Raw genomic sequence first — 57,671 nt, forward strand, 5'->3', positions numbered from 1 at the left:
CGTCGCTTTCCTCGTACGAAAGAGTTTTAAGACTTGCTCGACGCGCCCATTTAATCTCGCAATTCGCCGGAATCTCTCAAAGAACGGCGTCTGTATTACAACTGCGGTAAAACAGGCGAGCAGGGCACGATCCTGGAGGCCTCTCGCGACGCGGACGTTTTTTCTGAAAATCTGTCGTGCAAATGCCCGGGAATCCTCGCACTACCCTGTATGGCAGGATAGCGTTCGTCGAGCAAGTCTTATTGTGACGACGTGCCTTTTTATTGTGACGACGTGCCGCTCCTGCTGCCCAGCTTTTGAAACGGCCTCCAAACTCGATCAAAGCATGATGAAGCACTCTTTCTACCTACTGCTTGGCATTTCATTCCTCGTTGCCTCCGGCTGCGGAGAGACCGGCAACGATGCGTCTCCCGTTGAGAGCGATACGTCAGCGTCCAGCCCCTCCGAGTCCGCCGCCAAGACTTACGAAACTCGCGGTTTTATCCAGGAGCTCGTGCCGGACGCTCAGGGGGCCTTTATTCATCATGAGGAGATCCCCGACTTCATGGATGAGATGACGATGTATCTGAAGGTTGCTGAGCAAGACGAGTTTAAGGGCCTTCAAATCGGACACCAATATGAATTTGATTTAATGGTCGATCCCGAAACGGGGACGGTCGTCAAGAACTTCAAGCCAACCGGCAAGGTCTCCGAAATCGCCCAACAAGCGGAAACTCCCAGTGAACGGTGGTCACAGGCTCCAACTATCGAACTGGGTGACTCATCCCCTGATTTTGTTTGCACCAATACGACATCCGCACCGTGCAAGAACTCCTGGGGCACTAGGACGTTCGCACGACGATGATCTACACCCATGTTCTGAATCGAGGTGGACGTGGTGTCCGCAGTCCAGCCGAAGGATTGCCCGGCGAGCGCTAACAGAAAACGGCCTATCACGCGGCAACACTCATGAAAAACCCACAAGTCGCTGCTACAATGCAATTTGCAGCGGTTGTCGCGCTGCGCGTTAGGCCGCAAACTTGCAGTCGATAGGTTGATACACTGATCAGGCTAAGACATGGTTATGAGTAAAAAATGAGTATCGCATTTGGAGATAATGTAAGGATTCTTTCGTCGCCAGAGACAGACGCAGAGAACCTTTCAGGGAAAACCGGTCAGGTATATGGAGAGACAGCTCCTTCGCTTACATCCGTTAAGGTTATTGGCGAAGTTAAAAATGACTACGCCATTAACGTATCCATCGAAGAACTTGGAACAGAGTTTTGGTTTGCTCCGGAATTACTCGAACTCATAGACCACGCTGAAGGCGCAGAGATCGTCATTGGAAACTACAGAGCAATTCGTCGTGCTGATGGAACTTGGGAGGAATCAGGAACCAACACCCCCAAAAAATGGTGGCAGTTTTGGCGATAAAACCCATAACAAGTCGCTGAAGCGGACGCGGAAACCGCGCCGCTTAGCTCAAAGCTCAAACGTTAGCACCACGTCTGCTCCGCCCACACCGTGGGTACGCCTTTCTGCAATCGACGAAGGCTAATACCCGTGCTACTTCTCACGCCATTCTGGAGTTTTGAGCGCGAGTTCTCGCGGAATGGACCTGATCCTCCGCAATTCCATTGACACACAGGGCATGGCGTGAACGTTCGCGGTATCGCCGCCTGGCATCGCGTCAATTCAGGCGCGATCGCGCAAGTAGGAAAAACGGAAGACAACTCAAGCCAGGAGAGGGTTTCGGTTCACCACAAGCTGAACTGCCAAAGTGCCAACTCAGGACACTCCAAGTCCAATCCTCTTCATCGCAAGGGGCTTCGTCTTTAGGCTCCGGTTTAGGCTCCGTTTTAGGCTCCGTTTTAGGCTCCGGCTCTCGGAGTGCTTTCTTGTGCCACCTGATGCCCGTCCGAGCTGCAGGGAAGCCGCTCGCTCAGTACGGCGATTGGGTGCCCCCACTCTGATGACAGCTTCGGCACTTGTCGACTACTCGAAAGTGCTTTCCGGGCGGTGCAAATGACGGCGGGAATGAACTTTGATTTCTACCTGCGGGCACGAATGCCACCAGATTGTTGAAAAGGTCCAGGAAATCGGCTTGAAATACATGATGGCCGAAACGGTCGTCTACAGTCGCCAATTCCTGTTTATCAAGGAGATGCACAACGAAAGGTGAACTCGGAAAGATCCAGCACTTGGCGGCTTCCCATCCGCAGGACATGGATGGCTGGCCAAGTTATTGGGAAGAGATGATCTCGATGTACTATGCCACGTAAGTGGTAAGTCCGTGTCTCGGTCTGGTCAACCGACCGGCCGAGTACGTCAGTTGCTTGGGGTCAGGCGTGGTGCGCGATGACATCGCGGAAAAGTCGGGCAATCGCTTTGCTGTTCAGTCGTGCCACATCAAGGTGAAGGACAGCGATCTCACGGCCCCCGTGTGGCGATGTCTCTACGATGTCGCCCGGCAGTACCGTGAGAGCTTTGACGTGTATGGATCGAAAAAGAGCTTTGAATGGACACTGAATATCGTTTGAAAGTGACATTGCCCGAGAGGGCTTACGTCCCGGGCAGTTCCAAAGACTCTTCTTTGAGCATGTCGAGTACGAATATACGGATGAGATTGTAGACTGAAGTGGTCGAGCGGTTATGATTAAGAGCGGCGGTGATTAGGGAGTTTGTCGCCCTTCGCTCCGCGAAATTGGCGCTGTACGAAAAGAGACATTGAATTTGAATAGCAATAGAATAAAGCCCGATATGAATCATCAACGCTGGTTCAAGCCACTTCTGATTAAACTCCTTCTATGCTGCGCGGCACCACTCTCGCTGGCGGACGATGAGCCTGCTGCGCCGCTGCAGAATCCGACGATCACGGAGGTTCAACGGGAGTTTTTTGAAAAGAAGATCCGCCCTGTGCTGGCCGAGCAATGCCTCGACTGCCACAACTCGATCAACGAAAAAAACGGTGGCTTGGCCCTCGACTGGAGTCAGCCTTTAAGACTGGGAGGGGATTCGGGGAAGGTGATCCTACCCGGTGATCCCGATAAAAGTTTATTGATCCAGTCCATCCGTCATCAGGCGGGGGTGGAAAGTATGCCCGACGAAGCGCCCAAGTTGGTTGACAGCGTCATCGCTGATTTCACAGAGTGGGTACGCATGGGGGCTCCGGATCCACGTCACACACAGCCCACGGCCGCGAGTTTGAAAAAAGGGGTGCGCAGCTGGGACGATGTGCGGGACGACCGTAAAAAGTGGTGGTCGTTCCAAGCGATAACCAACCCTGAACCACCGAAGGTGAATAACGCCGATTGGCGCCACAACCCCATTGATGCTTTTGTGTATGACAGTCTGAAACAGCAGCAACTGATACCCAGTGACGTCGCTGATCCACATACTTTATTGCGCCGGGTGTCGCTGGTGCTGACGGGGTTGCCTCCGTCACCTGACGACGTGACAACATTTACGTCGAGCAAAGATCCGAACCGCTATGAAAAATACGTCGACACATTGTTGGCCAGCAAGGCTTATGCGGAACGTTGGGCCCAACATTGGATGGACTGGTACCGCTACAGCGAAAGTCATGGCAGTGAGGGCGATCCCCGTATCGCATTTGCCCCACAGTACCGTGATTATTTGATACGGGCCCTGCAACAGGATGTGCCGTACGACCAGCTTATGATCGAGCATCTGGCCGGCGATCTGTTGCCGAACCCCCGACTCAATAAAGAAACCCACGTCAACGAATCAGCCATTGGCCCCGCACATCTGCGTATGAACCCTTTTGGTTATGGGGTGGTGGACGCCTATCAGGAATTGGTGAATTTCACCGACAATCAGGTGGATGTGGTGAGCAAGGCCACCATGGCTCTCACGGTGTCATGCGCCCGGTGCCACGATCACAAATTTGACCCTGTCAGTCAAAAGGATTACACCCGCTTTTATGGGGTGATGATCAGCAACCGCCCCACCACCATTGTCGTGGATAGCCAGGAAAAACAACGCCGCCATCAAGACGCTATCAAACAACTGAAACCTCAAATCAAAAAAGCTTTTGCTACCTACTGGCTCTCTCAAATGGAGTCACTTGAAGACAGGCTGGAAAAGGTAGAGAGCACCAAGGAACAGCATGAGAGTGATGCACTCACCCCATGGCTTCGGATGAAAGAGGAGGGGCCTGAAGGATTTGAATTGTATTGGACGCGATTGCAGGGGCATGTGGGGCGGGTGAAGGCGCACAACAAAAAGGTTAAAGAAAAAGCTACCGCTTACTATGATTTGCGCGACTCGGAGGTGGCGGCCACGTTTTTCAAAACAGGCAATGGCTCGCATCTATCCCCACAGCCTGCGGGCTCTTTTGCCTTGAGGGGGCAAGGGGAGAATGTTTTCCAAGGTGTGTACCCTGCCGGGGTGTACAGCCATCTCATCAGCGACAAACATGCGGCAGTGATGGGTTCGCCCCGTATGACGGTGTCAGGCAACAATCTCTGGGTACGCGCCGCCGGTGATAAAGCCAAAAGGCGTTATGCGGTTAGGCACTACCCGTTTGGAGGCTTGCTGCACGATGATCATCGCCTCAGTCAATCGTTACCCGTGTGGCAAAACTCGCGGAAGCTGGCTATCTGGCAGGGTGAAAAAATTCATTATGAATTTCGCACCGCTCGCGACGTGATCAGCGGACCGGGGGACGAGCGTAGTTGGTGGGGGGTGAGCGAGATTTTGATGGGTCCTGAAGCTCCGCAGAGTATGGGAGCCCCTCTCAGTTTGTGGGTGGCCACGCCCCCTGTGGACAAAGCTTCTTTGTTGAAATCGTATCAAACAACCCTACAAAATATTTTGAACAAATGGATGGCCGGCACGGTCAACGATGACGAGGCGGAGTTTTTGGGGCAGTTGCTGCAACGCAACGTGTTGAACCACAACATCAAACAACTACCTGAAAACGTGGTGGCACTGGTACAGCAATATCGCAGGCTTGAAAATGATATCCCCGTGCCCACCCGCGCCCCTGGAGTGTATGAGTCTGACCCGCTGGATGCGCCCTTTCTGAATCGTGGTGACCATCAAAGTGAAGGGGAGGCGGTGCCCCGGCAATTTTTAGAAATGTTTGCGAACAAACGTTACAACAAAACAAACAGCGGGCGGCTGGAGTTGGCGCAGGATATTGTGGGTGACAATAATCCCCTGACCCGACGTGTGCTGGTGAACCGTTTGTGGAATTACGTATTTGGCGCCGGCCTGGTGACCACCACCGATAACTTCGGACGCATGGGGGGGCAACCCTCGCACCCCGAACTGCTGGATTTTCTGGCCAGTGATTTCAAGAAGAAGGGTTGGTCGTTAAAGAGGAGCCTCAAGTTGATGGTGACCAGCCGTACTTTTAAATTGAGTAGTCAGAGCACTGCAGCCGCCAAACAGGTTGATCCTGTCAACAGGTACTTGTCTTTTTACACACCGCGTCGCCTGGACGCGGAGGCTATTTATGACAGTTTGCATTTTGTGGCGGGGCAGAACAAGCGCGCGATTTATGAAAGCGTGATCCGTAACCGCTTGCACCCCTTCCTGACGGCATTCAATCGCCCGGTGCCTTTGACAACGGTGAGTCGGCGACCCAGCAACAACGTGCCGGCCCAGGCCTTGAGTTTGATGAATGGGTTGGCGGAGGATTTGTCTGGCGATCTATTGAGCCGTGTAAATATGAAACGGGATATGGACGTCGTGTTGCGTGAGTTGTTTGTGACGTTTTATGCCCGTGAGATCAGGGCAAGCGAACGTACGCTGTGCCAGAACTTCTTAGGTGACAACCCCAATGCCGAAGACTGGCGTCGCTTGATTGCCACGTTGTTAAATTCCAAGGAGCTGATCTATGTCCATTGATGCTTTTTGCCGTCGACGCTTCATGCAGCTGGGGTTTGGCAGCCTGGGCGGGCTGGCTCTGAGTCAATTGAGTGCGGCGGAGACGAAGCCCCGGCATCATCACGCGAAGGCGCGCTCGGTGATACTTTGTTATATGTCGGGTGGGGTGAGCCACGTCGACAGTTTTGACCCCAAGTCTCAGCTGAAAGAGCTGCATGGCAAAGACATGCCTGGGGAGATACTGCGCACCCAGTTCGACAACAACGGCAAGATCATGCAGTCGCCCTGGACGGCAAAACGACATGGCGAGTCTGGTTTGGAGATGACGAATCTCTTCCCACGCATCGCAGGCTGCGCCGATGACATTGCTCTGGTACGCAGCATGACGGCAAATTTTTCAGAACATGCCCAAGGGAATTTTTTCATGCATTCAGGCTTCCCCTTCCTGGGTTTGCCGTCGGCGGGGGCCTGGGTGAATTACGGTTTGGGCAGTGCGAATCAAAATCTCCCTGGTTATGTGGTGCTCAACAACAAAACTGGCATTCCCCACGGGGGCAAATCGATTTTCGGCAGTGGCTTTTTGCCTGCCACCAACGGTGCCTCGTTTTTTAATCTGGATCAGGAAGAAGTGGTGAGTCGTGTGAAGCCACGTCGGCCGTTGAAAGAGCAGCGTACGAGCCTGGAATTTTTGACGCAGCTGGATGGCGCCTTTGCCAAACGCTCGGCCGCAGAAGGGGAGGTGCAGTCGGCTGTGAAAAATTATGAAACCGCCTTTCGCATGCAATTGGCGGTACCTGAATTGATGGACCTCGACAAAGAACCGGCCTATCTCAAACGGGCTTATGGTTTCGAGAACAAAGATCCGCTGGTGGCCGGTTATGCGCATCAGTGCATGGTGGCCCGTCGCTTGGTGGAACAGGGTGTGCGCTTTGTCGAGTTGTCTTGCTCCAACTTCAAAGGAGACGGGCAACGGCCCAACCCCTGGGATCAACATGGCAACCTGCCCCATGGTCATAAGGAAATGGCCCGCCAGGTCGACCAGCCCATTGCGGCCCTCATCAATGATCTCAAACAGCGTGGCCTGCTGGAGAGCACCTTGATTATTTTTACCGGTGAGTTTGGCCGTACGCCGTTTTCACAGGGCAGTAATGGCCGCGATCACAACCCTTATGGTTTTAGTCTGTGGATGGCCGGCGGGGGAATCAAGGGAGGCAGCGTGCACGGGGCCACCGATGATCTGGGGTACCATGCCATTGAAGACAAGGCCACGGTGTTTGATCTGTGGGCCACGGTGTTGCACCAACTTGGCATGGATCATGAAAAGCTGACCTACCGTTACGGCGGGCGCGACATGCGACTGACCGACGTGCATGGAAACGTGATGACAAAAATCCTTCTCTGAATATCGAATATAGGCATCGTCGATAATCTGAAAACGTTGCCTTGCGGATCTCTTCGGTCGTGAAACCGTTTCGTTTACTCGCGCCAAACCTCAATCTCCGTCGCGCCGCTGCGAGCTTTGCCTTTGTGAGTAAACACGATGCGTAGTTTACTGGTCGTGACCTTGGGAAATGAGATTGTGTTTGCCCTGCGACCCGCGGGAAGCTTCGGATCGGCGACTTGTTGCTTCGCCTCAACCCAAGCAGTTCTATTCCAAGTCTCCACTCGCATCTGCGTCGGAGTTTGAACGCCGCCGCGGTCATCATAGATATGTATCACGGCCCGGCTTACTTCCTTTTTCTCTCCAAAGTCGATCGCCAACCAATCCGACTTATGGGGCGATCCGTAGCTCGTCCAGCGATTGACGGGATTGGATTTGTGGATGATTTTTCCGTCGATTGCCGAGCTGGGAACGCCGCCGTAAACGTCATGGTGCGAGCAAGTCGCTTTTGGAAATCCTTGGCCTGTGGAGTTAGCAGCAATGTTTCCCCGCGGCGGCGAAGGGGGCTGATAAGGGCGTTTGCCAGCTCCCCAGACTTCAAGCTCCGTCAGGCCACTTTGCGCGCCGTCCGCGTGATGCAGCACCACCCGTAGTTGTTGGATTTTCATTTCAGCGAAGGTAATCGTATTCACACGCCGACCAGCAGGGGTTTGAGGCGAACGAGTTTGCCCCGGCACGTCTGTCCAAGTTTTGCCGTTGTGATACTGCAGGTCAAACGACTTTGGCGGAACGATACCGTTGCCATCATCGAGCAAATTGACTTTAACGGTATCAATTGCTCGGGACATTCCCAGGTCGATCGACACCCAATCGGTCGAACTCTCAGAACCAAGTGCCGTCCAACGATTGACGGGCCGAATGTCGTACCGAGATTCACCATCACAAATCATGTTGAGCGAACTGCCTTTTCCAACGATAGAGGCAGTGAAGCGGGGGAAGTAGTCGCCATCGTTGTTGACTGCGTAGTTGAAACGAACCTCTTTGGGCATTGGCACTTCGAGTGCGGCCGGAAGAGTTACCGTTAGCTTGCTCAAAGTTGGCGACGCGGCGAGTTTCGTGCCGTTGACCAACAGATGCAATCCTGCACCACGTTCATACCGCTTTCCCGTCCGGTCCCAAAAGATCGACAAGCGATGACCGCGATAGGGTACGTTGTCTAGCGCGAAGTAGTCCCATGTTGCCGGTGCCAACGGATCGATCGTCAATTGATCGCCGTCGGACGGTTTCAGCCCAACCAACCCGGTGATAACCAGATCGTTGAAATTCGAATGAAAATAGTGTTCGCTGCGATTGTGCATGTCGTGCCCATCCCACGAACCTGTCTCCGGGTGCAGCGCTTCGGCAATATAGGGCTTACCGTCTTTACGCTGGGAGACGGCAAAAATGTGAAGCAGCTTGAGGTAGTCGTCCCGCGTGACGTTCTGCTGCTCATAGTTGTGTAAGACATTGGCCATGGCTTTGAGTGTCTGGGTTGTGGCAAATGGCCACGATTGCCCGCTCCACCAACAACATCCCCGTTGCAATAAGAACATCGGGTCGTTGCGTTCGGTCGTGGTCGGTCCAAAGGGAGCAAAGAAATAGTCGCGATCCATCAAGAACTTCCAAGCTTCTTCATAACCAGCGTCTGGCAAGTTGAACGCCCAAGGGACATAGCCATGAAGCTCTCGGCCATGAGCACTACCAGCATGTTTACCACTCTGATAGGTAAGCGTGTTCGCCTTAACGACGTTGCCCTCTTTGTCGTTCTCGTCGCGAGACGACATGGGAAAGAAGAACTGACGCTTGGGATCCCAGAGTTGCGTTTGAATACGCTTTTTGAGTCCGGCAGCCTGCTGGCGATACTGGGCTGCTTGTTCTTTATTGCCGGCAAGGTCAGCGATGCGAGCGATCGCATTGGCATCGGCCCACATGTAGGAGTTGAAGGTCGGGCGATAGGCGCGATCGCCGCGCAAGATGTCTCTTGTTTGTCGACTGTTGATATTGAACTCCATGCCATCGTCGTGACCCGTTTGCCAAAACATTTTCATCTCCGGCACCCAGTGTCGCCGCTTCCACTCGTCGTCGTTGTTGATCAAGTCGGGCAACAGATCGACAATAAAGTCTTTGTTAGGATGCACTTGATGCGTTGCCCAAGCAGAGTCTGCCATCCACGATGAGTATTTGCGAGGTTGCGCCCCGGGCGTTCGAAACCAGTAACGTAAGTAGTCGCGCGCGTAATGGGGATCGTTCAACCAGCGAATTTCATTGAACTGGTGACCCGCAGGACAAGCGATCGACCCGTAGGCACCTGACCAGAACGGACGATTGGCGAACTCCGTCAACGAATAACCACTATTCGGCGAGCCGTAACAGAGGTGTCGAGTGACCAATTCCCAACGGTAGTAGTAGGTCGTGTTGATCTCCGCATCGGGAGAGTCGAAGAAGGGTATGTTTGCCTTGTACCAATCGAAATCGCGATTGCTCCAGAACGTCTGGGCATCGAGAAGTTCCTGTTTGTCGAGAACCTGCGCCGAGCTGACCGTTGCGAAGGAAAGCAACAGAAACAGCGGAACAAGAGAACGAAGGGTCAAGAGCCTTCGATGCGACTTCGTTGTGTAAAACATCGTGTTTAACTCCAAACAGACTTATCGACCAGCCCTTTTGATCGACGTGTCGGTATCGGCGAGCTGTCGTTTCGCTCGCTCGATTTCAATCGTACGTATCATAGCGGACCAAATAGCCAACAAGTCGACAATGTCGTTAGACGCTCACCTCTGTGAAATCGCATAGCCTGCCTGCACAATATCTCATAGCATGACAGATCTCATAGCATGACAGATCGTTTCCGCTAGGCTTTTTGGTTGTGTTCGCCGTGGCGTCTTGAACAGCTGAAGGTAGTTTTGCAGCAAGTCGAGCGAAAGTCGATGACCCGCGGAATGATGTGAACACCCTCACGAACGATTCGCCTGAATAGCACCACGTAATTTACACCGCCGTAGTGAGATGTGAACCTGCTTGTCGCTCCGATATAAATACCGAGGATTCCAACATTATCTCCACTCCAAAGGGCACAAAATGACTGATGCCATCAGCGAAAAAATATTGGCCACAATCGATGAATGGCGACCGAAGCTCCTTGCCCTCAGCGTAGACACCGTTCGTTACAAGCCAAGACCCGACCGTTGGTCGATTGCCGAAGTCATCGGGCATCTCGTCGATTCAGCCTCCAACAACCATCAACGATTCGTGCGGGCTCAGGAATGTGATTCACTCAAGTTTCCGAAATACGACCAGAATGCTTGGGTGTCCGTTGGCAAGTACAATCAATCCGACTGGCCGTCACTTGTCAATTTGTGGCACTCGTACAAGCAACACCTTGCCCAACTCATACGTAACGTCCCGATCTCGCAACTCGATACTCCGTGTACGGTCGTGCCTTACGAAACGTGCACGCTGCAATTCCTGCTCGAGGACTACTTCGTGCACTTGCAGCATCATTTGGACATTTTAAGCGACAGGATTGTCGGTGAGCAGTAACGCGAAATTCAAACGCCGCCGGTTTTCGCCTTTGAGCCTCAACCTACCTCGTCCGATCTCTCAGCGAGCCGGGCTACCTTCAGAGTTCCGCCAAATAAAAACACACCGCTGCTGCCGCAGGCTTGGCTTTCACCGCCGGAATCGACGGTACGCCTCTGACGGCCGCTGCGGCGCCGAAGGGCGACAACGCGTTTTCTTTCTGGATTCGGTTCTTCCTTTTCGGATACACGTGCCTGAGCAAGGGCGCTCGAGTAGCCAAACCCTCCGGCTGCGAGTCCCAGACATGCGCCGGCCACGCCTTTCATGAGATTTTCTTGTTGGTCGATGCGACCTAACGAATGGATTTCGGCGGTACATAGGTAACGCCGGAGGGTTCATGATGAGTGGGGATCTCTTTACACATCTTCTTTTTGATCGCCGTGTATTCAGGATTGCCCGCCAGATTGCTCCATTCCCACTCGTCCTTCGTGTGGTCGTACAACTCTTCGGAACCATCTTCGTAAACGATATACCGATAGCGTTCTGATCGAACGCCATAGTTCTTGTAGCCAAACGTGGTGACCGTCGCGTGATTCCAGGGGGCCTCAGGATCTGTCATTAATACTGAGAGGTCGTTTCCTTCGAGTTGATTTTCAGGGGGTACACAGTCGGTTAAGGATGCGAGTGTCGGATAGATGTCCAGCAAGTTCACCGGCCGGGCACAGGTCGATCCAGGCCGAGTCACTCCCGGGACGACCCACAAGAGATTCACTCGAGTGGCTCGCTCCCAGAGGGAGTATTTTCCCCAGCGCCCCTTTTCGCCATGATGGAAGCCGTGGTCACTCCACAAAACAATGATGGTGTTATCGGCATACTTCGATTTTTCGAGTGCCTCAACAATCTGGCCGACGAGTTCATCAACCATCGCGGTGCACGCGAGATACGCCTGGATGGCGGGTTTCCATTGGCCAGTTTTCCGGATTCGATCCAGCCAAGGATTGTGTGCCATCTTGGCGTGGGCAGCGGGAACATCATCCAAATCGTTTTCAAGGTAACCTTCCGGCAGTTTGATGTCCTTCAGCGGGAATCGATCAAAGTATTTCTGAGGAGCATAGTTGGGCAGATGCGGTTGGAAGATACCGGCTCCGAGAAAGAAGGGCTCCTGCAACTCTCCGGTTAGCAATTGTTCTGCCGCCCAATTCGCAGTTTTGCCATCGGGATGGTCATCGACGGTTACATCAGGACGGCAGGGCCCCCAGTCGACCCTTCGCGCCCAGCCGCTCATCGGAAGCTTGGAGGAGAACTTGAGCCCCTCCCAGGAAGGAAGGTCTTGCGTTTTGCTTGGGTAATACTCATCAAAGCCTCGCCCCTTGACCTCGTTGTTAAAGTGGTAACCGTGAAAGAGTTTTCCAGCACCGCAAACGAAGTACTCGTTTCGCTGAAAGAACTCAGGCAGAAGAACCGAGTTATTCAAAATTGGGTTATGAATCAGCGAACTTTTGTTGATGTAATTACCTGACGTCGATGGCCTGATCCCGCTCATGATCGCCGACCTCGAAGGACCGCAAGCGGGGGCAGCGCAATGTGCGTTCGTGAAGACAATCCCTTTGGAAGCCAATTGATCCATGTGAGGGGTGTGGGCCTGGGGATTGCCCTGCAAGCTCCCAGTCCAGTCGTTGAGATCATCGATGGCAATAAACAGAACGTTGGGTTTACCGTCCTTGCGGCCAATGTCTTGAGCGTTGATGCTTTTTCCTGCCGTGAATAGTGTCAGCACGAGCAGAGCGAGAATCGATATTTGCCGCGTTGTTGTCATCTGTGTGCTCCCTAGCCAACGATTCTCTGGAATAAATTGTGAGTGATCTGCTGGACGCGTTCATCGGGTCCCTGTTGGGCGACTCCATGGCGTCGGGGGTTCATGTGCCCCGGCGGGCTGGATATTCCATTGGCCCACCAAATCGTGGCGGCATTGAAGACGACATTATTTTTAGGACCGTCATAGAGTGTGGCGGTGTAGTGCCCCACTTTTTTTCCGTTGGTCAAGGCGTCCCCTTCAGCAACAACGTTTATTCCTGGCAGATCCATCCTCGGGGCGCCGTGCCATTCCCAGCCAAGTAGTCCTTTGATGGAATCTCCCTTCTTCATTCCGGTTCCTGCGAACAGCCAGTGGTCCGGCATTGCACAGGTCCAATCACCTGCGCCGATGCCACGACCGCTCCCTTCCCGATCCAGTCTTCCGCCCATCAAGAGGGCACCATCCGGTCCCATGTTGGGTTCGAAGGTCTTGTCGTTGAGCGCCTTATTGAGCAGCCTTTGTTTGGCAGCTTCAGAGATATTCTCCGGCATCGGCATGAACCAGCCTTCACGTCGAATGTTGCGATTCGGCGCTCCATTGCTTGAAGGCAACATCGGTACAACACACAGGACGGAATTGCCGCCGAAGAACGCGAGGCTGACACCTGCGTCGCGTGCCTTGATGGCGTTGTCATACATTTCCAGGCTCCAGTATTCGTCGTGCCCAACTGAGATAAAGCCCTTGGCGCGGAGTAGACCTTTGGGGTCGGTGTGCGTGTCGACGTTGGAGATGTAGGAGACGTCGTATCCGTGCTTCTCCATCCAATACGCCAGAGGAAACTCCCACGGTAGATACTCGCCGCTGCCGCCTGACTTCTTCAGTCTGTTGACTGGATGCGTGAAGAGACCATAGGGACGATCAAAGCTTACCGTCCCACTAGGTACACCAATGCTCGTCCAGTCCTCGTGCTCAGTGTAGATCGAATAGTCCATTGGCCAGCGGTTGTAAGCCGACCAGGTGAGATCGCTGCATTGAAACAGAAAGTCGCACGGACGGTCGTCTCGCACGATGAAGATTACGTAGCTCTGGATGCCACTTCGAGCGGCGGTCATCTTGCCAAGATAGACGCCACTGGGCCAACTCTCAGGAATCTCCAACTCAAGTGTTGGTTCCCACTGGCATTCGCGAACGTAGTTCTCGCCGACTGAGGGATCCGGTTGCGTGTACGCCTTGAGTGATTCGAACGTCTTCATCAGCCGAGCGCCCGAGCCGTCGTAGTAGCCTGTTCGGAAAATCTCGAGCTTAAAGTTGGATTCGGGATTCGCGCTGACCATGATCTTTAAGGTCTCGCCAGCTCGCATGCTGTTCGCGCTGCAGTAGCCTTCGATCTCCAGGCAACGTCCATTCCTAAGGTGCTTGTTGATCTTTCCAGGCACGTTGCGCGTCTTGGTCAGCATCCAGTCACGCGTTCCCGCTGCAGCGTTCTCTCGCTTGATCGCATCTCGCCCTGCCGTATGATTTTCCGCAGAGTGCACCAAGCGATGGGCTCCTGTCGCAGCAATCAGACCTGTCGCCGCAGCCCCTTTGATCGCTTCACGGCGGCCAAATGTGCCTTTCAATTTTTTTTTATCGCTCATGTTCTTCCTCGAAATAGTGCTTGTCTTTGTGCGAATGCTGCTGCACATTCAACCATGTTTCGCTTGCGGTAAGTCTCGCGATCGAAGCTGGGAGTCTGGATGGGAGAATAGTCCGAAGTGCTAACGTGCGTATTAAGGTCATGAGCCCAGGGCCAACAGGCTCAGAAGAAAGAGAGGGGAAGGCGATTCCATCGGACTATTGATCCGAGTTTTTCTGACTCTTTGATTTGGCTTCTTTGCGAGCTTTTCTACGTGCTTCGCGTTTTGCTTTTCTTTTCACTTTGTCGTCCGGAATGGGTTCATCGGTAACTCCCAGATTTCTCTTCAAAGCTCTTGGCACCGTTACCGTTTTGCCCTTGATTTCAAGTTGTTTGACGATTTCAATCTGTTTGCCGATCTGGCCCGGTTCAGCGGCGTTCCCTCCGGGAATGAATTCTCCAAAAGGACGACCAATGACTTCGAGGTCCTGCTGCATGCGATAGCGCATCTCTTTAAGGCGCGTGGCTTGAGCTTTTTGATAAGCCAGGTTCTTCATTTCTTTCGGATCCCTCTTCAGGTGGTAGAGTTGATCTTCGTCAAAGAAACCGGGGCGATCTGCTCCTCGCACTCCGATGCCCAAACGTCCAATGTAGGACATGGCTCTCGGTAAGTTACGCGGCGCGGATTTCTTAATGGTAGCGATCTGATCTTCGGTGTAGCGAACGGCAATGTAGGACCAATCTTTCGTGACCGTTGCCCGGGCAGCTCCCATTTCGAGATAAAGATGATTCCGCCAATCTCTGGCTTTTCCGTTTTTGAGAAGAGGGGTCAAACTTTGTCCATCGATCCGGTAAGATTCCGGTTTTGCCGCTTTACCCAGTTCGAAGAAGGTGGGTACGAGGTCAATATTCTGCACGAGTTCTTCACAGACCTGCCCTGCAGGGATTCCTTTTGGCCAACGCATGATCATGGGAACTTGACAGCTACCGCGTGAAAAGACGGAAGCTTTGCCATCGCGACCGTGATCTGGCGCAAAAATCACCAGCGTATTGTCATCGATTCCGAGTTCCTTGAGCTTTCGGAAAATCGCCCCGAGTGAATCGTCGATCCAGGCTTCACCAGCCACATGGCTATCGGGGTCGAAACCTTTTTCAGTGATGGTTTTGAGAAGCTCGGCGCGCGGTGTCATGACCTCTGGAAGACTTTCAACTTCCCCCTCTCCGGTGATGAGCGGGTGATCCATGGATTTTCGCCAGGACCGATCCGGCCCGTGCAGTAGGGTGCTGCAAAGATGAAGGTAAAATGGGCCGTCCTTGTTCTCTTCAATGAATTCCAGAGCTGCCACCGTCGTCCACTCTGGGTTGTGCATGGAATAGGGCGAAGGCGTATTTTCCGGGTAGACGTTCTTCGCCCAGGAAAAGCCCAGCGTTTTGAGGTAACGACGCATCCAGCGTTCATTGTGTTTGAACTGAGCCGATGTCTCAGGCCCAGGACTCGCGTGTTTGGGAATGTTGATCCATCGGTCTTTGCCTTGATAAAACTCCGGAAGATCCAATTTGGAAGTGAGGTGGAATTTCCCAACAAATCCGGTGGTGTAACCGGCTTCACGGAGAATATTTCCGACGTTCATCCTGTCGCGCTCCAGAGCGACATTGAAATTGGGAAGCCCCTGATTCTCTTTGCCGCCAACCGCTTCGGTGTAAAGTTTGCTATGCGAGTTGCCAGCGAACCGACCCGTCAGAAAGCTGTATCGAGAAGGAGTACAAACCGAGCTGCTGACGTAAGCGCGAGTGAACTTCATTCCTTCCTCCACCATGCGATCGAGATTCGGAGTGTAGGTATCGCCCCCAAACGCGGCGATGCTCGATGCGTTCTGATCGTCGATCAGAAACATGATGATGTTCGGTCGCTCTGCGCGAGCGGCGGTTGCGACCACAGCCCAGCAGCAGAAGATCGAAAATGAGAGGAAGGTTTTCATTCTGTGACTTTTGGGCAATATCATGTGGGGTTGATCTGGCTCTCTAAAGGGCGAATTAGTCCGATGATTCAGGAGTTTGGCGAATTCGCTTTGCTTCGCGTGCTTTGATCCGTGCGGCTTTTTTTGCCCACGCTGCTTTCTTTTCTTCTTTCGACATCTTTCTGGCTGGCGAACAGGAATCAGAATACCAGCTTTTTACCTGCTTGCTTACTGGGTCCGCCATTTCGTCGAGCCATGCGTTGTATTTGTCCGTGAGTTTGCAAACCGCTTTCGGGTGTTGAGCAGCGAGGTCTCTGGTTTCGCTTAGATTTTTTTCGAGATCGAAGAGTTCAATGAGATTTTTTCTCTGCGACCATTTTCCAGTTCCCGGAACGAATGGCTCACTTTCCTTTGGCACCCGCAGAACTCCTCTGTAACACGTCGTGAAGTTTGTTGGTTTCGCCTTTGAAGGCGAGTAAAATGATGTTACCGTCCAGAGGTTTGTTTTTTGGCATGGCAAATCGGGCATCAAGATCTCGGATGCTTTGGGTAAGATGAAATTCACGGCTACCCATTGGGATAAATGCGGCATGGAAATGGCCGAAGATCGGTTTACTGTTCAGATACCGGCGAGGGACGTGCTCATTCTGGAATTTGAATCATGAGTAAAAAGCTTTGTTTAGACTTGGATCATAATGAAGAAAACAAGAACACAGTGGTGTATTCAGCTGGCCATGATCGTCCTGCCCGCACTTTCGATCTTAAACCTGCCGGAAGCCCGGGCAGCGTCAGAGCCGGACGAGATTGTGGCGATGGACCTGCTGACCGTCAAGGAACCCGGATCGCAAGCTGAATCACGGTTGCGGGTCATCCGATTGACGACGCTGAGCGGCGCTACAGGCTATGGGGATTATCTTGATTACGGTCTCCCCGCCAAGGAAGCGGAAGAGACGCTTGCGCGTTTGGTGAATCGTTATGCCGAACAGGATCATAAGAAAGATATCTTTATGACCGACCCTTCAATGAGGGCCGTTGGGGTCGGTCACACCGTCATGGGGCAGACTGCCGAGCAATTACTCCATGCCCAACCTGAGACTGGATTGGGCCTTAATGCACTGTTCCCCCGAGAAGGCTTTGGCCCGATGTGGCAAGGCCCGGGGAAAGCAGGACTGGTCATCGCCCTGCAGGCAGCCTTGCTCGACCTTACCGAGGAAAACGGTCCATGCCGGGTGCGGCTCTGTCCGTCGATTTCGATAGATCGGGAGGTAGACGGCAAGCGCCGGCTGAGTACACCGGACGAAATGCGGCAGACGGTTACGTCGCTCAAGCAAGCTGGCTTTACCGCAGTCCGATTGGAACTGGTTGGCGCCCTCGAGGATGAGATGACGGCGCGCGGCGAATGCGCCCCCTACCGCTACCCGCAGGAAGTGCTGAGTCGTATCGACAGCCTGGTTGTAGCAGCGAAAAAGGCAGCCGGTACGGAAATGGATCTGGTCATCGCCGCCAACCTGAACTTGAGCACGGATGGCATGACCTTCCTCGCCCTGCATTGCCAAAGGAACGAGGTGACCCTGCTCGAGAACCCTATGGCGCTCCGGCACCTGCGCGAACAGGGTGAGGCACGCAAGGAGTTCAACCAGCCCCTAGGTTTTGGCGGAGATTATCATGTGATTGAAGACTTCGCCCAGGGCATCAAGAAGCAGGCCGGCACGGTCCTGGTACCGGATGTCGGGCGCATTGGCGGGGTGAAAATGCTCGCTCGGACGGCGGACTTGGCAAGGGAAGCCAAGCTCAAGGTGGCTCCGATGGTGCAAGGTGGTCCTCTTTCATTGCTGGCTGTCACACGGTCGCTCTCCGGACGCGATGAAGTGCTGTGGGTGACATCACCCAACCAGGAGCAATGGATGAAGGATGACGGTGTGCTGGAGATACCCTTGAGAATGACGCAAGGATCTCTGGTGGCGGAATCGTGTGAGATTGATGAAACGAAGTTTCAGGTAAGGCGTATCGCCCAGGTAGAAACAACGACCAAGAGAAAGTGATGGACCATCAGGTAATGAACAACCAACCAAATCGTCGAAACTTTCTCAAGCAGTCTGCGTTGGGGGCAGGTGCGTTTGCGGGCCTGCCGTCGTTCGGCCACTCGCCATTGGCAGCTGCCTCGGACAAGGCTGGCCGCATCGAAGCCCTGGAACTGCTCGTATTGCAACGCAATCGCGAGCAACGGCGCGTGCTGAAAGTTATCTCAAGCACAGGCGCAGCTGGATTTGCGGATTTTCCGGATATCGACTACGCGCCAGCGCTAGCCGGTGTCGCTAAGAACCATCTGATCGCGGCCAATCCCTTTGCGGTGGAGGCCATCTGGTCAAGGATGAGGCAGGCCGGCGTCCTCTGTTCACATCGCACCGCCTTGGATTATGCGCTATGGGATCTGCTCGGCCGGGAAACCGGTAAGCCTGTCTACGAACTGCTCGGCGGTCCGGTGCGCGACCGGATCAGGATCTACCACTATGGCAGGCCGGGACCTGTAAAGATCGAATTGATTGAAGACTTAGGGCGATGGCGCGACATGGGTCGAGAACTGGCCAAAAAACCGGGTGCGGCCGTGAAGGTCGATCCGTTTGCGCTCTTCGATCGGGCTAGCGGCAAGAAAGCCTGGGAGGATAGTGTCTGCGAGGGCGGGGGGAAAATGCCGACCGAAGAGAACATGGCCTATAACGAAATGGTTTTCCGCAGCCTTCGTGAAGGGGCTGGCGACAAGCTGGACCTGATCCAGGGCGGCCACGGTCAGTGCTGTGCCGAAGGGGCAATCGCGACCTGCAAACGGCTCGAACAGTTCGACCTTCTCTGGATGGAAGAGCCGGTGGCCCCCACCAGTAGCATGGATGAAATGGCCAAAGTGGCAGCTGCCACCACCGTTCCCGTTGCCACAGGAGAAAACCTTCAAGGGCTGGAAGATTTTACCCGTCTGATCGATAAGCGCGCGGCGTCGATTCTCAATCTGCCGCCGCCCAATGTCGGCGGACTGACCGAAGCGCGCAAGATCGCAGCGCTGGCCGAAATACGGGGCATGCAGATTGCGCCGCATTTCTTTTCGTATGGTCCTTTAACCTGGGTGGCTATGGCTAACCTTTGCATGGCCACCCCCAATGTATTGATTCTGGAAGCAAATGCGATGAGAGAAGTGAATCCGCCCGTGGCCACAAATAGAAGGCTGAACGCGAATCACTTTTTCAAAGAACCGATCAAATTGAACGGCTACTACTTCGTGCCTTCTGGTAAGCCGGGATTGGGTTATGAATACGATGAGAAATTCGTGGTGAGCCGGAAAAGGTTGGCATGAATAAGACGTTATTAACCGACTGCCAGGTGCGGCGAGGCGTTTACTACACGAAAGTGGGTGATGAGTTGTTCGGCAAGGTCATGCACTCTTTCGTTCTATTTCTGAATTGCGACAGCCATGGTTCTCTTCCTTTGCGGTTCGTTGAGACTTGACCAAATGTGAATGATACCCTGCCGGTCGATGTGAATTGATGTCAGATCCAGCCAGTTAGAGTCACCCGTCTGCTGACGATGTGCTGACAATTGAGAACGCGCGTCATGTCGGTGGCGGCTGGTTCTACTTCGCGGCGGTCAATTAGACGGCGGCAGATGGAGCGAGTAATTTCGGCGCATCTGGGTGGGACAACGCCGCTCATTGGTTCATGCGCGCTCGCCTGAAACGGCCTGTCTGGCGACAAGGTATTTCCATTCTTAGGTTGACGATAGAAGGCTAGGCTGTCCGCTCGCATTATGCCGCCATTTGAAGGGACTGGCGGTACGACTTTCCAACTGTTTCTCGCTCCGATAGACGAGAGCCAAAGGGAAAAGAAAGCGTTTCGTGTGTTGCTTGGTTCCTATGAGCCACCCCATCGAAGTAAACCGTAGACGAGCTGCGTGTTCGGATTCACGGCTGCGATCGCCGCAGGACGCACCCCGGCCCAAATTACCATTGAAAAGTTTTAGCCCACGGCTTAAGCCGATTTCTTTTTGACTGCTGGTTTGTTTAAAACTCCTCGTCGTTTTGGCAAAGTTTAGGTAGCGCCAAACAAAGATATTTATAGGCCTTGTCGTTTGGCAACCTCTACGCTGCATCGAAAACTGCTAGAACCAAGGCCGGCTATGGGAAACGTGTCTGGCTTGACTCAGGGAAGTTAGTCGTGATTCAGTCCTGACTGAAAAATAAGTCCAGCAACTCAACTGTTTTGACCGTAGTCTAAAAAAAGAGGGCATGCTAATTTAGTGAGCCGAGTAGCATGCGGCCGCTTGTTTTTGCCGAATTCGAATCGGATCTTTACTTAAGGAAACCTGATCCAATGACCATTGAGCTGATTGTGACCCATCCAGGCGGAGCGCATAAGGATGATTTTCTTGCCTGCAGTCTGTTGGCTCATTTGCATGGCGTCGCCATCGAGCGACGCGAACCAACCGAGCCGGATTTGGCGAACCCTGCGATTTGCGTCGTCGACGTAGGTGGGGCGCACGATCCAGCATTGAATAACTTTGACCATCATCAATTCCCGCGCGATGCTCCACCACGGTGTGCACTATCGTTGGTGCTTCAAAGTATGGGGCTTTACGAGGATGCATTGGCATTCTGTGCGTGGCTACGTCCGGCCGAATGGCTCGATACCTTAGGACCGAACGAAACCGCCAGGCGGATGGGGATTCCACGTACGGCTTTGGGAGAGTTGAATTCGCCGCTCGACACCACGCTACTTGACCGTTTTGCAAGTCAGTCAGAAATTCATCCAGAAAACCCTGTTTATCAAGTCATGTGCATGGTAGGCGAGGATCTCGTCGACTACTTGCAGTCCTTACGCGAAAGGCTGGATTACCTAAAGGCACACAGCCAATATTGGATCATTGAAGCGGGGGACGAACCCATTCAAGCCTTGTTCCTAGAAAAAAGTGACGTGATTTCTGACAATCCTTCTTTTGGAATTTATGCATTTATCGCGAGCGAAGAAAAGGAAAACGAGATACAGGCTCTGGTTTATCCGGATCGGCGAGGAGAGGGATACGGTCTGACCCGTTACGACGATAGCCCGCGTTTGGATTTCTCTCGAATCGAATCACTTGACGAAGTTCGCTTTGCCCACAAACGTGGGTTTGTTGCCAAGGTTTCGACGACAAATCCAGCAAGGCTAAAAGAATTGTTGGAGCTGGCTGTCGTGCAAACAAAAAACTAGGTCGTTGGTGCTTTGGCAAAGCTGCTGAACCTTTGAATCGATGGACGATCTGGTACATTATTCGAAAAATCCAATTTGCTGCATCCTAAGGTAGAGAACGTCGCGTGTTACGAATCACCATCGTCCCAGTGACCGAATTTCAACAAAATTGTTCCATTGTCTACGACGACCAAAGTCATGTTGCGGTGGTTGTCGATCCCGGTGGCGAGGTTGAAAAGATTACCGAGGCCGTCGCCGAACTAGGAGTCACGGTCGAAGCGATTTGGCTCACCCACGGCCACCTCGATCACGCGGGTGGAGCCGAAGCAGCCAAGCAGCAATTCGGAGTCGACATCATTGGCTCTCACATTGCCGACAAATTTCTCTTGGACAACATTGAGACAGCTGCAGCAGGGTATGGATTTACAGGCATGCATAACGCTCGGCCCGACCGCTGGTTGGAGGAAGGTGATTCACTGAACATTGGTGAGCATGAGTTTGAAGTCTTGCATTGTCCTGGTCACGCTCCCGGCCACGTTGTCTTTGTTAATCATGCGCACAAATTTATCTTGATGGGCGATGTCCTTTTTCAGGGCTCCATCGGCAGAACCGATTTGCCGGGGGGCAATCACCAAGCCTTGCTCGACAGTATTTCACAAAAGATTATGACGCTGGACGATGATTACCAATTTGTCTGTGGACACTCGGCGCCATCCATGGTCGGTGCCGAGCGACGCACCAACCCGTATCTGCAGTAGGTGGTATCCTCTGAGACGTCCTTTGGGTCGACGTCTGCTTTTCACAATCTCGACATTGCGTCCTTTGATCTTCGATTTCTTGGCCCTGAAGCGAGAGATATTCTGAAGGACGATTTCACCTTTTGTTGCATTGAGCGACCGCTTGATTAAATAGATGTACAACCGCTCTTCCGCTGATTGTGGTTTTCTCCATTAGCTCTTTTGCCACCATCTCGACCGCTTTTGCATGAGGTTCCTCGGACAATAAATATTCTGTCTTGTCGAGAAGCCGTCGTTCCAATTTCTCCAATTGTCGTGGCGAGGTTGCGCGAGTTTGAGAAAGTAAGCGTTTCACGACTCGCAGGTCCTGTCGAGCCCCTTTTTCACAATACTGGCCGGTCACGCGGGACTCAGCGACCATGCCGGCAAAAAAGATTAACGCCTCGTCTTCAAGCCAATCTTTCGACGGCTTACTCCGCCCTTTGCGGATTTTGCACGCTCCCAGACGGAGACCTCCCATGGATAGATTGGCTGCACAGATGGTGACTTTTTGAATCGGTCGCCCGACGATGGTTGCCATCACCGCATGCCCCGCTTCGTGGTACGCCACCGAAGGCGGTTGGGATTCAGTTGTATCTTGATTCTGGGACACTCGACGCGACCACGAGATGTTAACGGTTATTGGATTTGAAATTCAATGGAATTAGAGGCTGGCAACGAGCCCAGACTGGTCCCCTCGTAGCTCATCGAATACTTGGTGCCAGCTTTCAATCGGTAAACTTCCTTGAGATCGAACTTGACGCTGAGCGTCCATCCGGATCGAAGCGTTGTGTAGTCGCCGTTCTTTTTACTGGGAGGAGCTCTCTTGACCATGATTCCCTGGTAATCTACCACACCGTCGGGCCCTGTGACCTTGAACCGGTTCGCCGTCCAACGCTTTTCCAGGGGGCTTTGCCACCAGCAAAAGTCAACGGGCCGGTCGGACGTATTGCGAACTTCGAAGATCATCATCGCCTTTCCTTCCTGGCGTTCCGACTCAGGGCACTCCCGAATCCGTACTTGGAGGCCCGAAATCTGCTTGCCCCACGGGATTTCGGTCGGTCTCTGCCCTTGGATTGCTGGCACGAACATCAAAAAAGTAAAAGCTGCAAACAGAAACGATGCAAGACGAAAGATCTTCACAGTCTTTTTTTCCTCAGTAAGATTCACTGGTTGACGGCCTTTGCATAGACGCATACTCCCCGCTCATCGTTCCAGAAATCAACAGGATTTATACGAAGGACCAAACGATTCGTGGAATCACATTTTTGTGCTTGATACGCAAGTTAGGGAATCGTGGTTCTCGGTACGGAAATTCGTCTCGTCGGGTGTCTCTGGTTGTGATGTCGACTGGGCAAGTTCTCAGTTTAAAATACGAGTTCCGTTGCGAGTCCTGGCGGCCGCCTCCGCTTAGGCGCGTGATTCAACTCGTCTCGATTCAATCAAGGCCCGTTGGTTACCACCAGCGGGGCCTGCTCGTTTTTGCTTCTATTCCATCCGATACGTGGCCTTCACCGTCGTGATGTAATCCAGGTCGGTGACGAATGTCGTGGTGGAATAGATGTCCTCGATATACTCGGGACTGCGCTTCCATTGATCGATCCCCTCGAAGTATTGGGGCTCCCCGTTGCCCACCCATCGATCAAACACCATTCCTTCGGCGGGCGGATCGGCTTTGATCAAAACCGGGTGCCTGAAATCATGGTAGCTTCCACCACCGCTTCCGTTGATGACTCGAAGTCGCCTTCTCCCCGTGAACTTCACGGGTTCGATTTCAATGAAATGAATTTTGGTTTGATTCGCACTGCTGAGCGTCAGTCGCGCATCGGCAAGACCGCTACCACCGTCTTTTACTTCAAATGCTTCGAGCACGTACACCTGATAGTGATTCGTCTCAACCGGATCGTTGATCGACAGTGGAGTACGATCCGCGGACAGCTGTCCCACGTTCAACTTGATTGCCCCCTGTAACTTCTTGGCCCCCAGCCCCAGCTTTAACTTGTAGATTCCTTTCGGCAAGGCGATGCCCCATGAGTAGCTACCGCTCTCGGTGTTAAAACGGTTGTGGGTTGCCCGAACCCGATTGGACTCTGACGAATTCTGCGATCCGGAAAGGTTGTATCCGTCAAGCCAACCGTAGGTATGGCCGCTGAACTTTTTGGAATACGGTCCGCCACCGTCGGCCAGGTAGCCCGGCGGCGCATAGAACCCTTCCAACGGTCCGAAGTTGATTTTGATGGGCTTACGGTAGAGATCCAGTGGATCTCCCGTCGCTACGAAGACGGGTTTCAAGGCGATGTCATCGTTCGTCCGAACGGTCAGCCGCTGCTGGTCGCTTTCGAGATCCTTGATCCAACTGTGAAAGCGATACCCTTCATCCGGAATGGCCTCAATCGCGACCTCGATCCCTTCCGAATAGATCGCTCCTGCCGGCTGCAGTTTCACCTGTCCGTTCTTTGCACTTTCGTCAATCGTGACTCTCACCTTCCTAGTTCCCACATACACCGTAGTGGTATCGGTGCTGACGTTTCCTGATTGATCTGTTGCCCTTACTTCGATCTGGTGCATGCCAGGAGAAACAGCCTGCAGGTCAGCCACCATGTGGCCGACGCGGGCTTCCTCCTTGACAAGCTGCCCATCTAAATACAGAGCCATCGTTGCAATGGAACCGGCGTTGTAATCGTTTGCAAAGGCTTCGATCTCCATCTCAATAGGTTTTGATGCGATGAACAGCTGATTCTTTTTGGGGTGAACCGTGCTGACGATCGGCTTTGTGTCATAGTAGGAATGCGCTCGGCTATTCAGGTAGTCTTCGAGATTGAGGTAACCATCCTGGTTTCGGTCTGAATTGCCATCGGCAGAATCCGCCGGATCCAATCCTTGAGCGACTTCCCATGCGTCAGGCATTCCGTCACCGTCGGTGTCTGCCGGTGCGGGCGTCGACTTCAGTACCGGCCAGCCGCCCACAGCGTCCTGGGTATCAATCAGCCCATCGCGACTGCCATTACCGCCGTCCTGACAGGTCGCTGTTCCGGTCCTGACGTCGTGGATGATTCTGCGATCAACAGCGTCTCGCTTCAGGCTGGCGCCGGCGAACTTGAGTACGCGCTGGTAAGCTTCCTCCGCGGTATCGGTCGTCACCTTGCCAGTTTCCAAGGGCTGTTCCAGGCGCATCCGTTGTTTTTCCGCATCCGTGACGTGGCTCCATTTCGAGTCAAATTGAACTCCGTATTTCCAGTTGTCCAGTGTCGCCCGTTTGGAGCCATTCAGCACATTGCCATGGATGTAGAATTTTCCCCAGATGTTGTACAAGGGGTCCCAAGTCTCAATGCGATTCCAGATCGCGACGATTCGCTCCTGGTTTTTGACAGTCGCGGGTCCCGGCTTGTAGTAGTTGTTGACGATGTTGACGTTCATCCCCTCGCCGCCGTAACAGCTGTTGCCCTGCCAGTTGTAAATCACGTTGTTTCGGAGATCGACTCGGTCGGAGAGCGCGTAGCGGGAAACGAACTCACCCAGCCTCGGGTTACGGCTGTCGTGGTGGGCCAGCAGGTTGTGATGAAAGGAAGCGTTTTGTCCGCCCCAGACGCCGCCGTTTCCGTGTTGGCCGCTCGCATGGATCGAGTTGCGTAGACTTTCTCCAATCAGACACCACTGCATGGTGAAGTTTGAATTAGCGTAGAAGGAGGCGCATTCGTCCGTGGACCAACTCATCGAGCAATGATCGATAATCACGTTACGGTTTTTCTGGCCGCCCAACGCATCGGCTTGCTGCCGGGCTTCGTCACCCATGCGGAAACGCAGGTAGCGGAGGATCACTTCGTCGCAGGCATCCAGGTAGACCTCGTGATTCTTGATGCAGATGCCATCGCCAGGAGCCGTTTGCCCCGCGATGGTAAGTTGGCCGTTGCGAATGGGGAGCCTACTCTCGAGCGCGATGGTACCGGACACATCAAACACGACAATCCGAGCTCCCTTGGCTTCGACGGCAGCACGTAGGCTACCTTCTCCGCGATCATTCAGATTGGTAACCTTGATCACCCTACCGCCCCGCCCTCCAACGGTGTAGCGACCATGACCCTCCGCGCCGGGAAAGGCAGGAATTTCTCCTGCGTTCAACGATGATACGAAAAGGAAGGCGAGCAAGACGATTCCCAGCCAGTGCACTCTGGCCATTCTGGTGGGTTTTCGGATGGTTCTGTTTTTCATAGATCTTCAGATTTTTGTCGAAATGGAAAAACTAAGATTTTTTCGATCGAGTTGGAAAAGCCTAAGAATATTTTTTGGCGTGGTTAAACACACCGATTTGCTTTGACGCACTGACGAATGAGCGTGAAACCGTTAGACACCCGCCTGCTTGATGGGATTGCCGACTCATTATCATCCGTTTCGCGGTAGCTGTCCAATCGATGAATTGATGTCGTTGGCGAGTGATGTTTCAATCGCGAATCGAGGTGCACCGATGTAGAGAAGCCGAAGCAGGATTTGGCTGAAGGTCGGAACGATCTCGATCGTCTTTTAGAATTGATCGAGCTGGAGTCTCGGCAGTTCGGGAAAGTCAATACGTCGCTGGCAAACCCGAAGCAACGGATTGAAGAACTTGCAAAGAAGCTCGGCGAGAAGACCGCGAAAATCGATGAGCCGTTCTCCGAACGAGAAGAGGAGAAGCGGAAGGAAAAACGTGGCAAGAGGAAACGCAAAAATTGCAAAGAAGATCGCTAAGGCCACTCGTACGGAACACCTCTTCCCCGGAAATGGCCTGCAAACCATTATACACGCGTCCGGTTTGGCGGCTGTTACAGGGAGAGGCTCAGTTGGTTGGACGGCGAGCCTTGTTTGTTTTCGATCCTATTCCGTCCGATTGCCGTAAATCCCATGAAAAATGGTACGAGACACTGTGGTGTACTGGGAGGCAGGGGCAGCAGCATCTCGCAGGACGTCGTGTTTGATCAAGGTGTGGATACCATCACTTTTGATCGTACAACCACTCATCGAGCCCGTGTAAGCTATCCATCTTCGTGCATTCAATCGAAAACGACTCAGCAATTCGTTTTACAGTCTGGTTTGAGCAATCTTGGTTGCGGTACAATTACCGAAGAGTATTCCTGCGCAAGAAGAGTCTTGCGATCGTTAGTGATCTTTATCCTGAGTTAGGCGAGCTGCCAACGGCGGCGGGGTTATTGTGTTTGGATCATCACTGCAATTTTGTTGCTTGGTATTTCTAGCGACGGTCACAACAGTCTTTGGCCAGGATCATACTTCGGACTACAGAAAAGCCATTATGGATTCAAACCCCAATCAACATTGGGGGTTTGAATCAGTTTCCAAGTCCAAAAATGTCTCAAAGACCTCTGGCCCGATTTCGCCAGAGTACCCCGCCTTTTCAAAAGTAAACTCGGCTGTCGCGATCAAGAACGGTGGCCGAATCATGATCAATGACCCGGGAGAAAACTCGGTTTTCGATTTCAAAAACGGTGATGAGATTACGGTCGAAGCGATGGTTCAGCTTGCAGAGCTGCGCGGTCAGGCTGCGATTTTAACGAAGGGCCGCACCAACAACCCTGGCGTTCCCACCAATAACCAAAACTGGGCATTCCGAATTAAGTCGACTTCTCGAGGGACTGCTGGAGTCAATTTTCTTTTCCGTAGTCGCGACGATAGGGATCATAAAAGCGACTGGCATCGCTGGACAAGTACGAGCGGTTTCGGAATTAATGCAGGTTGGCATCATGTCGCGATAAGCTATCGATTTGGGGAGCCAGATTCAATTCGCGGCTATATTGATGGCAAACCGGTAAAGGGAAAATGGGACTTGGGGGGGCCAACCCAAGTGGCACCCGTTGTCGACAATGATGAAGTCTGGATTGGCTCTTCGATGGGTGGGAACCTTGGAAATTCCTTGTTCGGGGCCGTCGATGAGATTGCACTCTACCGCCGCATTGTGCCTGCCAGTGTCATTTCGAAACGTTATGAACGTGTAGAGCCCGAATTGATTTTGCCGGAACCCAGATCGGGGCATTTGGAAATTTCCATTCATCCATGGACGGAAAAAAATAAACTTCCAATCAATCCGAAGCCAGCGCTTGATCAATGGCAGCAAAGTGCACTTGGATTCGTGCGACTCCCCAGAAAGTACGACAATTGGGGAGTACGTGACGACTGGGGCACCGGAGTGTTGGTTCGTGCCGTAACCGCAATAACTCTTGAGCCAGGCGAATATGAATTCTTGGGACGTAGTCGCGGAGTGGCTCGGTTGTTCGTCGACGGTCAAAAGATCATGGACTTCCCTCCCGTTCGGCGTGGGGGAGGAGCGCACAACCAAGTCAAACCGATTCCTGAAGTACCCAGAAAAGGCATGCGTCCCCATGCTCTCGACGACATTGAAAAAATCGTAACGTTTTCCAGTTCCGGTGGCAGGCATTCAATCGTTTACGACGTGATGGTCGGTGGACCGAGGCTTCGTCTTGAATTTGGCGAGGGCTGTTTGGCAATCGCTCGAAAAGGAGAAATGTTTCGACTGGTCGGACCCACCGCGGGTCCAGAGTTGACCGACACGGGATGGCAAGAATTTTTTGAACAAACATCTGAGTGGTTAGACGCGCGTGATCGAATGATTCGCCGAAAAAATGATCAACAAGCGAACTACTGGAAGCAGCGTCATCAACTTGCGATTGAGCAATTGGTCAAAAATACAGGAGGTGAAAACCGCAGTATCGATCACATTGTCGAAAGTAGAATCGCCCGAGCCGAATCGGGCGACGCCGACTCATTTTTTAACCGTGAGGTCCAACCTCTGTTGGCCAAGCATTGCTATCGCTGTCACGGTGAAAAGGAAAAAGGTGATCTCAATCTCAGGAATCAGAAGCATCTCTTTGCCGAAGGGGCGTCAGGAGATCCCATTGTTGTTCCCGGTCAACCTGGGGAAAGTCACTTGCTGTATCGGGTCAGTCTAGAAGCCGAAGCCGAGCGCATGCCGCCCACGGGTGATGGTTTATCCGATGATGAAATTTCGATTCTCAAAAAATGGATCGGAAATGGCGGTGAGATTGAACCTGAACCAAAAACAATTCTGCCGATACCGCCTCAACTCGATGACTTGAATTTTTTGCGCCGTGCATGGATTGATGTGGTCGGCGTGGCTCCGCCGCTGGATGTTGTCAAAACGTTTCAAAAAGATAGTTCGGCGGACAAACGAAGCCGAATGATTGATCAGTTGCTGAAAGATGAACGATGGGCTGACAATTGGATGGGCTATTGGCAAGACGTTTTGGCTGAAAATCCCAACTTGCTAAAACCTAACCTGAATAATACGGGACCCTTTCGGTATTGGATTTTGGAGGCTTTGCAGGATAACAAGCCAATGGATCGATTTGCGACCGAATTGATCACGATGCGTGGTAGCGTTTGGGATGGAGGAGCAGCCGGATTTTTCGAGGCATCCCAAAATGACGTTCCGATGGCGGCAAAAGCCCACATTATTGGTACCGCCTTTTTGGGAGTTGAATTGAAGTGCGCTCGCTGCCACGACGCGCCCTATCATGAGACGACGCAACGAGACGTGTTTGAAATCGCTGCGATGTTGGAACGAAAGCCGATCAAACTTCCGAGTACCAGTAGTGTGCCGAAAGGTTTTTTCGAACACGTTGCCAAGGGTGGCCGCGAACCCCTGATTGAGGCTTCGTTAAATATCGGTGAAACGATTAATCCTCGCTGGCCCTTTGACGGGCTAATTGAGGCGTTACCCCAAACTGATCTTTTTGAAAACCTCGACTCCAGAGAACAGCTTGCAGCTCAAATAACTTTCTCCAGACGATTTGCTGAGGTGATCGTCAACAGAGTTTGGAAGCGACTGATGGGAGCAGGGCTCGTTGAGTCTGTCGACGACTGGGAAGGCAAACGACCGAGTGATCCGGAGCTTTTAGAACGACTGTCGGATGAATTTATTCGCTCCGGGTACGACCTCAAAGCACTGACCCGATTCATCATGAACTCCGAGTTGTACCAACGGCAGGCAATCGATCCACCGTCGAATTTTGCCGAGTCAGACCGACTCTTCGAAGGTCCTTATCGTCGGCGGATGACGGCTGAGCAAGTGGTCGATAACGCTTGGCATGTATCTGGGAAAACAATGGATCTGGGTTGGCTAACCATGGATCGTGAAGGACGTTTGAAACCCGGGTTCTTCATGAACTTCGGACAACCCAAAAAGGCGTGGGAATTCACTACCTTGGCGAACGAACGAGACCGCCCAAGCTTGGCGATGCCCCGAATGCAAGCCGTGGTCGATGTGTTGCTGGCCTTTGGATGGCGCAATTCACGTCAGGAACCGACAAGTCAGCGAAACGAAGCCCCCAACCCTTTACAGCCTGGCGTTCTTGCCAACGGAGTTATGGGGGGGTGGTTAACTCGGCTGACTGATGAATCCGAGATTACAAAAATGTGCGTTGAAGCATCGTCGGTGGAACAGTTAACCGAGGATTTGTTTCTTCGTTACTTGACAAGAATTCCCACGAAAAATGAGAGGGTAGCGTTTGAGTCTCTACTGCAGAACGGATTGGAAGATCGCCTGGCTCCCGTTGATCAACAAAGGGCCAAACAAGAACCCAAGCGTTATCCGTACGTTTCATGGTCCAATCATCTCGATAATGAAGCGAACACGATTAAACAACAACAGGAGGCTGACGCTCGGCGCGGCGATCCACCGACCCGTTATTTGAAAGATGCATGGCGCAAAAACGCAGAAGATGCTTTGTGGGCTCTGCTGAATTCGCCCGAAATGATTCTGATTCCTTAATTGCCTTACGAGACAACCGTGACATGAATCGACGAACGTTCCTCAAATCATCAAGCCTGACCACAGCGACCTTAGCAGCTGCACCGGCTCTCGGGGCACCGATTGTTCCCTTGGGAAAGGCAGAGCATTGCGTGATGCTTTGGCTTGGAGGTGGCATGTCCCAAATTGATACGTTTGATCCGAAATTGTCAGGGGATGCAAAGGCAAACAAGCCAGGTAGCTATTACAAAGCGATTGATACTTCTGTGCCAGGGGTAAAGATATGTCAGCATTTACCCAAGACCGCAAAGTTAATGGAACGAGTTACCGCGGTTCGATCGTTGCACCACGATGTGGTAGATGAACATGCAGCGGCGACTAACCGAATGCATACGGGCCGAAAAACTTCGGGGACGGTAACGTATCCTTCACTGGGTTCAATTGTGGCACAGAGGCGAGGGCCACTAACTGAAGGTTTCCCAGCCTATATGGTGCTCGGTTATCCAAACATTGTGCGTGGCCCAGGTTTTCTTGGACCCGAAGCGGGGTTCGTTTACACCACAGATCTGAAGTCTGGCCCGGCCGGATTAGCGCGATCCAAATGGTTGACCGCCAGGAGAGTTGCTCGTCGAGAAGCGTTGCTTCGTGAGGTCCGAAAAGGCGGAACCAGGCGATTCAGTAATGATCAGACATTCAACGCATACGATTCTGCAGTTCGAGAAAGTTTAAGGTTGTCGGGGCCCGAATTCATGAAGGTGTTCAACCTCGACTCCGAGCCGAGTGATTTGCGAAACGCTTATGGGAGTGAGTTTGGGCAGCGATGTTTGTTGGCACGAAGGCTTTTTCAAGCAGGTGTGCGATTTGTCGAAATCTCTTACAGCGATAATTTCAAAAATGGTACCGGTTGGGATACACACAATGAAGGACAGCTCAACCAACACTTGCTAATTAAAGACCTGGATGATGCGCTATCGACATTGATGAATGACCTTGAGCAAAATCAATTGCTCAAGAAAACGATCATCATTGTAAATTCTGAGTTTGGTCGCCCGGGAAGTTTTGATTCCGGTGGGGGTCGCGGTCACCATTCGAAGTGTTTTACCAATGTTATCGCCGGCGGTGGACTCAATCATACAGGTGCGTACGGAGTTAGCGACAAATTCGCAGAATCAATCGTCGATAGTCCAGTCAGCGTACCCGACTTTTTTGCGACAATCCTTGCCACCCTCCAGATTGATCCCAGCGAAAATCTTTACGACGGTGATCGACCCGTACCTATCACCGACGGCGGAAAGCCGATTGCAAAGTTAATGGCTTGAAAAGGGTCGATAGGAATCAGCCCCGAAACCCCGATCTTCTTGCAGACCTGGCCGATCGTCATGCCTTTGGCTCGCCGTTGCTCATGACACACTGGGAAATATGTGGACCGAGACTTTTATCCCCGTTGCGAATCCTAGAGGCCGCCTCCACTGAAGCCGGAGTCCCAACCCGACTCAAACCCAAACAGGCTTGACCGTTGATTCTGGCGGGCCTTGCTTTTGGCCCCTTGTATCGCGAGGGCAACCAAAAATTCACCACTTTCCCTTTTTGCCCGGAACTTTTCGGAAGGGCAGACTCGCAGCAATAGAGATGCAAAATCGACCAGAGAGAATCCCGCCGCGCACTTCATTCCGCGACTCGCCTGTAATTCAAGGCATCGTTTTCGGTGAGGACTGGCAGGTTGATCTGGGTGCAAGTGACGGATGCTTGTCACAACATTTAGATGGAATTTACTTTGCCTTCCCGCTGATCACAAACTTCACTGGCTTTGTGGGCTTCTTGACGACCAGTAATTCATAAGGTTGCGTCAACGCTTGGGTCGTGAAACTGTCGGGTGGAGGGCTTGTCGTTCGCACAGAAACAACGACCGCTTTATCGGTCTCCTTGACACTTGTGATTTTAATCTGATAGCCACCGGTGTTTTGCTGTCCCATGAAAACAGCCAATACGACTTGCTGCGTAAAGTCCACCGGCGGCAGCTTTGGCTGCGGATTTACCGTCTTGTGCACTTCTTTCCAGACCTTTTGCCACGCCTTACGGTTGTCGATGACCTGCTCTCCGGGCTTCGTCACTCCCGAGGAGTATCCACGGAACCTCGGTTGCTCATCTGCGCGGGACGTAACCGCCACAGCGGCGAAACAGACAGCAACAGCGGGATAAATTAGCAGAGCTTTTTTCATTTCAACCTCCAAGTGGAGTTTTTTGATGGGCGTACAGGTTTGATGCAACGCGGTTCGCATAAGTTCCCTCTTTTTTTGTTCCGTTTATCTGGCCTTGTTGGACCACGAATTGCCCTCGCAGCAAGCTGATGCTAGGAATGAGAAGTGTGGGTTGCTTCCTCGGAAGAGGTCTTCGATGACGACTGCCTAGAATTGTGCAGGGCACATGTTCCGCTCGCTTTTCCCCGATTCATGGCTACAAACGGCCGTGTTTCGCCAACGAAGCAGTCCAACTCTTTAGGTGATCGTGAGTCTACGCAGATGAACTCGCATCAGTTCGATGAGCTGACTCACTGCCTGAACTGTTCCAGTGATCGCCTCGAGACGGTCACCAAGAGACGGTCACCAAGAAGGGCGAACGTCCTCTGGGTCAAACCCGAGTCCCCACCCGTGTACGCCCCGGATCAACCAGGATGTAGGGCGCGATCATTGGCCCGACTGTTTTTCAGCGGTCCTTGTTGCTGGTGGTAATCGCGCGGGTTACGTTCATACATGCACCTTACCGACCTATCTCAAACCTAGTACTGCACGTGGAATCCGGGCGACTTCAACGCGATGCGATAGAGACTGGTGTCCACCGTGATGTAGAGCGTGTGCTGCTCTTTGTCGATGCCAAACTCGACGTTGCTGGGCAAGCCCACGGGTGGATTTTCGGGGTCTTCCGCGGATTGGCCCTCTGGACCGGTGGGGATGAAAGCGACTTCATCGCCTGCGGGATTGAGAACCATTACGCCGGGGCGACCCGCATCGCGGATCGTCAGATAGATGTTACCTTTGGCGTCGACACACATTCCATCGCAGCCCTTCTTTTCTTTGAAATCGATGAGGACTCGAGGGTCGCGGGCTTGTCCCAGGTTGTCAATTGTGAAGGCGTGAATTTTCATCGCGCCCTGCTTGGGCGGCGGCTGCGTGGGATCGATTTTATCCGTGCCATTGTCGTGGTCGGCAACGTACAAAGTGCGGCCATCCGGGCTCAACGCGATCCCATTCGGTTTGGATACGGCTCGTGTCACTTCGACAATCCGACCCGTCCGATTGTTGATCCGGTACACCGCTCGGTGTTCCAGTTCGCGCGTCTCCTCGCCCAAGTAGCGTGGGTCTGTAAAATAGATTCGTCCACGTCGATCGACACACAGATCGTTGGGGGCATTGAACCGTTTACCAGTAAACCGGTCGGCCACCACAGTTCGCTCACCCGTCTCCACATTCCAGCGGGTTACCGCGCGACCTCCTTCATCCGCACCTTCACAGGCAAGCAACTGGCCGCGGCGGTCAAAGATCAAGCCGTTGGACTTATGGCTATTCTCGGTAAATACCGTTGTCTTCTTAGTGGCGGGATCGAACCGCAAGATCATGCCGTGATCGGCACCAAGGCGGATGTCGGAGAAATAGATGCTGCCGTCGGGTGCGACGGCGGCTCCTTCCGTCAAGCCTCCCTCAAGCTCGGCCGTGCGGGTGAACAACCGTTCGAGTTTGGCGTCGGACGAGACGATCGAGCTTTCCGCAGGGAAGGGAATCTTGACGGCCTTTTCGGTCGCATCGTCACTGGGTTTTTCATCCGCCAAGCCTAGGGCGACGAAGAGCATGCAGAATCCGACAGTCAAGGCAGCGCGCATCGTATGACTTCCTCCAAGACCTGAAAAGATTGGGGGTCGTGTGTATCGTACTTCGGCCAGGATTGTAAGTCACTGGGGTAGTCGTCGCAAGCAATTGGGAGGCTCGATTTCAACAAGGCCAGTCAGTGAAAACTGGCGGGCCTTGTTCGTTTAGGTATTGGGATGACAACCGGTGTCTTGCGAAACCTCTGACAATGCTGATCAAACGACTGGATTGTAGGGCAGATGGGAGTCGTGCAAGGCGATTCTCAGCTTTCCGACAGCATTAATCGTGTAGGCAAACGAGTACTCAACTTTCACATCATCGCCACCTTCGTGTGGCGTGAAATAATAATTCCCCATCGCGATACCCATATCACCCGTAATCTTAGTGCCGATATTCTCCCATTGCACGTTTGACCAAGGCTTGATCGCAAACCCGTGATCTTCAGGATACTTTTCGTTTCCACCGATGAAATAAGAAAGCGCACCCTCAAAATCCAAACGGAATTGCTTTTCAGAAGTGAGCGTTGGCTTAAAAAGCACGACTCCTTCCTCGTAGTTATAAAACTCATGGATGTGCGCTTCGGCAGCAGCTTGATAGTCACCTTTTTCAAGAAACACTTTCCCGATTTTTACGATCCCTTCCCCCCAGGATCTTTGAGCATCCAATATCGAGCTATCTGCAATCATATCTACTTCCCAAACACAAATTTATTGATGTTGTTTCGACAAGTCACATTGCCCCAAAAACCACTAACATATAAAATTGCAATTCGATTGCAAGTGCGATTCAATACCGACTTTTGGAGTTGCAAGCAGTGAGCTTGGTGGACTCGAGAATTTCATTCAGATCTGACCTTCACCAATTCCCAAAAAACGCAATTGGTTCGTTAGCAGGTCTGATCAATCCATCCGTTTCTCGCAGCCGGGATACGTTGATTATCGCATGTTCCGAGCTTGGGACGGCACCAGATTGCCTGTCGTTCGGGAATCGGGACCGCTTTCTGATATTGCAACATCTTGCAGCTTCGATGCCGTCCAAAACGGATTGCGAAAGTGATGAAAGACTTTCCCTGAAAGAGGTCAGGCGACTATTTGACAAACATGATTTTCGCCATTTAATCGTCTGCGGCCATTTGGGCTCTGGAGTCATCCGCTATTGGCTTCAGCCTGCACCAGCGGGCGTCGCTGATACCGGTGGACTCAGAAGCAGGTTCGAAAACGGGACGCGTCGACTGGTGGACAACAATTACTCCCCAGGATCCACCTCGGAACGGCTTGAACTACTGATTTTTGAGCACGTCCTTTGCCAGATCGAAAACTTGCTTACCCACCCCTTTCTCATTGAACGAGTACGAATGGGTAAGACCTCGCTGTATGGTTGGGTTATTGACGATGAATCGGCTCGTATTTATGGTTACCGCCCCGACGAGTCAGCTTTCGTGATCATTTAGTTATTCGTTAACAGGGACAAGCCAACTTACTCGCGGCTTCGTCTCCGCAGACCATTGAGTTTCAATAACCACGTGGCCATGCAGAATGGTGAGACGGCGTTCCGAGCCGTTGCGGTAATACGTAGTCGTTCGTGTTTGGGCGAATCTGGCGATACTAAAAGCCACATTTTGCTTGCGTAGTCTGTTTCGTTGAGGCGTTGTGTTGACTCGGAATACGATTGGGAAATCGAGCGCGGTGTTAGACGATGATGCTAGTAATCGTCTGAAATTCGTGATTTGCCCAACCTAGATGTACAATGAATCGTTTCCTAATTCCCCAGCCTGACACCGTCAGCTTCGAAGAGCGTTGGGAGTTGGGTGAACGGTTTTGCAGCGGTGCGGTTCAGGGGATTGGAAAAGGCAGAGTGTTCTATTTTCGACCCGGTATGAACAGAATGCTGTTTTTCAGCAAGCCGAGGAATTCAGGTACTCGCTCATGCTTGCCGCTGGTTGGGTAACGACAAGGGAAACTAGCTTGTTTGTCGTCCCGCCTTGAGGCGGAATTCTAGCGAGAGCCACATTTCCGGCATAACATCGAGGCCAATTCAATGCGACTCCGCTTCCCTCTCCCCCTGGTGATCCTATTTGGTTTTTGTTCGATCGCATTGGCTGACAAGCCCAACATTGTTTTTATCCTCGCCGATGATCTCGGAATCGGTGACATCGGTTGCTACGGCGACGACCACTGCTTGATCGACACACCGAACATCGATGCGTTGGCGGCGGGCGGATTGCGTTTCACTGACGCCCACCCGAGTGCTTCGGTTTGTGGGCCGACGCGGCGAGCATTGATGACGGGACGGTATCCGTGGCGTTTTGGAAAGGCGGTCAATAGTGGCCCGTGGGGGTTTGTGGGCCCCAAGCCCAATACGGAGAATTCAACGCTCGGAAAACTGCTGAAGCGATCCGGTTATCGAACTGGTTACGTCGGCAAATGGCATCTTGGCACGACAATGGCCACGCTGGACGGAAAGTTTCAGGGCCTCGCCAATGTTGATTTCAGCCAAACGCTGAAATACGGACCAGTGCAGTTTGGGTTTGATGAGAGTTTTATCCTGCCGGGTTCACTCGATATGTATCCATACGCCTTCGCGCGAAACAATGTTTGGCAGGGCGAAGTAACTGTGCAAAAGGGCTGGAGCGCCTTCAACCGCGTCGGTCCAGCGGAAAAAGATTTTCAGGACCACGAAGTGTTAGAAACTTTCTACGCCGAAGCCGAATCCTTTATCGGAAAGCAAACGAAGGAGACACCGTTTTTCCTCTTCTTGGCGCTTACGGCTCCTCACACGCCGACATGTCCCGGAGTCCATTGGCGTGGCAAAAGCAGCTTGGGTGTGTATGGCGATTTTGTGATGGAAGTTGATCACTCCGTCGAGCGGGTGATCAACGCACTGAGGAAAAAGGGGCTGGATCAAAATACCTTGGTCCTGTTTTCCTCGGATCATGGCCCGGCTCCGTACGCCGGCAATATCCTCGAAGCAACACCCGGTCAGATTCAAAACCTCGAAGCCAACGGGCACTATCCCAGCGGTCCTCACCGCGGTTACAAGTTTTCTGTTTACGAAGGAGGATTGCGAGTTCCTTTGATTGCCAATTGGCCAGGTGTCATTGAATCCGGATTATCCTGTGACGCTTTGATTGGTTTGAATGATCTCATGGCCACCTTTGCGGATCTGGCCGATCTCAACACAGGTAATGATGAAGCGCCGGACTCAATCAGTTTTGCGAAACTCTTGCGCAACCCGTCTGCCATTGGCACTCGACAAAATTTATTGATGGAATCCGTTACGTCGTTTGTCATTCGTGACGGCAATTGGAAGTTGTGCCTTTGCCCTGGAAGTGGCGTTAACACAAAGTCACCTAACGCCGCCGGAAACGATCCGATGCCGGAAGTTGCGTGGCGGAGAGCCCTCGATGCGTTTGAGGGCAAGCCGCGAGACGCGGATCTTTTGCGGCCGCCGTTTGTGCAGCTTTTCGACCTCGCGCATGATCCGCACGAGGACAGCAACCTCGCCGCGGAGCATCCTCAGCAGGTCAACAAAATGGTTGCGATTCTGAAAAAGCAGATCGAAAATGGCCGCAGTACACCCGGACCGAAGCTGAGGAACGATAAAAACATCAAACTGGTGAACATCAAGGATCAACGCCTGCCAACTGTGGTGCGCGAGCGGATTAAATGACCGATGCCTCATCGGCAGCAAACCGAAACGGATCCCCTTGCTGCGCTGAAATTGTTGCAGAGATGTAATGCATTTCTCGAATGCATCCAGATTGGCCGATCCTCGAATTTGGCTCGGCTGATCCACGAGCCCTTCGCGAGTCTTTGTGGCCGCCTCGCTGCACAACCCGGTTCGATTCCAACAAGGTCCGTCAGTGAAAACAGACGGGTCTTGTTCGTTTGGCGTATTTAGGGGTTTGCGCGGTACGGCGCAATTCGTGACAACCGAAATCGCGTGACGCGGTTGGGTACGCAGACGCTCAAAAAGTCTCGGCTCGGACCAAGAGTCTCGAAACCCCGGCATACACTCCAAATGTTTCCGGCGATGGGAAAAATGGTGTAAAGTCAGGGCCTGACGAATTTTTTTTCAGTTTAACGCCATTAGGCGGGCGTTTGAAAATGAGTACTGTTATCGCATGAGAATCATTTTTTTGGCAGCGGAATGGCTTACGCTTTTGTTTGATGTGTACCTCCTTCTCGCATTGGTGGCGGTCAACATGATGAAGGTCCAATACCTTTACTTGTTGCCGCCATTCAACTTCGAGTTTGCACGCTCGACACCTCGTTTCGTTTACGTCTGGCTAGTTCTTTGGACTGGGTTACTCGCGGTAGGCTGTCTTTACTCGACCAAACGCCGAGTAAGTGGTCGCCCAACGAGCGAGCACTGATGGAAGGAGACTCAGGCATCGAACGAATGTGGTTGACCATCGTGTCCAACTTAGCGATTTTCAAGAGAGACGTTCCGTCGCCAACCGCGAACGTGAAGGTATCCGCGACGGGAGCCGACTCGGAAATGCCTGTCGGTTCGATCAACAGATAGTCAAAGCCGCCATCCGTGGCGAAGGCTGCTGCTTCCGTAAGAAGATCCTCGGGTAGTGTGTAACGGATACATCCGTTGGCATTTCCACCCGTTTTTCGTTCGTTCGACTCAAGGTCGCTTCACCGCAACGATGGGTTGAGCATGGTAGGGACCTCGCTCATGTCGTTGACAATCACGGCCACGCTCAAGCAAGGCCGATTGGCCAGCACTTGGTTGAGTAGCGTGGTTTTGCCTGCTCGGAGGCATCCAGACAGGACGGTGACGGGTAGTGTTTTTATTGCGGCTCCGTTGGGATAGTGTATCGCTTGAGTGCCTGGGTGAGCGGTCGATCTTGATGCTCCCAATGCTGCCGGCTGAGGAATCGCCATGCGGCTGCGTTCTTCTCGGCTCGGACGAACGGCCGTAGCCATGTCTCCACACATTTGTGGCGGTAGGCGAGGCCTGCGGTGGAGCGCACCCAGGTTTCGTAGTTAGCGATCCAGAGCAGCGACGATTTCCAGAGTTTGCGAGCACGCTGCCACTGCGGTCTGCCTTGTGGCCGAGCAAAGATCGGTAGTTCGTCGGGCCAGTGAATCGCCAGAGAGAGCGACTCGACGGGAGCCCATTTCGGACAGAAGTCAAAACGGTCGAGATAAAGACCTCCGAGGTCGCGGCGTCCGAAGAACATGCCGAAGCCCCACAAGGACACATGCAACTGGTCCTGGTCCAGTCGATAACACGTGGACCGAGCGTCGGTGTCGCCGTCTCGATGGCGTTCAAAGCCAAAACGCATCAACAGATTCCCATCGGGATGGTCCACATCCCTTCCCCAACACCAGACCTGTTGCTCCATCAGCCTTCCGCCAAATCTGCGCACCGGCCGAGGCATGCACCAACCCTGGCCGGTGCGCGCCGGTATTGGGTGACGACGTGTCGCCGGCGCGGATTCAGTCATGAGGTTGATTCCTGGCCGCGCGGTATCGTGGGATCAACGCCCGGACATCCTCGGCGATCGCGACGCCGAGCACTCGCCACGCGCGCGCCATCTCCTCTGCCGGTATGGTTCGCTTGCCATTGTCCCACTTGTCCAACGTCGATCGGCGGTATTCGATTCCCAAAAACTCCACGATGTTTGTTTCGTAAGTTCGTATCCAATCGATCAAATCCAAGGTTAGGGAGGCACAGCAAGTTCGCTGAGACTCCGTTGGCCAGTTCAATTTCGGCAAGTCCGCATCGGACCAAGGTGGGCGCTCTAGCGTTGCGTGCTTCGTGTATCTTGGCCGGAACTCGTACCGGGGCAGGAAGACGCCGCCGCGCCGACAATCTCCGTAGAACGCACCAAACCCACGCAGTACCACACATCGGCCACGCGGTAGTTCCCGGGAATAAACGCTGGAACACTCCTTGCGATCGGCGGGCGGCTCGATGCGGTCGAATCCTATCTCAAGCAGCCAATTGCCTTCGGGTCGCAGGATATCGCGTCCCCAGCACCACGCCTGTTGGCTCAGCAGGTCCACCGCATGTTCAATGAGATTACCTTCCGTGCTTTGCTGATCAATTGATTGAAGTGGTACCGACATCTCAATTAGCCTCGATCGTCACCGCTGCCGCAATGTTTGCCAACAACCAAGACGACGCCGCGAACAACTGCAACCAATCGCCACTGGAACTGATCCCGTAGGTCAGCACGCTGCCAATCCAGCAAACGCTGGCAACTGTCTGTCCGAGCCATTCGATACGCAGCACCCTTTCGAGCCGATTTTTCACCGCATCGGACGCGACTCCCTTGCTTGCGGTCTCGCTCGTTACGCTCGGAGGCGCAGCGGTTGCTGCGTCATTTCCCGTCAACATGCTGCGCACTCCTCCCCACAGCAGGAGAGATCGTCCAGGTACATGCCCCATTGGCGATATTTCTCTAGCTCATCCGCTGGTAGCCCCAGCGAGGTGGCAATTGCTTTTGCGACGACGGCGAAACGTTGGCGATACTTGTAGATAAAGCAAAAGACGTGATTGTCATGACGAACAGCAGGGCCGCAGAGAAACACGCTCGGCACGATGGTCGACTCATCCTGTTCGCTCAAAAGCGGAAAGCCATCGTCGCGCCGTTCGAACAAATCCGCGACCAGCTTGTGGCTTCCTTCAAATCCGCCTGCCAACAGGGGCGGTACGGTGGATTGAAAACACCGTCCGTCCTGCGTTTTGACTTCATACATCTCGTCCACGCGAGCAACGGATTTGATCGTCGTTTGTGGAAATAGCTCCACGTGCTCCTCAAACCACTCTTCCCGCATCCGTTCCTGCGAATACGTCGACAGCGCGACACTCGGATCGGAACTTTCGTCTTTCCACGGACAGCCTTTGTCGAACAACCGCACCCGTTTGTCGCGATACGCCAAGTGGTATGCCGCATCGACACCACTTTCGTAGCCACCGACAATGATGAAGTCGTCTCCCTCAAGTTCTTCGTAGCTGGGAATTGTTGCAGTGTGTCGACAGAGTTCGGTGCCAATAAATCCATTCAAACGAGGGTATTGGAACTCGCCGGCGGCCCAAATAATATGCCGGGCTCGCAAGGTTTCGTCAGCCGTGTCGACGCGAAAGTTCTCGTCGACTTTCGTGATTCGTTTCACGTCGGTGTTCTCTTGTATCGGTAACTCGAAAAACTTCGCGACTCCCCTTAAGTGCGCCGCGTATTCGTCGCCCGTCGGATGCTCAACCTCTAAGCTGAACGCGGGCGAAATACCAATCCCGATCGAGTTCAGATCGAGCATGCCAACCGAATTGCTCGGAAATGAGGGAGTGATGAATCGAGTCTCGGCCGGCCATGAGGCGAATGACGCTCCGACCGTGTGTCGCTCAAGCAAAACGAAGTTCTCAATGCCCGCATGCCTGAGGGCGATTGCAACGCCCACACCCGCGGCGCCACCGCCGACGATAACGACATCATAGGCTTCGGCATTCGTTGGGGTCTTCATCAGGGGATATCCTCGGTTGCGAGTTCGATTGGTGGTAAAGGATCTTCAAGATCCGACCAGGCACTGGGGCCCTGAGCGAACTCGAGATCGGTCAACAAACAGCGATCCAGGATTCTCTCGATGCGTTGCTGGTTCAGTCCTTGCCCAATGAACACCAGCTCCTGATGGCGATCCCCATGCTCACCGAAGAAATTGGAGCGGATTTCCGCAATCAGTTCCTTGTCGTCCGGCCATTCCTCTTCTGGAGCTGCCGCCCACCAGAATCCAGCCGGATTCATGCGTATCGAACAACCCGCCTGCGACCAGTCGTATGCCCAGTCATGGCGAGATGCGATCCACATCAAACCCTTGCTTCGCAGAACACCTGAAAACAGCCCTTCATCCAGATCATTCCCGAATGCCTCGGCCAGACGCTTCGGATGGAAAGGACGGTGGCGACCATAGACAAAGCTGGAAATGCCGTACTCCTCCGTCTCAGTTGGCTCCTGCCCCCTCGGCACCGCCAGCCACTCCGGCTTTCCTTCTGCCTCGGCCATCTGAAACCGTCCGGTGCCCAGAATTGAGGAAAGCGGCACGCAGCTTTCCGTTGCATGTAAGATCTCGGCATTCGGATTGAGTCGCCGAATGATTTGATCCAATTGCTCCAGGTCGTAGGGCGAAACGAGATCCGTTTTATTGATGACAATCACATTTGCGAACTCAACCTGGTCCACCAGTAAATCAACGATGTTGCGATCGTCCTCGTCGTCCAGCCCCATCCGTCGATCAGTCAGATCGTCCCATGAGCCGAAATCTTGCATGAAAGCTCCCGCATCGACGACCGTCACCATCGTGTCCAGTTCGGCAATTTGCGACAGACTATTCCCTTCTTCATCCTCGAAAGTGAATGTCTCGGCGACGGGCATCGGTTCGCTAATCCCCGTCGACTCGATCAACAGGTGGTCGAACCTGCCTTCACCCGCCAACCTCGTGACTTCGACGAGCAGATCCTCGCGCAACGTGCAGCAAATGCAGCCGTTCGTCATCTCGACCAGTTGTTCTTCTGTTCGAGATAGATTCGCATCGCCGTTGCGTACCAAGGCCGCGTCAATATTGACCTCGCTCATGTCATTGACGATCACGGCGACACGCATCTTCTCGCGGTTAGCCAAAATGTGATTCAGCAGTGTCGTCTTGCCCGCTCCGAGAAAGCCGCTCAGCACCGTGACCGGCAGACGGGACCGACTCGGTGGTGATCCAATCTTGTCCATGGGTAACTCCAAAAGTTCGCTCAATGACGGGAAAAAGCCTTTTCTAGGAATAGGCAGTTCCGGCATGGACATCGGTCGTTTCGCCACCGGCTGGCAACTGCCGAGCCCCTGCCTAACTGTTATTTATGCAATAATAATGCAGGTGCAATAGAATTGCAATACGGGTGCCCGAGTTCGTTCGAAGATAGACCTTTGAAGTAGCTCGTTGGCTCGTGGCTAACCGTTCGGGTCCTGTTGAACCAGCGAGAAGGATTTGCGCGGCTGGAAAAATCTGCCGTGGCCCGAGGTACCTACCTCGTGAGTGTTCCGGGGGGGCTCAGATGAAGTTTTGCACGGTCGCCACAAGTGTCTTCGTCCTGGGCCGGTTGTCCTTCGCAATGACTTTGCTTCTTAATGGGTCGCCAGATGGGGCGGTTCTCGATCCAGAGTCGGTTCCAGCGACAGCGGTCGTTACTAACGTCGTGCGCGACAGCAAGAAACCGGTCGTCGGGGATCTCTGCGGCGACTACGGTGCAGTGGGCCGAGAGTCTCAACCGAAACGATTGACCCTGGGAAAAGGGCACTCGGATACTGAAGTTTTCTTCCATGTGAATGTGCAAGATGGCCTTGAACTTGTCCGGCGATACGAATTGGGGCCGGTTCTCGCCCTGGCAGCAATTGATCGGTGCGAACCTCTCTCTCAAGCAGCACGCTTGTCCGCGTTGCCAACGATAAAGGCCGTACCGGAGGCTTTGGAAAAGGAAAATTTATGTGAATCAAGACACCACTGCCCTCAGTTGGACTGAGGCTTCTGAGCTTGAGCGGGTGCGCCAGCCCAAGTAGGCACTGGCGTGGCTTGAACCGTTTCAGTCATCGGCGCATCTAGCGCCAGCCACAGTGACGTGATGTCGTCACAGCAAAGAACCCGAATCGCCGTAGGCGACTTATCGCTATGTGGCCAATCGGTGTTGTCAATGCTGTGTTGATATGATTCGGGTGGTGGATTCGGGAACCCGGGGGCTGGTATCTTCTCGATGACGTGAGATTATCGCCTACTCGCACATCCATCATCAACGCGATGCCAGAACGTTGGTAGGTATGGTTGCCGTTCATTGGATCACGTGGACTTGATTCAAACACTAATGCTGACATGCGAGGATGGAATGCCACCCATTGTTGCCTTTGGCCTACCCGGTCCCCTCGAGCTGTTGGTCCTCGTGATGATTTGCGGTGTCCCAATCGCAGTTGTAGCGATCGTGGTGTTTCTTGTGTATCGGTCAAATTCAAGCACAAAGTACAAAGCGTTGCCAGTTGACCATGAGCTTGGTGGCAGGAGTGATTCCGAGCAAGCCCAACTCTTGCAGTCACGTGCTTACGCCAAAGTTCGTGTGCCGGCCATGATCTTCAAGTAGTAGGAGCTTTGTTGTTGCTAGTGTCCCTCGGCGTCGGTGTCCCAGTTGCCGTGCTTGAGTATATCGAAGTGTTATGGCTTGTCATCGTCGTGGTTGCCCTTGGGGCATTTTGGTTAATCGCAGGAGCCTGGATACGGAAGCTTTCGCGATACGAATGGGTGATGGCCTTTGGTGATACTCTTTGACTCGGAGGTTATTGCAGGCTTTCGCGAACAGGATCCGCCGTTGGCTTCGGTCTCGTGTCAGAGAGATGATTGATTGCTCGGCTCGTGACCGATGTCGCGCAGGCGTTGATGTAAGACGCGTCCAGGCGAGCGGTAGCGGCGACAGTCGAACTGATGGCACGAAAAAAAACAAGGCACGCCATGAGAAGAATAAGCCTCGCTTAACCAAAGCGGAGTTCTTCGAGGAGACTCGGTCGCGTAGCACCGAGGAAATCAAACGCTTTCCAAATCGCTTGTTCTTGATCGCGACGGTGGTGTGCATACCGGTCTCAGTGTGGTCATACCAGTACGCAGACTGACGCGGAGTCGTTGCTGGATGGTGCTGACGTCTCTCGCTGGACAGGGCGTTGTCCAGATGGTGTATTCGATGGCCGTGTTGCCAATCGCTCCAGCAACTACATGCCCAACGTGCCATTCCGTAGGGTTTTTGTGCCGGGATGGCCCTGTGAGTGCGGCGTCTCTCTCTTTGACCGGTTGCAACCAACTCAATAGCTCGCGTTGTGAGGCGAGGTCGGGCAGGTGTTTCTCGATGAATTTCAGCCGCCCGACCTAACGGCCATTCGTGAAGCAACGATCGCAGTCCTTACCGCCAGAATACTTATCTCGGATGCAGACCATTCCAATCTTGCTAGAATCAGGGCAGACCACATGGCATTAACCTGTAAATTAAGAGAATAGCAATGAGTCGTAAGTTCGTTCTGCAGCTCGCTGTCGCTTCATGCTTGTTTCTTGTGCATCGATCAGCGACTGCCAGTGATTGGCCAATGTATCGCTGCGACGCCGGGCGTCGTGGTGTCACGCAGGGCAGTCTCCCAGAGAACTTGTCCCTCGCTTGGGTTCGCGAGTTGCCGAAGTTGGCTCCTGCGTTTAAGGATGACCGGTTGCAGTTCGATGCGGGCTACGAGCCGGTCGTCGCAAACGGGCATATGCTCATTGCTTCCTCACGTACCGATTCGGTGAAGGCGTACGAAACGAAGACGGGAAAACAGCTCTGGTGTTTTTATACAGATGGCCCTGTTCGATTCGCGCCAGCCATTTCGGGGGGCCTTGCCTGTTTCGGTTCCGACGACGGTTGTTTGTATTGCGTCGAGCTGGCGACGGGCAAACTTCGTTGGAAACATCGGGCAGCGCCCAGCCAGCGCCGTTTGCTTGGCAATAGACGCCTGGTTTCAGTTTGGCCCATTCGTGGTGGCCCGGTTGTGGCCGATGGCAACGTTTATTTCGCCGCCGGTGTATGGCCATTCGAGGGCATCTTTGTTTACGCCATAGATATGGAAACCGGAAAAGTTCTCTGGCGTAACGATCGCCTTGGTTTTCTATTCGGCCAGCAACCTCATAACACCAAGGCGATCGGCGGTCTGGCTCCCCAGGGATACCTCGTCGTTCATGGTGACGAGCTGGTTGTCCCGTGCTCAAATGCATACCCGGCCCGGTTGAATCTGCATACCGGCGAAATGATCGAATTCGAATTGCCGAAAGCTGGAAGGCTTCCCGGCGGATGGTTCGCGGCCATCGATCCGGACAAAGCGCGAGCAATAAGACGGGGACAGTTGACTTTCGACGAAGTCATCAATCGCCACAGGCACGAAGACAAGGTTAACGCAGCCAGCGGCGGTGTAAAGGGATTGAGCCGCGAGATTCGTATCGGTAACGCGACATTGAAATTTGATGATTCGCGAGCGGACGTTGATGGAACGATCCATTCGATGATCTACGCAGACGAGGCCCTGTTCCTTGCGACAGGGGACGGTCGCATCATGTGTTTTCGCGAGAATAATCAGCTTGTGCCCCGCACGCCCGTGACATGGGAAACGGAACGAACTCGATTCACAGCGCCGGATGATGCCATGGCGAAAGCTGCGATGGTCGTAAAGAGTTCATCCAGCCGATATGGAATAGCGATGGTGGTCGGTTTGTCGGATGGCAATTTGACGAAAGCACTTATCGAATCCTCTGACTATCACGTTATTGTTTTCGATGACAATCGCGAGCGGGTCGATCAATTTCGCCACGAACTGGATGCAGCAGGCCTGTCTGGTGTTCGAACTGCCGTCATTCACACAGATTTGAAGAATCTCCGCTTACCGCCCTACATTACAACGACTCTGATTAGCGAGAAATCCGATATCGATTTTCAAACATTGCTGCAAACACTTCGTCCATTCGGGGGCATCGCAGTGGGAGGGCATGTTACGAAGGCTGATCTGAAAGAGGTTGAACTCGGTAACTTTTCAATCCAACCCAAGTCCATTGGAGATTTCGCTTTGGTGAGGCGCGAGGGACCATTGCCCGGGGCGACTCAATACTCGGGAGATTTCTCAGCCAGCAAAGATCAGTTGGTACGGTTCCCGCTGGGCGTCCTGTGGTTTGACGATGCGCTGGCACACTTCAAACGTTCGCCCCAACCGGTTTTCGACCGCGACACAATGATTTCAAGACCGAAAAATTGGGACGTACCGCGGCACGAGAAGAGTAACAAAATCGATTATCCGCTGCTGCCGCCAGTTTTCTCGGACATTTATACTGGCCGCATCCTGGATCAATCAGAACGCCCAGACTTGCGAACGCGATTGGATCCGAGTTCGCCATCGAAGCTCGAACCCAGTCAGTATCGAAGGCCGGGACAGGCCAGATCGACGAGGCCGGGGCGATTGATTGCAGGAGAGAGGATCAATCCACTCACGGGTAAGTCCGAGCCTCGTGCATTTCCCAAGACGTATGGCTGCGATGGAGGTGTAGACTATGGTGATTTCTATACACTGCGGAGCGGTACCGCGGCATATTATGATAAGACGATCGAAAGCGGAACGGTCTTTTTGAGCGGCCCCAGAAGCGGCTGTACCAACAGTATCATCCCATCCGGTGGTCTATTAAATGTCCCGTACTATTATGATGGCTGCACATGCAGCTATCCGCTGCCCGCGGCCATGTCGCTGATCGCGATGCCGCAAAGCCACGAGCAATGGTCGTCGTGGGGTCCAGGTAAACTTGAACCGGGCACGATTCAGCGGATCGGAATAAACTTTGGTGCGCCGGGCGATCGGATGACGCGTGACGGCACGCTTTGGCTGGACTATCCATCCGTCGGCGGGCCCTCTCCTGAGGTCAATATCGAGACCACAACATCCGCGAATTATCGCTATCAACACAGCGTTTGGATGCAAAGCTCTGGGCCGCGACCGTGGGTGACTGCGTCCATGGCCGAGGGGCTGGGGCGACTCGTCATCAAGCACCTCAAACCCGGAGAGTATCTGCTGCGCCTTTACTTCGCCGAGCCCGATGAACTTGCCCCGAAGCAGCGTTTGCAGGACATTAAACTTCAAGGACGCTACGTGCTCCGAGATTTCGATATTGCCAACGAGGCCGGCGGCGTCATGAGAGGAATCACAAAAGAGTTTTCAAAGATTCAAGTCGCCCACGATCTGACGTTGGAACTCGCCGCCGCAAACGATAACACAATTATCAGCGGGATCGAACTAATACGTCAGGACTAGGCATTTCAAATACAGCGGAACGTATTCGCAATGAAGGCCGTCCGTAACTCGCAGAGGTGAAAAAGACCTCTGTAGCTGGCTCGCTCATCAGCCTACTCGGTGATTCTGTCGGTATCGCTGGCTCGACAAATGCCGGCCATGCGTTGCCTCTCTTCGTCACAGAGAAGATGCCAGCAGTCAATGACGAGCCGAAGTTGGATGTCAATTGATGTCAAATCAAGCCAGTTTGTGCATCCAGTTTCCTGGCCATTTCCTGACAAGGGATTTGCTGATTTCGTAACTCGTTTAGCAGCAGGGGAGTTACGTTCATCGGTATCCGGGTTCGATCTCCGCACGCCGCTTTAATGCACGCAAACGCGCTGCACCAAACCCGGATAGCCGAAGTTTGACGTGCTATTCACCCGCGACGGGCAGTTTTATCTGGACGATCAGCGCTTTGCCGAAATCAGTTTCATCAAGTTCGATCTGCTCTGGTATAACTCTATGACCAGTTGGACGCCGGTCATGCCCTTACGGCGGACAACCCCATGGTCCAGGCCCAGGACACGACGCTGCGGGACTCAATGAACTGGAGGCTTTCGCACCATTCGCATCTTTGCCTTGCCCTGGGGTCCCAGAGGGCCTGAGTCTTATGCTGACCCGGTGAAACGCAAGCGACTTTATGAGGCGTTGGATAAATCGCTCGAGGAAAAACCTGATCACTCGAAGAAAGAGCCATGAGAATGTATTTGCGAAGATCAGTTCTTTTGTGCTGCCTACTTATGGTCTTAGGGCTGACTACGGCGTCGTTGTATGCCGAAGACCAGTCAGAAAGTCCCAATCTTCTCATCATCTTCACCGACGATCAGGGCTATGCGGACCTCGCCTGCTATGGAAACACGAAGAACAAGACACCGCGACTTGACCAACTAGCGAAGGAGGGGACGCGGTTTACATCCTTCTACGCGCAGACAGTCTGTGGCCCGTCGCGCTCAGCGCTGCTGACGGGGCGGTATCCAATTCGCAGCAAGGGCTGGGGCATGCCCGCTTCCGAGATCACATTTGCCGAGTTGATGCGCGAGTCCGGATATCAGACGGCATGCATCGGCAAGTGGGATGTCTCGGACCGTAAGGCGATTATCGATCGCATGCCCAATGCTCAAGGGTTCGATTACTACTTCGGCCCACTGGGAGCCAACGACGACGGCGGAGTTGCGTTTCACAAGAACAATGACAAGGCCGGTTCGACTCGCGATATGGGCAGCCTGACGACGCTCTACACCGATCAGGCCGTCGATTACCTCAAGACAAAACGCGATCCGGACAAGCCCTTCGTTCTTTATGTGGCTCACACGATGATGCACACCATCATTAACGCCTCGGAACGCTTTCGCGGTAAGTCGGCGGGCGGGCTGTATGGGGACGTGGTTGAAGAGTTCGACTACGAGACCGGCCGACTGCTCGATGTCCTCAATGACCTGGGACTGAGCGAGAACACGCTGGTGATCTATACCAGCGACAACGGTCCCTGGAACCAGCCGAAATACACCAAGCGTAAGAAGGGCCATCCTGAAGGTTCGATATTCTGGGGTGAAGCCGGTCCGCTGCGCAACGGCAAGGGGTCGTGTTATGAAGCCGGTTATCGCGTGCCGTGCATCGTTCGCTGGCCGGGCAAAGTGCCGGCCGGGCGCGTCAGTGATGCGATCTTCGCGACAATCGACTTCATGCCGACGTTTGCCGCACTGTGCGACTTCAAAGTGCCTGATGACCGTCGTATCGATGGTGTCGAACAAACTGCTTTGCTCTTCGGTCAGCGCGAAACCGGCCGGAAACACTTCTACTTTGGCAATGCCGGGGTACGCCAGGGCAAGTGGAAGTACTTGAAAGCCAACGCCTTTTTTTGGACGGACGCCGTCGACGATAATCGGAAAAAGGAGGAAGAATTGTATGATCTTGATGCCGACCTGGGAGAACGCGCAAATCTGGCCGCGAAGTTTCCCGAGAGAGTCACCGAGCTGAGGGCATTAATGCAGTCAATCGAAGCGGGCGACAAGCTGGAAGCGGAGGTAAACCGTCGCTGAAAAATCAGGATTGAATTGCCGTATCGGAGAATCGACGGGCCACGATCTATCGCGAGCGCACTCCACAGAAACGACCGAAGACGAGCCTGAAACTGAGCCACTTAGCGTTGCTTGTGTTCTGGTTGACCGCCGCGTGGGGTCAAAAAACTAAAACGAACCCATTGGCCGATAATTCCCTGGCCTGTTTCGTTTTGGACTCCCCAATTGCCGGTCGACTTAAATGGCAATCGTCGACACCGACAATGAAAAGACTAGGTGGGACAGGGGGTTATGGGCTGGCGTCAAATTCCTAGCCCCGTTGCGAGTCCATCGCCCCGCCTCCACTCAGACGGGTTGCACAATCCGTCTCGATTAACACAAGGCCCGTCAGGAACACCTGGCCGGCCTTGCTTGTTTCGTGCAGGGATACTTGCTTGTTTCGTGCAGGGATAAAGGAGTTCGCGAGCACCGTTGGATGGGAATTCAGCGCTGCCTCCCACAATTCTTCACTCAAGCTTACGAACATTGTCCATGATTGGATAACGATGGAACCCTGCCATGATTCCCTTTGGAAGTCCCTGGTCGCGTCAATTTGAGGCAGGTACTTCCACGAGACGGATGGAAAACCTGCCACGTCGCTAAAGTCTGTTCGTCCGAGAATATGGCTAGGAGTGGAAGACGGATTGAGCATCCATTCTCGGAGGCCGGACTCGATTGCCGACATGAACTTAAGTTTTTCTTTTGTGGGTTCCGGCTCTCCCGCCTGCCGATTACAATCGAGCGAGTCGAACGGACTTCGACCGTGTTCATTGCATATCTTCGTGTGCATTTTCTGAAACACACGCCCGTCGAAAGGCGGCATTGTTTTCGCTGATTTGCATTTGCAGCAAGGTAGCGATAGGCTGCCGCCGGCGACAGCGTGCGTTAAACCGCGACTGCCAATTTGGAATTCGATCATTTTCTTGGGGAATTCTTTGATGAGTTATTTGAAAGTGAGTTTTGGACTTTTGGCGGGCTTGTTTTGGACTTTTGGCGGGCTTGCTGCATCCCCTGCGTCGGCAAGCCTCATTGGCAGTTACAAGTTCACGGCCCACTCTTTATCTCCGACAGACGCAGACGGCGGTGACGGAATCACGTTCAGCAACTTCTTCGTTGGAACCGGGTACGGCGATCTGACTGATAACGTCGCTCCAGCCAATGCCCTCCGACTGTCGGGTGATGACACGGAGGAATTCTCTAGCGATGCGTTCGCAAGGGACGCCTTTTTTAGCTTTATGATCACGGTTGCACCTGGATGGCAACTCGATCTCAGGTCGATCGAGGTCGACAATCAGGCGACGAATACGCACCAGTACTCTTCTGCGCGCGTCTTTAGTGACGTGCAGGGATTCGATGACATTGTTGCTGATACGATTGGTCGAGTCGGCAGGACTGGGACTGGCTATGACGAGGCGATTCAGATCGATCTGATTGATCTGGACGATCCAACCATTAACGATGGTTACGATGGTTACGTCCTGAGCAGTTCCGACTTCGATCGGACCGGCGCCACGACAGTCACTTTCTACTTACCTTGGATCGATAAATCGGACTTGGAAACGCGTTTCACTGATCTGCATGAGATCCGCATCAACGGTACGGCCAGCGTGCCGGAGCCGTCTTCGCTGGTCGTGATGGGCGGCCTATTCGCTCTAGGTATGCTCCGCTGGAGAGTGGTCAGCTGGCGCCAGCGGCGCCGTTTGGCGTAGGACGGTACGGCGCGTCCAGCGTTTGTTCCCAAGGCCCGGTCTTCCGATAACCGCTGCGAGTCGTGGTGGCCGCCTCCACTCAGACGGGTTGCACAATCCGTCTCGATTAACACAAGGCCCGTCAGGAACACCTGGCCGGCCTTGGTCGTTTCGTGCGTGTATGGCGGTGTTTGCGCGATTTGGCGTCGGTCGTGACGACCGAAATCGCGTAACGCGGTCGGGCCCGCTGAGGCCCGAAAAGTCTCGAAATCGCGTGATACACCCCAAGTGAGTCCCGCGATGGAAGTCCGGTGAAAACGGCAGGTTACGAAAACGATCTTTTTTCCACTTTGGCGTCGTTGGCCAGTAGCTGGTCGCGTTACAACCCGTGTCTCGTCGCCTTGATTCAGGTCCGATTGACCCGTTCCACGCGGCTCACCACAGAGGTCGGTTTCACTGCGGCGAACTAGGGTCGGGCGCAATCTGTTGAGGATGAAGCAACCGAAGTCTCGTAGTAAGAATGCCAAGCCGTAGCGGTGGTGGACACATGGCCTTGTTGTGTCTTAGGATGGATCGACTAGGTACGAGCGGAAAGGGCTTCATCCACGTTTAAGTTCCATCGTGGAAATGGATCCTGAAAGCGCTTCCAAGCCTCAATTCCTGCCGAGAACTCTTTGTCGGTCAGCAAGCACTCCTGGAGCGAATCGTAGATGCCCGTCGATTTGATCAACAGATAGTCAAAGCGGCCATCCTTGGCCAATGCTACCGGCTGAGGAATTGCCATGCGGCCGCTTGCTTCTGGGGTCGTTCGTTTCCGAGTGCCATTTCAGCGAGCATTTTTCCGATGGCGGGACGTTCAGATCCGTTGGCGCTAGGAAGTTCCAAAACCGATAGTAGTTGTCGTTCCTGTAAACCTGTGAGACGTTGAACAGCGACCATGTATTCTAAGACAACCCACCTCGTCTTCTCCAGATTGCTAAATGCGAGTGGGACACACGCGTTCCGATCCTCCGCCGTAACCGTACGAACTTGACTTGAATCCAAGCAGTGCGAAGGAACTCGGCATCGATGCAAATCCTTGTCCTCCGCAAACCAAGTTGTGTGAGTATTGGTGCAATCCGCGCGGTCGGATTGTCGGGTCGGCGCGGCGAACACTGCTGTGGAAGGAACATCGGTATGCGGCACCGTCTCTTTAGCGGGCGCCCGCCGAACAACCTCATTCGCAGCTCATTTGGGCATCCGCAGCAGCTAAAGTACGCAAGAATCGCGGAATTGACGATATGAAATTGGCTAACTCCTCTCAATTTTTGAGCGGAAAGTTTTTGATTCGACCGGAAGTCGTGGGATACTGAGGCGAGGAAAATGCAACAAATGAGCAACAAAGCCACGTTCCCGTCATTATTTGTCTGTGCTTCCATCGTTACCCTTTCGACGTTCACTAACGGAGTACTCGCTCAGACCTACGTGGATTGGACACTTGAGACCGGCTCGAGCGGAACAGGTACACTTGCTGGTGCCGGTGGCGTGCCGGATTTCTCTTTTGCGGTCACGGGCGATTTTTCAGAGTCCGGTCTGCTGGTCGACGACGAAGATGTCTTCGATAACGCCACTTGGGAATCGCTCTTTGGCGAGGGTGACAACCAAGAATCTCTACGGATCCAAGGCGAGGCAGATTTTCTTTCAACTTCAGTTCTGACCATCGACTTCAGCTCCTCAGTTCCCGGCAGTACGTGGGCTTTTGCCGTTACTGACCTCGAGGGCGAAGACGCGATCATCTCGGCAACGGCGTCCGGTGTGCCAGTCAGTAATGCAACTATTGCCAGTTGGTTCCAAGAGCTTTTTGACAGCAAACCAGGTCCCATCGACTTGCCGTCTGGCTTCGACGCAGCCAATGCTGCTTTGGTGGCCCAGTTTGATTCTGACGGCCTTCTGAGTCAGGTCCCCCCCCCGACCAGCCGGGTACAGAGTCGTCAAGCGGATGGTTTATTCCAAATACGCCGATTGACTCGCTAACGATTACCCATGTCAATCGATTCGGCGGCAAAGCGAGTATGCATGTTTACATTGCCGCCGTTCCAGAGCCCTCCGGCCTGACTCTGATTGGATTAGCGTCAGCGTTGACCGTCCTGTCTCTACGGAAAACTTCACACCTGCCGTTTGGCAAGCTTAGTTGATTTCCGATCCCCCCAACTCCTCCCGGCGGGCTTCAGGCTTGATCGAACAGGATCCGCCGTTGGCTTCGGTCTAGTGTCGGAGAGATGATTGCTCGGCTCGTGACCGATGTCGTGACAGGCGTCGAGGTAAGAAGCGTCCAGGCGAGCGGTAGCGGCGACGGTCAAACTGATGGCACGAAAGAAAAGAACAAGACACGACATAAGAAGAATAGCCTCGCTTAACCAAAGCGGAACTCTTCGTGGAGTCTCGATCGCGTAGCACCGAGGAAATCAAACGCATCGACATAACTAACACACGCGTAGTAGCCATGCCGTAACTCACGCACTTTTGCCGTCGAGAGTTTTCCGTCGTTCGGGATATCTGTGTAACCTTCCAATTCCTTCCAACTGCGTGTTGCCAGTTCCGGAGCACCCTGCGGATGCCGGCTATGAGCAAGGGCCACTTCCCGGCAACGGGGCCAATACCGTACCGGAACCTTCTGCAATCCTGTTGGTTTTACTGGGACTCGTCGGATTCTCGGCTTTCCATCGCAAACGTGCTCGATAGCATCGCGGTTCAATCCTTGTTGATTTAAGCAGCGAGGCCGCTGGGATTTACCTGGCGGCCTCGTTTCGTTTGGTAGCAATGGCTTTCAGCCACCGATGGGACTGGCGCGCCGATCATTTTCAGCCACGTTGAGCCGCGCCGCAACCTGCTGCAGTAAACGATAAGCACCCGCATGTGGGGGGTCGATCTGTAGGCATTTTCGCAGTTCCGTTGCTGCCCAGGTAAGTTTGCAGGTCGGGCTCGGGACGATCACGTTTGGTGATTTGAAATCATCGCGGGAAGGAGCAAACACACTTATCTCATCCGCACTTCGTGCGTGTCGACTGCGGGGCCCTTTCGTGCATGGAAGAGTTCGGATTGACCAACAAGAGCAAGACGGCAAGCAGAGGCTTGGCCCAGGTCGCAGAAATCCTACTCCGCGGCCACTGCCACGATTGTGTGTAGGGTTTGAGATTGGTTGCCTTGAAGCCCGGCGATACGGACTGCTTTACGGGGGGCCTGGCTATTCGGCGAACAAGAAAGTGATCAATCACTTGCAAGAAAGCACTCAGTTGGTCCTTTGATCGATTCATCACAGGCAACCGCTTCTGCATCCTTTGCGTCAAATTGGATTTTCGCCAGTCGAAACGTTAGTCTGTCGTACTCAGCCACGGTCGTAACCGAGATTCACCACTCATGACCGGGGAAAGAAAATGAAACAACTTCTAGTTCAGCTGCTTCTTGCTGAATGTGGAAGAGAGAAGAGATCGACCCATGGACAAGAAAAAGTCAAATTCGATTACAGGCATTCGCTTTGGAGTAATGCAGTTGCCGGACTGGCGAAAACGGTTGTGGATAGGGTTAACGCTGTTGTTTCCACTGTTTTATGCGCCTCTAAGTTCGATGGGACAGACTCCTCTTGAAATCATGCCCACTGGGAACGAACCGAAAGGCTTCGTTCGCGTGTTCAGCAGGAAGGTCGAGGTGTTCGAGATACCGATCTACGCAACACGCGACACGCCAGACAAAAAGCTGCTGCACGCTGCAAATGTGCTAGCGCAATATCTGGACAATGATGCTGACGGAATTCCCGATAACAGACGGGTGCTGAAAGCACTGAAGGAACGCAACGGTGCGATGGTTATGTTTGCGACTGAGCGGGCTGCAAGGCGAGTTGATATCCACGACTATATCCCGGAACGGGTTTGGGATCGGATGGTGGTGGTGGCACTTTTTGGTGAAGAGACACGTCCTGGTGGTTCTGCGAATGGCGTCTTTGACGCGACGTACGAGGAAGTGCTACACCTGATCACATCAGCCGGTTATGCCCATGCGTATCCGCGTGTCTTCGGAGAGAGGAAGGGAACTCAGATTGCGAAAGCGATGGACAAAGCCAGGGGGGGCCACTTCAACAAGGTGCCGCGGGCGTATCCTAAGAAGGCGTGGTATACGTATTACGATCGGACATGCGACTATCGATGCCAGATTACGGAATACATTTATTGGGGAATCACATCCTTGATCGGTGCCCAGGATTTCCCGAACCGTCTCCAGGAAATTTCTGAAGAGTGGAGATTGAATACGGCTGCGAAAGTTAAGAGTGGGGACCCTGACTTATTCGCATTGCTATCGGCCCCCGAATATTCATTTCCTACGAAGCTGCCCGATGGAAACTACAAGCCTCAGGTTCAGAAGAAGTCGGGTGCACCAACCGATTGATCACATTAGCCGACCATGGTTTCATGCGACTTGCTGCTGCTAACCTTTGGATTATGGACATCCTTAAACTGTAACATCACCAATGTGGGGGAATATTCGTGCTTCGATCAAACCTCATTTTCTGTTTCCTTCTCCAGCTCGCCTTAACCACATCCTCATTCGGGCAGTTCACTGATGCATCAGGAGAACTTGGATTTGGTGGCGGCGGCAAGGCTGCTTTCGGTGACTACAACAACGATGGATTTGTCGATTTGTATACCGGCAAGCTATGGAGAAATGAAAACGGTAAAAAGTTTGTCGATGTCACTGACTCAGGTGTCGGAGGTGGCGAAGGGATTTGGGGTGACTATGACAACGATGGGAATCTTGATCTGTTTACGTTCACGGGTGCGGGGGCACTCTACAAAAATACGGGAGACGGGAAATTCGAAAAGATTGCATTTCCTGAATTGCCAACCAAAAATTCACGAGGCGCCGTGTGGATCGATATCAACAACGACAGTCTGCTCGATTTGTATGTCGGTGGATATGAAATTTGGCAGCAGGCCGTACACCCGGATGTGGTTTACATGAACAAGGGAAACGGAGTGTTTGAAGAAGCGTGGCGATCTCCCGAAAGTTATTCTGCCCGAGGAGTCGCCGCGGCAGACTACGACGGAGATGGATTTGTTGATGTGTATGTTTCCAATTACCGCTTGCAACCCAACTTTCTCTGGAAGAACAATCAAAAGAATGGATTCGAAAACGTCGCAGAGAAATCCAAGTCGCACGGAGTTCCGGACGAAGTGATCGGCTACACCGGTGGAATCAGCTATCCCGTTTGCGGCCATACCATCGGCTCCTGTTTCAGCGACCTGAATAACGACGGTCTGATTGATCTCTTTGTTG

45 protein-coding genes and 2 pseudogenes (1 of these 47 running past the window's edge) are annotated in these 57,671 nt (G+C 53.2%); 28 read left to right on the forward strand and 19 right to left on the reverse strand.

What is annotated here, in order from left to right; translation table 11 throughout:
* Window positions 1-328 precede the first annotated feature (328 nt).
* From P8N76_11140 to P8N76_11165, 6 genes and pseudogenes are all read left to right on the forward strand, one after another.
* A pseudogene (locus tag P8N76_11140) lies at window positions 329-649 on the forward strand (copper-binding protein).
* A 137-nt stretch (window positions 650-786) separates the two neighbouring features.
* Window positions 787-918, forward strand: a pseudogene (locus P8N76_11145) (tyrosine-type recombinase/integrase).
* 156 nt (window positions 919-1,074) lie between these two features.
* The gene (locus tag P8N76_11150) at window positions 1,075-1,413 is read left to right on the forward strand and encodes a hypothetical protein (GenBank protein ID MDG2382217.1); all 339 of its coding nucleotides are present in this window, start codon (window positions 1,075-1,077) and stop codon (window positions 1,411-1,413) included.
* A 610-nt stretch (window positions 1,414-2,023) separates the two neighbouring features.
* The gene (locus P8N76_11155; GenBank protein MDG2382218.1) at window positions 2,024-2,161 is read left to right on the forward strand and encodes a hypothetical protein; all 138 of its coding nucleotides are present in this window, start codon (window positions 2,024-2,026) and stop codon (window positions 2,159-2,161) included.
* Window positions 2,162-2,706: 545 nt separating this feature from the next.
* Window positions 2,707-5,856: a PSD1 and planctomycete cytochrome C domain-containing protein gene (locus P8N76_11160; GenBank protein MDG2382219.1), complete on the forward strand. Its 3,150-nt coding sequence runs from the start codon at window positions 2,707-2,709 to the stop codon at window positions 5,854-5,856.
* Window positions 5,846-7,237 carry a DUF1501 domain-containing protein gene (locus P8N76_11165; protein MDG2382220.1) on the forward strand — a complete coding sequence of 464 codons (1,392 nt, stop codon included), beginning with the start codon at window positions 5,846-5,848 and terminating at the stop codon, window positions 7,235-7,237. Before P8N76_11160 ends, P8N76_11165 begins: the two co-directional genes overlap by 11 nt.
* Window positions 7,238-7,311: 74 nt before the next feature.
* Here P8N76_11165 and P8N76_11170 read toward each other — a convergent pair whose 3' ends face one another.
* Window positions 7,312-9,879 (reverse strand): discoidin domain-containing protein, encoded by a 2,568-nt coding sequence (locus tag P8N76_11170; protein MDG2382221.1) that lies wholly within the window; start codon window positions 9,877-9,879, stop codon window positions 7,312-7,314.
* A gap of 451 nt (window positions 9,880-10,330) precedes the next feature.
* Here P8N76_11170 and P8N76_11175 point away from each other — a divergent pair, with 451 nt between their 5' ends.
* Window positions 10,331-10,792, forward strand: coding sequence for a DinB family protein (locus P8N76_11175; protein MDG2382222.1), 462 nt, complete (start codon window positions 10,331-10,333; stop codon window positions 10,790-10,792).
* A 38-nt stretch (window positions 10,793-10,830) separates the two neighbouring features.
* Here P8N76_11175 and P8N76_11180 read toward each other — a convergent pair whose 3' ends face one another.
* The 4 genes from P8N76_11180 to P8N76_11195 form a co-directional block, all read right to left on the reverse strand.
* Window positions 10,831-11,097, reverse strand: a complete 267-nt coding sequence (locus P8N76_11180) for a hypothetical protein (protein ID MDG2382223.1) — start codon at window positions 11,095-11,097, stop codon at window positions 10,831-10,833.
* A gap of 26 nt (window positions 11,098-11,123) precedes the next feature.
* Entirely contained in the window at window positions 11,124-12,587 is a 1,464-nt protein-coding gene (locus tag P8N76_11185; GenBank protein MDG2382224.1) for a sulfatase, read from the reverse strand.
* A gap of 11 nt (window positions 12,588-12,598) precedes the next feature.
* On the reverse strand, window positions 12,599-14,203 hold the full coding sequence (locus tag P8N76_11190; protein MDG2382225.1) for a hypothetical protein: 1,605 nt from the start codon (window positions 14,201-14,203) through the stop codon (window positions 12,599-12,601).
* A gap of 196 nt (window positions 14,204-14,399) precedes the next feature.
* Window positions 14,400-16,076: a sulfatase-like hydrolase/transferase gene (locus P8N76_11195; protein MDG2382226.1), complete on the reverse strand. Its 1,677-nt coding sequence runs from the start codon at window positions 16,074-16,076 to the stop codon at window positions 14,400-14,402.
* Between the two features lie 758 nt (window positions 16,077-16,834).
* Here P8N76_11195 and P8N76_11200 point away from each other — a divergent pair.
* From P8N76_11200 to P8N76_11220, 5 genes are all read left to right on the forward strand, one after another.
* The gene (locus tag P8N76_11200) at window positions 16,835-18,181 is read left to right on the forward strand and encodes an enolase C-terminal domain-like protein (GenBank protein MDG2382227.1); all 1,347 of its coding nucleotides are present in this window, start codon (window positions 16,835-16,837) and stop codon (window positions 18,179-18,181) included.
* A gap of 14 nt (window positions 18,182-18,195) precedes the next feature.
* Window positions 18,196-19,482, forward strand: a complete 1,287-nt coding sequence (locus P8N76_11205) for a mandelate racemase/muconate lactonizing enzyme family protein (GenBank protein ID MDG2382228.1) — start codon at window positions 18,196-18,198, stop codon at window positions 19,480-19,482.
* A complete protein-coding gene (locus P8N76_11210; protein MDG2382229.1) occupies window positions 19,479-19,634 on the forward strand; it encodes a hypothetical protein in 156 nt (51 codons plus the stop codon). The genes P8N76_11205 and P8N76_11210 overlap by 4 nt, the downstream gene beginning before the upstream one ends.
* Before the next feature lie 800 nt (window positions 19,635-20,434).
* The gene (locus P8N76_11215) at window positions 20,435-21,370 is read left to right on the forward strand and encodes an MYG1 family protein (GenBank protein MDG2382230.1); all 936 of its coding nucleotides are present in this window, start codon (window positions 20,435-20,437) and stop codon (window positions 21,368-21,370) included.
* A gap of 104 nt (window positions 21,371-21,474) precedes the next feature.
* Window positions 21,475-22,107: an MBL fold metallo-hydrolase gene (locus tag P8N76_11220; GenBank protein ID MDG2382231.1), complete on the forward strand. Its 633-nt coding sequence runs from the start codon at window positions 21,475-21,477 to the stop codon at window positions 22,105-22,107.
* Between the two features lie 115 nt (window positions 22,108-22,222).
* Here the strand turns inward: P8N76_11220 and P8N76_11225 are convergent, their stop codons facing one another.
* The 3 genes from P8N76_11225 to P8N76_11235 all read right to left on the reverse strand — a co-directional run bounded on the left by P8N76_11225 (window position 22,223) and on the right by P8N76_11235 (window position 26,301).
* Complete coding sequence (locus tag P8N76_11225) at window positions 22,223-22,738, reverse strand: cell division protein FtsH (GenBank protein MDG2382232.1); 516 nt, start codon at window positions 22,736-22,738, stop codon at window positions 22,223-22,225.
* A 26-nt stretch (window positions 22,739-22,764) separates the two neighbouring features.
* Window positions 22,765-23,268: a hypothetical protein gene (locus P8N76_11230; GenBank protein MDG2382233.1), complete on the reverse strand. Its 504-nt coding sequence runs from the start codon at window positions 23,266-23,268 to the stop codon at window positions 22,765-22,767.
* A gap of 345 nt (window positions 23,269-23,613) precedes the next feature.
* A complete protein-coding gene (locus tag P8N76_11235) occupies window positions 23,614-26,301 on the reverse strand; it encodes a hypothetical protein (protein ID MDG2382234.1) in 2,688 nt (895 codons plus the stop codon).
* Between the two features lie 1,252 nt (window positions 26,302-27,553).
* Between P8N76_11235 and P8N76_11240 the strand changes: the two genes are divergently transcribed.
* Together P8N76_11240 and P8N76_11245 are read left to right on the forward strand one after the other, a co-directional pair.
* A complete protein-coding gene (locus P8N76_11240) occupies window positions 27,554-30,919 on the forward strand; it encodes a DUF1553 domain-containing protein (protein ID MDG2382235.1) in 3,366 nt (1,121 codons plus the stop codon).
* 23 nt (window positions 30,920-30,942) lie between these two features.
* On the forward strand, window positions 30,943-32,217 hold the full coding sequence (locus tag P8N76_11245) for a DUF1501 domain-containing protein (protein MDG2382236.1): 1,275 nt from the start codon (window positions 30,943-30,945) through the stop codon (window positions 32,215-32,217).
* Between the two features lie 450 nt (window positions 32,218-32,667).
* On the opposite strand, the gene P8N76_11250 is transcribed toward P8N76_11245, so the two are convergent.
* Window positions 32,668-33,117, reverse strand: coding sequence for a protease complex subunit PrcB family protein (locus P8N76_11250; GenBank protein ID MDG2382237.1), 450 nt, complete (start codon window positions 33,115-33,117; stop codon window positions 32,668-32,670).
* Between the two features lie 349 nt (window positions 33,118-33,466).
* Here P8N76_11250 and P8N76_11255 point away from each other — a divergent pair, with 349 nt between their 5' ends.
* A complete protein-coding gene (locus P8N76_11255; protein ID MDG2382238.1) occupies window positions 33,467-33,739 on the forward strand; it encodes a DUF1501 domain-containing protein in 273 nt (90 codons plus the stop codon).
* Here the strand turns inward: P8N76_11255 and P8N76_11260 are convergent.
* Together P8N76_11260 and P8N76_11265 are read right to left on the reverse strand one after the other, a co-directional pair.
* Window positions 33,675-34,772: an SMP-30/gluconolactonase/LRE family protein gene (locus tag P8N76_11260; GenBank protein MDG2382239.1), complete on the reverse strand. Its 1,098-nt coding sequence runs from the start codon at window positions 34,770-34,772 to the stop codon at window positions 33,675-33,677. The two genes, P8N76_11255 and P8N76_11260, sit on opposite strands and share 65 nt — an antisense overlap.
* Before the next feature lie 201 nt (window positions 34,773-34,973).
* Window positions 34,974-35,444 carry a hypothetical protein gene (locus P8N76_11265; GenBank protein ID MDG2382240.1) on the reverse strand — a complete coding sequence of 157 codons (471 nt, stop codon included), beginning with the start codon at window positions 35,442-35,444 and terminating at the stop codon, window positions 34,974-34,976.
* Between the two features lie 341 nt (window positions 35,445-35,785).
* Here P8N76_11265 and P8N76_11270 point away from each other — a divergent pair, with 341 nt between their 5' ends.
* From P8N76_11270 to P8N76_11280, 3 genes are all read left to right on the forward strand, one after another.
* Window positions 35,786-36,208, forward strand: a complete 423-nt coding sequence (locus P8N76_11270; protein ID MDG2382241.1) for a carbonic anhydrase — start codon at window positions 35,786-35,788, stop codon at window positions 36,206-36,208.
* A gap of 587 nt (window positions 36,209-36,795) precedes the next feature.
* On the forward strand, window positions 36,796-38,427 hold the full coding sequence (locus P8N76_11275; GenBank protein ID MDG2382242.1) for an arylsulfatase: 1,632 nt from the start codon (window positions 36,796-36,798) through the stop codon (window positions 38,425-38,427).
* A 454-nt stretch (window positions 38,428-38,881) separates the two neighbouring features.
* Window positions 38,882-39,133 carry a hypothetical protein gene (locus P8N76_11280; GenBank protein MDG2382243.1) on the forward strand — a complete coding sequence of 84 codons (252 nt, stop codon included), beginning with the start codon at window positions 38,882-38,884 and terminating at the stop codon, window positions 39,131-39,133.
* Window positions 39,134-39,559: 426 nt separating this feature from the next.
* Here P8N76_11280 and P8N76_11285 read toward each other — a convergent pair whose 3' ends face one another.
* From P8N76_11285 to P8N76_11305, 5 genes are read right to left on the reverse strand one after another with little or no spacing between them, the layout of a single operon-like run.
* Window positions 39,560-40,219 carry a hypothetical protein gene (locus P8N76_11285; protein ID MDG2382244.1) on the reverse strand — a complete coding sequence of 220 codons (660 nt, stop codon included), beginning with the start codon at window positions 40,217-40,219 and terminating at the stop codon, window positions 39,560-39,562.
* Window positions 40,212-40,844, reverse strand: coding sequence for a hypothetical protein (locus P8N76_11290; protein MDG2382245.1), 633 nt, complete (start codon window positions 40,842-40,844; stop codon window positions 40,212-40,214). Before P8N76_11290 ends, P8N76_11285 begins: the two co-directional genes overlap by 8 nt.
* A 1-nt stretch (window position 40,845) precedes the next feature.
* Window positions 40,846-41,115 carry a hypothetical protein gene (locus P8N76_11295; GenBank protein ID MDG2382246.1) on the reverse strand — a complete coding sequence of 90 codons (270 nt, stop codon included), beginning with the start codon at window positions 41,113-41,115 and terminating at the stop codon, window positions 40,846-40,848.
* Window positions 41,109-42,239, reverse strand: a complete 1,131-nt coding sequence (locus tag P8N76_11300) for an NAD(P)-binding domain-containing protein (GenBank protein MDG2382247.1) — start codon at window positions 42,237-42,239, stop codon at window positions 41,109-41,111. Before P8N76_11300 ends, P8N76_11295 begins: the two co-directional genes overlap by 7 nt.
* Window positions 42,239-43,489 (reverse strand): GTP-binding protein, encoded by a 1,251-nt coding sequence (locus P8N76_11305; GenBank protein ID MDG2382248.1) that lies wholly within the window; start codon window positions 43,487-43,489, stop codon window positions 42,239-42,241. Before P8N76_11305 ends, P8N76_11300 begins: the two co-directional genes overlap by 1 nt.
* A gap of 320 nt (window positions 43,490-43,809) precedes the next feature.
* Between P8N76_11305 and P8N76_11310 the strand changes: the two genes are divergently transcribed.
* The 5 genes from P8N76_11310 to P8N76_11330 all read left to right on the forward strand — a co-directional run bounded on the left by P8N76_11310 (window position 43,810) and on the right by P8N76_11330 (window position 50,658).
* Window positions 43,810-44,274, forward strand: coding sequence for a hypothetical protein (locus tag P8N76_11310; protein MDG2382249.1), 465 nt, complete (start codon window positions 43,810-43,812; stop codon window positions 44,272-44,274).
* Window positions 44,275-44,631: 357 nt separating this feature from the next.
* On the forward strand, window positions 44,632-44,880 hold the full coding sequence (locus tag P8N76_11315; GenBank protein MDG2382250.1) for a hypothetical protein: 249 nt from the start codon (window positions 44,632-44,634) through the stop codon (window positions 44,878-44,880).
* Between the two features lie 14 nt (window positions 44,881-44,894).
* On the forward strand, window positions 44,895-45,065 hold the full coding sequence (locus tag P8N76_11320; GenBank protein MDG2382251.1) for a hypothetical protein: 171 nt from the start codon (window positions 44,895-44,897) through the stop codon (window positions 45,063-45,065).
* A 719-nt stretch (window positions 45,066-45,784) separates the two neighbouring features.
* Complete coding sequence (locus P8N76_11325) at window positions 45,785-48,598, forward strand: PQQ-binding-like beta-propeller repeat protein (GenBank protein ID MDG2382252.1); 2,814 nt, start codon at window positions 45,785-45,787, stop codon at window positions 48,596-48,598.
* A 722-nt stretch (window positions 48,599-49,320) separates the two neighbouring features.
* A complete protein-coding gene (locus tag P8N76_11330; protein ID MDG2382253.1) occupies window positions 49,321-50,658 on the forward strand; it encodes a sulfatase-like hydrolase/transferase in 1,338 nt (445 codons plus the stop codon).
* A gap of 289 nt (window positions 50,659-50,947) precedes the next feature.
* Here P8N76_11330 and P8N76_11335 read toward each other — a convergent pair whose 3' ends face one another.
* Window positions 50,948-51,595, reverse strand: coding sequence for a hypothetical protein (locus P8N76_11335; GenBank protein ID MDG2382254.1), 648 nt, complete (start codon window positions 51,593-51,595; stop codon window positions 50,948-50,950).
* Between the two features lie 19 nt (window positions 51,596-51,614).
* Here P8N76_11335 and P8N76_11340 point away from each other — a divergent pair, with 19 nt between their 5' ends.
* Complete coding sequence (locus tag P8N76_11340) at window positions 51,615-52,385, forward strand: hypothetical protein (protein MDG2382255.1); 771 nt, start codon at window positions 51,615-51,617, stop codon at window positions 52,383-52,385.
* A gap of 556 nt (window positions 52,386-52,941) precedes the next feature.
* On the opposite strand, the gene P8N76_11345 is transcribed toward P8N76_11340, so the two are convergent.
* On the reverse strand, window positions 52,942-53,148 hold the full coding sequence (locus P8N76_11345; GenBank protein MDG2382256.1) for a hypothetical protein: 207 nt from the start codon (window positions 53,146-53,148) through the stop codon (window positions 52,942-52,944).
* A 587-nt stretch (window positions 53,149-53,735) separates the two neighbouring features.
* Between P8N76_11345 and P8N76_11350 the strand changes: the two genes are divergently transcribed.
* Both P8N76_11350 and P8N76_11355 read left to right on the forward strand, forming a co-directional pair.
* Entirely contained in the window at window positions 53,736-54,377 is a 642-nt protein-coding gene (locus P8N76_11350) for a hypothetical protein (GenBank protein ID MDG2382257.1), read from the forward strand.
* Between the two features lie 245 nt (window positions 54,378-54,622).
* Window positions 54,623-54,760, forward strand: a complete 138-nt coding sequence (locus tag P8N76_11355) for a hypothetical protein (GenBank protein MDG2382258.1) — start codon at window positions 54,623-54,625, stop codon at window positions 54,758-54,760.
* Here P8N76_11355 and P8N76_11360 read toward each other — a convergent pair.
* On the reverse strand, window positions 54,757-54,981 hold the full coding sequence (locus tag P8N76_11360; GenBank protein MDG2382259.1) for a hypothetical protein: 225 nt from the start codon (window positions 54,979-54,981) through the stop codon (window positions 54,757-54,759). The two genes, P8N76_11355 and P8N76_11360, sit on opposite strands and share 4 nt — an antisense overlap.
* A gap of 857 nt (window positions 54,982-55,838) precedes the next feature.
* Between P8N76_11360 and P8N76_11365 the strand changes: the two genes are divergently transcribed.
* Both P8N76_11365 and P8N76_11370 read left to right on the forward strand, forming a co-directional pair.
* Window positions 55,839-56,783 (forward strand): hypothetical protein, encoded by a 945-nt coding sequence (locus tag P8N76_11365; GenBank protein MDG2382260.1) that lies wholly within the window; start codon window positions 55,839-55,841, stop codon window positions 56,781-56,783.
* Between the two features lie 98 nt (window positions 56,784-56,881).
* Window positions 56,882-57,671, forward strand: the 5' portion of a protein-coding gene (locus P8N76_11370; protein MDG2382261.1) for a CRTAC1 family protein. It continues 668 nt past the right edge of the window; only the first 790 of its 1,458 coding nucleotides appear in the window; its start codon is at window positions 56,882-56,884; its stop codon lies off the right edge, out of view.

The sequence above is a fragment of the Pirellulaceae bacterium genome (genome assembly GCA_029243025.1).
GTDB lineage: Bacteria > Planctomycetota > Planctomycetia > Pirellulales > Pirellulaceae.

Excerpts from the sequence above, each read along its gene's own strand:
- P8N76_11355 (MDG2382258.1), top strand. The coding sequence starts at position 54,623 with ATGATTGCTCGGCTCGTGACCGATGTCGTGACAGGCGTCGAGGTAAGA.
- P8N76_11300 (MDG2382247.1), bottom strand. The coding sequence starts at position 42,239 with ATGAAGACCCCAACGAATGCCGAAGCCTATGATGTCGTTATCGTCGGC.
- P8N76_11315 (MDG2382250.1), top strand. The coding sequence starts at position 44,632 with ATGCCACCCATTGTTGCCTTTGGCCTACCCGGTCCCCTCGAGCTGTTG.
- P8N76_11280 (MDG2382243.1), top strand. The coding sequence starts at position 38,882 with ATGAGAATCATTTTTTTGGCAGCGGAATGGCTTACGCTTTTGTTTGAT.
- P8N76_11165 (MDG2382220.1), top strand. The coding sequence starts at position 5,846 with ATGTCCATTGATGCTTTTTGCCGTCGACGCTTCATGCAGCTGGGGTTT.
- P8N76_11180 (MDG2382223.1), bottom strand. The coding sequence starts at position 11,097 with ATGAAAGGCGTGGCCGGCGCATGTCTGGGACTCGCAGCCGGAGGGTTT.
- P8N76_11340 (MDG2382255.1), top strand. The coding sequence starts at position 51,615 with ATGAGTTATTTGAAAGTGAGTTTTGGACTTTTGGCGGGCTTGTTTTGG.
- P8N76_11335 (MDG2382254.1), bottom strand. The coding sequence starts at position 51,595 with ATGATCGAATTCCAAATTGGCAGTCGCGGTTTAACGCACGCTGTCGCC.
- P8N76_11170 (MDG2382221.1), bottom strand. The coding sequence starts at position 9,879 with ATGTTTTACACAACGAAGTCGCATCGAAGGCTCTTGACCCTTCGTTCT.
- P8N76_11285 (MDG2382244.1), bottom strand. The coding sequence starts at position 40,219 with ATGACTGAATCCGCGCCGGCGACACGTCGTCACCCAATACCGGCGCGC.
- P8N76_11215 (MDG2382230.1), top strand. The coding sequence starts at position 20,435 with ATGCGGCCGCTTGTTTTTGCCGAATTCGAATCGGATCTTTACTTAAGG.
- P8N76_11325 (MDG2382252.1), top strand. The coding sequence starts at position 45,785 with ATGAGTCGTAAGTTCGTTCTGCAGCTCGCTGTCGCTTCATGCTTGTTT.
- P8N76_11275 (MDG2382242.1), top strand. The coding sequence starts at position 36,796 with ATGCGACTCCGCTTCCCTCTCCCCCTGGTGATCCTATTTGGTTTTTGT.
- P8N76_11250 (MDG2382237.1), bottom strand. The coding sequence starts at position 33,117 with ATGAAAAAAGCTCTGCTAATTTATCCCGCTGTTGCTGTCTGTTTCGCC.
- P8N76_11185 (MDG2382224.1), bottom strand. The coding sequence starts at position 12,587 with ATGACAACAACGCGGCAAATATCGATTCTCGCTCTGCTCGTGCTGACA.
- P8N76_11175 (MDG2382222.1), top strand. The coding sequence starts at position 10,331 with ATGACTGATGCCATCAGCGAAAAAATATTGGCCACAATCGATGAATGG.
- P8N76_11240 (MDG2382235.1), top strand. The coding sequence starts at position 27,554 with ATGATCAATGACCCGGGAGAAAACTCGGTTTTCGATTTCAAAAACGGT.
- P8N76_11270 (MDG2382241.1), top strand. The coding sequence starts at position 35,786 with ATGCCGTCCAAAACGGATTGCGAAAGTGATGAAAGACTTTCCCTGAAA.
- P8N76_11295 (MDG2382246.1), bottom strand. The coding sequence starts at position 41,115 with ATGTTGACGGGAAATGACGCAGCAACCGCTGCGCCTCCGAGCGTAACG.
- P8N76_11210 (MDG2382229.1), top strand. The coding sequence starts at position 19,479 with ATGAATAAGACGTTATTAACCGACTGCCAGGTGCGGCGAGGCGTTTAC.
- P8N76_11195 (MDG2382226.1), bottom strand. The coding sequence starts at position 16,076 with ATGTTTCTGATCGACGATCAGAACGCATCGAGCATCGCCGCGTTTGGG.
- P8N76_11150 (MDG2382217.1), top strand. The coding sequence starts at position 1,075 with ATGAGTATCGCATTTGGAGATAATGTAAGGATTCTTTCGTCGCCAGAG.
- P8N76_11190 (MDG2382225.1), bottom strand. The coding sequence starts at position 14,203 with ATGAGCGATAAAAAAAAATTGAAAGGCACATTTGGCCGCCGTGAAGCG.
- P8N76_11310 (MDG2382249.1), top strand. The coding sequence starts at position 43,810 with ATGAAGTTTTGCACGGTCGCCACAAGTGTCTTCGTCCTGGGCCGGTTG.
- P8N76_11290 (MDG2382245.1), bottom strand. The coding sequence starts at position 40,844 with ATGTCGGTACCACTTCAATCAATTGATCAGCAAAGCACGGAAGGTAAT.
- P8N76_11235 (MDG2382234.1), bottom strand. The coding sequence starts at position 26,301 with ATGGCCAGAGTGCACTGGCTGGGAATCGTCTTGCTCGCCTTCCTTTTC.
- P8N76_11345 (MDG2382256.1), bottom strand. The coding sequence starts at position 53,148 with ATGGCAATTCCTCAGCCGGTAGCATTGGCCAAGGATGGCCGCTTTGAC.
- P8N76_11200 (MDG2382227.1), top strand. The coding sequence starts at position 16,835 with ATGAAGAAAACAAGAACACAGTGGTGTATTCAGCTGGCCATGATCGTC.
- P8N76_11265 (MDG2382240.1), bottom strand. The coding sequence starts at position 35,444 with ATGATTGCAGATAGCTCGATATTGGATGCTCAAAGATCCTGGGGGGAA.
- P8N76_11260 (MDG2382239.1), bottom strand. The coding sequence starts at position 34,772 with ATGCGCGCTGCCTTGACTGTCGGATTCTGCATGCTCTTCGTCGCCCTA.
- P8N76_11245 (MDG2382236.1), top strand. The coding sequence starts at position 30,943 with ATGAATCGACGAACGTTCCTCAAATCATCAAGCCTGACCACAGCGACC.
- P8N76_11365 (MDG2382260.1), top strand. The coding sequence starts at position 55,839 with ATGGACAAGAAAAAGTCAAATTCGATTACAGGCATTCGCTTTGGAGTA.
- P8N76_11305 (MDG2382248.1), bottom strand. The coding sequence starts at position 43,489 with ATGGACAAGATTGGATCACCACCGAGTCGGTCCCGTCTGCCGGTCACG.
- P8N76_11205 (MDG2382228.1), top strand. The coding sequence starts at position 18,196 with ATGAACAACCAACCAAATCGTCGAAACTTTCTCAAGCAGTCTGCGTTG.
- P8N76_11350 (MDG2382257.1), top strand. The coding sequence starts at position 53,736 with ATGAGCAACAAAGCCACGTTCCCGTCATTATTTGTCTGTGCTTCCATC.
- P8N76_11330 (MDG2382253.1), top strand. The coding sequence starts at position 49,321 with ATGTATTTGCGAAGATCAGTTCTTTTGTGCTGCCTACTTATGGTCTTA.